57 protein-coding genes, 1 tRNA gene, 1 other RNA gene and 2 pseudogenes (1 of these 61 running past the window's edge) are annotated in these 54980 nt (G+C 63.1%); 19 read left to right on the top strand and 42 right to left on the bottom strand.

Features of this window, described 5'->3' with window-relative positions; all coding sequences use genetic code 11:
• Positions 1 to 412: the end of a DUF3857 domain-containing protein gene (locus BQ8482_RS31825; RefSeq protein WP_244603069.1), read on the top strand. 1493 nt of this gene lie to the left of the window's left edge; only the last 412 of its 1905 coding nucleotides appear in the window; its start codon lies beyond the left edge, outside the window; its stop codon occupies positions 410 to 412.
• 15 nt (positions 413 to 427) lie between these two features.
• Here BQ8482_RS31825 and BQ8482_RS31820 read toward each other — a convergent pair whose 3' ends face one another.
• Positions 428 to 2230 (bottom strand): ABC transporter transmembrane domain-containing protein, encoded by a 1803-nt coding sequence (locus tag BQ8482_RS31820; protein WP_123151185.1) that lies wholly within the window; start codon positions 2228 to 2230, stop codon positions 428 to 430.
• 33 nt (positions 2231 to 2263) lie between these two features.
• Positions 2264 to 2452, bottom strand: coding sequence for a hypothetical protein (locus tag BQ8482_RS38800; RefSeq protein WP_133254873.1), 189 nt, complete (start codon positions 2450 to 2452; stop codon positions 2264 to 2266).
• Between BQ8482_RS38800 and rpmE the strand changes: the two genes are divergently transcribed.
• Complete coding sequence (rpmE, locus tag BQ8482_RS31815; protein ID WP_006327661.1) at positions 2435 to 2656, top strand: 50S ribosomal protein L31; 222 nt, start codon at positions 2435 to 2437, stop codon at positions 2654 to 2656. The two genes, BQ8482_RS38800 and rpmE, sit on opposite strands and share 18 nt — an antisense overlap.
• Positions 2657 to 2722: 66 nt before the next feature.
• Here the strand turns inward: rpmE and BQ8482_RS31810 are convergent, their stop codons facing one another.
• Positions 2723 to 3364 carry a TetR/AcrR family transcriptional regulator gene (locus BQ8482_RS31810; protein WP_123151184.1) on the bottom strand — a complete coding sequence of 214 codons (642 nt, stop codon included), beginning with the start codon at positions 3362 to 3364 and terminating at the stop codon, positions 2723 to 2725.
• 111 nt (positions 3365 to 3475) lie between these two features.
• Between BQ8482_RS31810 and BQ8482_RS31805 the strand changes: the two genes are divergently transcribed.
• Both BQ8482_RS31805 and BQ8482_RS31800 read left to right on the top strand, forming a co-directional pair.
• Positions 3476 to 4309, top strand: coding sequence for a Rossmann-fold NAD(P)-binding domain-containing protein (locus tag BQ8482_RS31805; protein ID WP_123151183.1), 834 nt, complete (start codon positions 3476 to 3478; stop codon positions 4307 to 4309).
• Position 4310: 1 nt separating this feature from the next.
• Entirely contained in the window at positions 4311 to 4790 is a 480-nt protein-coding gene (locus BQ8482_RS31800) for an anthrone oxygenase family protein (protein ID WP_123151182.1), read from the top strand.
• Positions 4791 to 4819: 29 nt separating this feature from the next.
• On the opposite strand, the gene BQ8482_RS31795 is transcribed toward BQ8482_RS31800, so the two are convergent.
• The 3 genes from BQ8482_RS31795 to BQ8482_RS31785 form a co-directional block, all read right to left on the bottom strand.
• Positions 4820 to 5152: an Rdx family protein gene (locus BQ8482_RS31795; RefSeq protein ID WP_123151181.1), complete on the bottom strand. Its 333-nt coding sequence runs from the start codon at positions 5150 to 5152 to the stop codon at positions 4820 to 4822.
• A gap of 17 nt (positions 5153 to 5169) precedes the next feature.
• Positions 5170 to 5919: a YebC/PmpR family DNA-binding transcriptional regulator gene (locus tag BQ8482_RS31790; protein ID WP_023800014.1), complete on the bottom strand. Its 750-nt coding sequence runs from the start codon at positions 5917 to 5919 to the stop codon at positions 5170 to 5172.
• A gap of 228 nt (positions 5920 to 6147) precedes the next feature.
• Positions 6148 to 6471 carry an ArsR/SmtB family transcription factor gene (locus BQ8482_RS31785; protein WP_123151180.1) on the bottom strand — a complete coding sequence of 108 codons (324 nt, stop codon included), beginning with the start codon at positions 6469 to 6471 and terminating at the stop codon, positions 6148 to 6150.
• A 51-nt stretch (positions 6472 to 6522) separates the two neighbouring features.
• Between BQ8482_RS31785 and BQ8482_RS31780 the strand changes: the two genes are divergently transcribed.
• From BQ8482_RS31780 to BQ8482_RS31770, 3 genes are read left to right on the top strand one after another with little or no spacing between them, the layout of a single operon-like run.
• Entirely contained in the window at positions 6523 to 7005 is a 483-nt protein-coding gene (locus BQ8482_RS31780; protein ID WP_123151179.1) for an SRPBCC domain-containing protein, read from the top strand.
• Positions 7006 to 7021: 16 nt separating this feature from the next.
• Entirely contained in the window at positions 7022 to 7384 is a 363-nt protein-coding gene (locus BQ8482_RS31775) for a VOC family protein (protein WP_123151178.1), read from the top strand.
• A 27-nt stretch (positions 7385 to 7411) separates the two neighbouring features.
• A complete protein-coding gene (locus tag BQ8482_RS31770; RefSeq protein WP_123151177.1) occupies positions 7412 to 7879 on the top strand; it encodes an SRPBCC family protein in 468 nt (155 codons plus the stop codon).
• Between the two features lie 30 nt (positions 7880 to 7909).
• Here BQ8482_RS31770 and BQ8482_RS31765 read toward each other — a convergent pair whose 3' ends face one another.
• The 4 genes from BQ8482_RS31765 to ssrS form a co-directional block, all read right to left on the bottom strand.
• A complete protein-coding gene (locus tag BQ8482_RS31765; protein WP_123151176.1) occupies positions 7910 to 8668 on the bottom strand; it encodes a TerC family protein in 759 nt (252 codons plus the stop codon).
• 72 nt (positions 8669 to 8740) lie between these two features.
• Positions 8741 to 9565: a TIGR00282 family metallophosphoesterase gene (locus BQ8482_RS31760; protein ID WP_123151175.1), complete on the bottom strand. Its 825-nt coding sequence runs from the start codon at positions 9563 to 9565 to the stop codon at positions 8741 to 8743.
• Positions 9566 to 9647: 82 nt separating this feature from the next.
• Positions 9648 to 10235 carry a 5-formyltetrahydrofolate cyclo-ligase gene (locus tag BQ8482_RS31755; RefSeq protein WP_123151174.1) on the bottom strand — a complete coding sequence of 196 codons (588 nt, stop codon included), beginning with the start codon at positions 10233 to 10235 and terminating at the stop codon, positions 9648 to 9650.
• A gap of 97 nt (positions 10236 to 10332) precedes the next feature.
• Positions 10333 to 10488, bottom strand: a non-coding RNA gene (gene ssrS, locus BQ8482_RS31750) — 6S RNA.
• Positions 10489 to 10671: 183 nt separating this feature from the next.
• Between ssrS and BQ8482_RS31745 the strand changes: the two genes are divergently transcribed.
• From BQ8482_RS31745 to msrB, 5 genes are all read left to right on the top strand, one after another.
• Positions 10672 to 11511 carry an AAA family ATPase gene (locus tag BQ8482_RS31745; RefSeq protein ID WP_123151173.1) on the top strand — a complete coding sequence of 280 codons (840 nt, stop codon included), beginning with the start codon at positions 10672 to 10674 and terminating at the stop codon, positions 11509 to 11511.
• Positions 11512 to 11658: 147 nt separating this feature from the next.
• Positions 11659 to 12105 (top strand): GNAT family N-acetyltransferase, encoded by a 447-nt coding sequence (locus tag BQ8482_RS31740; protein WP_123151172.1) that lies wholly within the window; start codon positions 11659 to 11661, stop codon positions 12103 to 12105.
• An 8-nt stretch (positions 12106 to 12113) separates the two neighbouring features.
• The gene (locus BQ8482_RS31735; protein WP_123151171.1) at positions 12114 to 13304 is read left to right on the top strand and encodes a vWA domain-containing protein; all 1191 of its coding nucleotides are present in this window, start codon (positions 12114 to 12116) and stop codon (positions 13302 to 13304) included.
• Entirely contained in the window at positions 13305 to 14126 is an 822-nt protein-coding gene (locus BQ8482_RS31730) for an MBL fold metallo-hydrolase (protein ID WP_123151170.1), read from the top strand.
• A 110-nt stretch (positions 14127 to 14236) separates the two neighbouring features.
• The gene (gene msrB, locus BQ8482_RS31725) at positions 14237 to 14641 is read left to right on the top strand and encodes a peptide-methionine (R)-S-oxide reductase MsrB (protein WP_027152870.1); all 405 of its coding nucleotides are present in this window, start codon (positions 14237 to 14239) and stop codon (positions 14639 to 14641) included.
• A 60-nt stretch (positions 14642 to 14701) separates the two neighbouring features.
• On the opposite strand, the gene BQ8482_RS31720 is transcribed toward msrB, so the two are convergent.
• Positions 14702 to 15046 (bottom strand): hypothetical protein, encoded by a 345-nt coding sequence (locus tag BQ8482_RS31720; RefSeq protein ID WP_123151169.1) that lies wholly within the window; start codon positions 15044 to 15046, stop codon positions 14702 to 14704.
• Positions 15047 to 15262: 216 nt separating this feature from the next.
• On the opposite strand from BQ8482_RS31720, the gene BQ8482_RS31715 reads away from it, so the two are divergent.
• The gene (locus tag BQ8482_RS31715; protein ID WP_123151168.1) at positions 15263 to 15772 is read left to right on the top strand and encodes an arsenate reductase ArsC; all 510 of its coding nucleotides are present in this window, start codon (positions 15263 to 15265) and stop codon (positions 15770 to 15772) included.
• A 129-nt stretch (positions 15773 to 15901) separates the two neighbouring features.
• Here BQ8482_RS31715 and BQ8482_RS31710 read toward each other — a convergent pair whose 3' ends face one another.
• The 12 genes and pseudogenes from BQ8482_RS31710 to BQ8482_RS31655 form a co-directional block, all read right to left on the bottom strand.
• The gene (locus tag BQ8482_RS31710; protein WP_123151167.1) at positions 15902 to 16357 is read right to left on the bottom strand and encodes a hypothetical protein; all 456 of its coding nucleotides are present in this window, start codon (positions 16355 to 16357) and stop codon (positions 15902 to 15904) included.
• Positions 16358 to 16408: 51 nt separating this feature from the next.
• On the bottom strand, positions 16409 to 16669 hold the full coding sequence (locus BQ8482_RS31705; protein WP_023800031.1) for a DUF2312 domain-containing protein: 261 nt from the start codon (positions 16667 to 16669) through the stop codon (positions 16409 to 16411).
• 158 nt (positions 16670 to 16827) lie between these two features.
• Entirely contained in the window at positions 16828 to 20286 is a 3459-nt protein-coding gene (gene pyc, locus BQ8482_RS31700) for a pyruvate carboxylase (protein ID WP_123151166.1), read from the bottom strand.
• A 230-nt stretch (positions 20287 to 20516) separates the two neighbouring features.
• Positions 20517 to 21647 (bottom strand): branched-chain amino acid ABC transporter substrate-binding protein, encoded by a 1131-nt coding sequence (locus tag BQ8482_RS31695; RefSeq protein ID WP_123151165.1) that lies wholly within the window; start codon positions 21645 to 21647, stop codon positions 20517 to 20519.
• Positions 21648 to 21786: 139 nt separating this feature from the next.
• Positions 21787 to 22134 carry a DUF6867 family protein gene (locus BQ8482_RS31690; protein ID WP_123151164.1) on the bottom strand — a complete coding sequence of 116 codons (348 nt, stop codon included), beginning with the start codon at positions 22132 to 22134 and terminating at the stop codon, positions 21787 to 21789.
• Positions 22135 to 22151: 17 nt separating this feature from the next.
• A complete protein-coding gene (locus BQ8482_RS31685) occupies positions 22152 to 22880 on the bottom strand; it encodes an ABC transporter ATP-binding protein (protein ID WP_123151163.1) in 729 nt (242 codons plus the stop codon).
• An 8-nt stretch (positions 22881 to 22888) separates the two neighbouring features.
• Positions 22889 to 24049 (bottom strand): annotated as a pseudogene (locus BQ8482_RS31680) (ABC transporter ATP-binding protein); the annotation flags it as partial.
• Entirely contained in the window at positions 24049 to 25644 is a 1596-nt protein-coding gene (gene livM / locus BQ8482_RS31675; RefSeq protein ID WP_123151161.1) for a high-affinity branched-chain amino acid ABC transporter permease LivM, read from the bottom strand. The gene livM and the pseudogene BQ8482_RS31680, both read right to left, overlap by 1 nt.
• Positions 25645 to 25648: 4 nt before the next feature.
• Entirely contained in the window at positions 25649 to 26551 is a 903-nt protein-coding gene (locus BQ8482_RS31670; protein WP_123151160.1) for a branched-chain amino acid ABC transporter permease, read from the bottom strand.
• Between the two features lie 336 nt (positions 26552 to 26887).
• On the bottom strand, positions 26888 to 27889 hold the full coding sequence (locus tag BQ8482_RS31665) for a 4-hydroxyproline epimerase (RefSeq protein WP_123151159.1): 1002 nt from the start codon (positions 27887 to 27889) through the stop codon (positions 26888 to 26890).
• A 12-nt stretch (positions 27890 to 27901) separates the two neighbouring features.
• Entirely contained in the window at positions 27902 to 29152 is a 1251-nt protein-coding gene (locus BQ8482_RS31660; protein ID WP_165848799.1) for an NAD(P)/FAD-dependent oxidoreductase, read from the bottom strand.
• 192 nt (positions 29153 to 29344) lie between these two features.
• On the bottom strand, positions 29345 to 30238 hold the full coding sequence (locus BQ8482_RS31655; RefSeq protein WP_123151158.1) for a dihydrodipicolinate synthase family protein: 894 nt from the start codon (positions 30236 to 30238) through the stop codon (positions 29345 to 29347).
• A 69-nt stretch (positions 30239 to 30307) separates the two neighbouring features.
• Here BQ8482_RS31655 and BQ8482_RS31650 point away from each other — a divergent pair, with 69 nt between their 5' ends.
• Positions 30308 to 31000 (top strand): GntR family transcriptional regulator, encoded by a 693-nt coding sequence (locus tag BQ8482_RS31650; RefSeq protein ID WP_244603068.1) that lies wholly within the window; start codon positions 30308 to 30310, stop codon positions 30998 to 31000.
• A gap of 146 nt (positions 31001 to 31146) precedes the next feature.
• On the opposite strand, the gene BQ8482_RS31645 is transcribed toward BQ8482_RS31650, so the two are convergent.
• The 3 genes from BQ8482_RS31645 to BQ8482_RS31635 all read right to left on the bottom strand — a co-directional run bounded on the left by BQ8482_RS31645 (position 31147) and on the right by BQ8482_RS31635 (position 33778).
• Positions 31147 to 31461 carry a hypothetical protein gene (locus BQ8482_RS31645; protein WP_123151157.1) on the bottom strand — a complete coding sequence of 105 codons (315 nt, stop codon included), beginning with the start codon at positions 31459 to 31461 and terminating at the stop codon, positions 31147 to 31149.
• 288 nt (positions 31462 to 31749) lie between these two features.
• Positions 31750 to 32049, bottom strand: a complete 300-nt coding sequence (locus tag BQ8482_RS31640) for a hypothetical protein (protein ID WP_123151156.1) — start codon at positions 32047 to 32049, stop codon at positions 31750 to 31752.
• A 232-nt stretch (positions 32050 to 32281) separates the two neighbouring features.
• Positions 32282 to 33778, bottom strand: a complete 1497-nt coding sequence (locus BQ8482_RS31635) for a CoA-acylating methylmalonate-semialdehyde dehydrogenase (protein WP_123151155.1) — start codon at positions 33776 to 33778, stop codon at positions 32282 to 32284.
• Between the two features lie 377 nt (positions 33779 to 34155).
• Between BQ8482_RS31635 and BQ8482_RS31625 the strand changes: the two genes are divergently transcribed.
• Positions 34156 to 35037, top strand: a complete 882-nt coding sequence (locus tag BQ8482_RS31625; protein ID WP_123151153.1) for a LysR family transcriptional regulator — start codon at positions 34156 to 34158, stop codon at positions 35035 to 35037.
• Positions 35038 to 35162: 125 nt separating this feature from the next.
• Here the strand turns inward: BQ8482_RS31625 and BQ8482_RS31620 are convergent, their stop codons facing one another.
• From BQ8482_RS31620 to rsfS, 8 genes are all read right to left on the bottom strand, one after another.
• The gene (locus tag BQ8482_RS31620; protein WP_123151152.1) at positions 35163 to 36419 is read right to left on the bottom strand and encodes a D-amino acid dehydrogenase; all 1257 of its coding nucleotides are present in this window, start codon (positions 36417 to 36419) and stop codon (positions 35163 to 35165) included.
• 162 nt (positions 36420 to 36581) lie between these two features.
• A complete protein-coding gene (gene alr, locus BQ8482_RS31615) occupies positions 36582 to 37730 on the bottom strand; it encodes an alanine racemase (protein ID WP_123151151.1) in 1149 nt (382 codons plus the stop codon).
• Between the two features lie 89 nt (positions 37731 to 37819).
• Complete coding sequence (locus BQ8482_RS31610) at positions 37820 to 38341, bottom strand: RNA pyrophosphohydrolase (RefSeq protein WP_123151150.1); 522 nt, start codon at positions 38339 to 38341, stop codon at positions 37820 to 37822.
• 2 nt (positions 38342 to 38343) lie between these two features.
• On the bottom strand, positions 38344 to 39513 hold the full coding sequence (locus BQ8482_RS31605) for a divergent polysaccharide deacetylase family protein (RefSeq protein WP_123151149.1): 1170 nt from the start codon (positions 39511 to 39513) through the stop codon (positions 38344 to 38346).
• 132 nt (positions 39514 to 39645) lie between these two features.
• Positions 39646 to 40971, bottom strand: coding sequence for a S41 family peptidase (locus BQ8482_RS31600; protein ID WP_123151148.1), 1326 nt, complete (start codon positions 40969 to 40971; stop codon positions 39646 to 39648).
• A gap of 1 nt (position 40972) precedes the next feature.
• Entirely contained in the window at positions 40973 to 42349 is a 1377-nt protein-coding gene (locus BQ8482_RS31595) for a murein hydrolase activator EnvC family protein (RefSeq protein ID WP_123151147.1), read from the bottom strand.
• A 136-nt stretch (positions 42350 to 42485) separates the two neighbouring features.
• Positions 42486 to 42968 carry a 23S rRNA (pseudouridine(1915)-N(3))-methyltransferase RlmH gene (rlmH, locus tag BQ8482_RS31590; RefSeq protein WP_123151146.1) on the bottom strand — a complete coding sequence of 161 codons (483 nt, stop codon included), beginning with the start codon at positions 42966 to 42968 and terminating at the stop codon, positions 42486 to 42488.
• 82 nt (positions 42969 to 43050) lie between these two features.
• Positions 43051 to 43428, bottom strand: coding sequence for a ribosome silencing factor (gene rsfS / locus BQ8482_RS31585; protein WP_023800052.1), 378 nt, complete (start codon positions 43426 to 43428; stop codon positions 43051 to 43053).
• 240 nt (positions 43429 to 43668) lie between these two features.
• On the opposite strand from rsfS, the gene BQ8482_RS31580 reads away from it, so the two are divergent.
• On the top strand, positions 43669 to 44523 hold the full coding sequence (locus BQ8482_RS31580; RefSeq protein WP_123151145.1) for a mechanosensitive ion channel family protein: 855 nt from the start codon (positions 43669 to 43671) through the stop codon (positions 44521 to 44523).
• A 23-nt stretch (positions 44524 to 44546) separates the two neighbouring features.
• Here BQ8482_RS31580 and BQ8482_RS31575 read toward each other — a convergent pair whose 3' ends face one another.
• The 5 genes from BQ8482_RS31575 to obgE form a co-directional block, all read right to left on the bottom strand.
• Positions 44547 to 45842, bottom strand: a complete 1296-nt coding sequence (locus BQ8482_RS31575; RefSeq protein WP_123151144.1) for an MFS transporter — start codon at positions 45840 to 45842, stop codon at positions 44547 to 44549.
• A 255-nt stretch (positions 45843 to 46097) separates the two neighbouring features.
• Entirely contained in the window at positions 46098 to 46685 is a 588-nt protein-coding gene (locus tag BQ8482_RS31570) for a nicotinate-nucleotide adenylyltransferase (RefSeq protein WP_123151143.1), read from the bottom strand.
• Positions 46686 to 46934: 249 nt separating this feature from the next.
• Complete coding sequence (locus BQ8482_RS31560; protein ID WP_123151141.1) at positions 46935 to 48221, bottom strand: glutamate-5-semialdehyde dehydrogenase; 1287 nt, start codon at positions 48219 to 48221, stop codon at positions 46935 to 46937.
• A 3-nt stretch (positions 48222 to 48224) separates the two neighbouring features.
• Complete coding sequence (gene proB, locus BQ8482_RS31555) at positions 48225 to 49406, bottom strand: glutamate 5-kinase (protein WP_123151140.1); 1182 nt, start codon at positions 49404 to 49406, stop codon at positions 48225 to 48227.
• Between the two features lie 2 nt (positions 49407 to 49408).
• Positions 49409 to 50437, bottom strand: coding sequence for a GTPase ObgE (obgE, locus tag BQ8482_RS31550; protein ID WP_123151139.1), 1029 nt, complete (start codon positions 50435 to 50437; stop codon positions 49409 to 49411).
• Between the two features lie 114 nt (positions 50438 to 50551).
• Here obgE and BQ8482_RS31545 point away from each other — a divergent pair, with 114 nt between their 5' ends.
• Positions 50552 to 51421: an endonuclease/exonuclease/phosphatase family protein gene (locus tag BQ8482_RS31545; protein ID WP_123151188.1), complete on the top strand. Its 870-nt coding sequence runs from the start codon at positions 50552 to 50554 to the stop codon at positions 51419 to 51421.
• 10 nt (positions 51422 to 51431) lie between these two features.
• On the opposite strand, the gene BQ8482_RS31540 is transcribed toward BQ8482_RS31545, so the two are convergent.
• The 3 genes from BQ8482_RS31540 to BQ8482_RS31530 form a co-directional block, all read right to left on the bottom strand.
• Positions 51432 to 52019 carry a GNAT family N-acetyltransferase gene (locus BQ8482_RS31540; RefSeq protein WP_123151138.1) on the bottom strand — a complete coding sequence of 196 codons (588 nt, stop codon included), beginning with the start codon at positions 52017 to 52019 and terminating at the stop codon, positions 51432 to 51434.
• A 118-nt stretch (positions 52020 to 52137) separates the two neighbouring features.
• The gene (gene rpmA / locus BQ8482_RS31535) at positions 52138 to 52407 is read right to left on the bottom strand and encodes a 50S ribosomal protein L27 (RefSeq protein ID WP_023678077.1); all 270 of its coding nucleotides are present in this window, start codon (positions 52405 to 52407) and stop codon (positions 52138 to 52140) included.
• 100 nt (positions 52408 to 52507) lie between these two features.
• Positions 52508 to 53197, bottom strand: coding sequence for a 50S ribosomal protein L21 (locus BQ8482_RS31530; RefSeq protein ID WP_123151137.1), 690 nt, complete (start codon positions 53195 to 53197; stop codon positions 52508 to 52510).
• 265 nt (positions 53198 to 53462) lie between these two features.
• Here BQ8482_RS31530 and BQ8482_RS31525 point away from each other — a divergent pair.
• Both BQ8482_RS31525 and BQ8482_RS31520 read left to right on the top strand, forming a co-directional pair.
• Positions 53463 to 54610, top strand: a pseudogene (locus tag BQ8482_RS31525) (ISAs1 family transposase).
• Positions 54611 to 54791: 181 nt separating this feature from the next.
• A tRNA-Ser gene (locus tag BQ8482_RS31520) sits at positions 54792 to 54881 on the top strand.
• Positions 54882 to 54980: the final 99 nt, after the last annotated feature.

Below are 54980 nucleotides of genomic sequence, written 5' to 3'. Positions count from 1 at the left end.
CGAATCCTACGATCTGTCGGCAGACGATCTCGACGCCGATAACCTCGCCAAGGAATTTGCTCTGAAATCGGATGTCGGCATCAGATATCTGCCGGAGCCCGACCTCCTCGAAAGGAGCGCGCCAATCTGGCTAGGCAGCCCGATCTTTCGACGACACCCGTGCACGGTCAGAAATCTGAAGGCCCACTTCGTAGGCCCCGAGGACAATGACGACGTGATTACGCCCTACGTTGCATTCAAGGCTCGTTGGACGAGCACCTCCACCGAATTTCAGGTCGACTGGTTTCTCAAGACCATCAACGGTCAGGTTCCCGCCAAGAGCATCGGCCCCTATTTGAAATCCCTCAAGAAGATCAACGACAACTCGGCTTGGAACTACAATTTCGCCTATTCGGACGCCGAAGCGAACTGACGCCAGTGGAAAGGCCTACTCCGCGGCACCCTTGAAAGCATTCGCCCCGGTTTCGAACTGCAGCTTGGCCAGCCGCGCATAGATGCCGCCCTTGCCAACGAGGCTCTGGTGGGTGCCTTCCTCGACGATGCAGCCGCCATCCATGACCAGGATCCGGTCGGCCTTCAGCACCGTCGCCAGCCGGTGGGCGATGACGATGGTGGTGCGGCCCTGCATCAGCCGCTCCAGCGCCGTCTGCACCAGCGTCTCGCTTTCGGCGTCCAGCGCCGAGGTCGCCTCGTCGAGCAGAAGGATCGGCGCATCACGCAGAATCGCACGGGCAATCGCCACGCGCTGGCGCTGGCCGCCGGACAGCGTCACGCCGCGCTCGCCGACCTGGCTGGCATAGCCTTTTTCGAGCTTCAGGATGAACTCGTCGGCAAGCGCATCCTTGGCCGCCGCCTCGATCTCGGCGTCGCTGGCGTCCGGACGGCCGAAGCCGATATTGTCGCGCGCGCTGGCCGCGAAGATGGTGACATCCTGCGGCACGATGGCGATGCGCTCCCGGATCGCGGCAGGGTCGGCCTCGCGCACATTGACGCCGTCGATCATGATCTTGCCGGTCTCGGGGTCGTAGAAGCGCAGAAGCAGCGAAAAGACGGTGCTCTTGCCGGCGCCCGACGGGCCGACGATCGCCACCGTCTCGCCGGGCTTGACCTGGAAACTCAGACCTTGGACGGCGGCGCGGTCGGGCCCAGCGGGATAGGAGAAGGACACATCGTCGAAACTTATTGCGCCTCTGGCCGTCGCCGGCAGCGGTTTCGGATGCGCTGGGGCCTGGATCGCGGGCTTCTCGGCCAGGATCTCGGTCAGCCGTTCGGCAGCACCCGCCGCCTGGGAAAGCTCCCCCCACACTTCCGACAGCGCGCCGAGTGCGCCGGCGGCGAACACCGAATAGAGCAGGAACTGGCCGAGCGTGCCAGGCGACAGCGTGCCGTCGAGCACGTCGCGCGAGCCGAACCACAGCACCGCCACCACCGAGGAAAAGATCATGAAGATGGCGAAGAAGGTGAGGAAGGAGCGGGCAAAGATCGAAGATCGTGCCGCCTCGAACGCGGCTTCCACGGCAGATGAAAAATGCCCGGTGACGAGCTTCTCGTTGGTGAAGGCCTGCAGCGTGCGCACCGCGCCGATCTGCTCGCTGGCATAGGCCGTGGCGTCGGCCAGCGTGTCCTGCGCCAGCCGCGATTTGCGACGCACCGAGCGGCCGAAGGCGACCAGCGGCAGCACGATCACCGGGATGGCGGCGATGACAAGACCCGACAGCTTCGGGCTGGTGAAGACCATCATCGCCACGGCGCCGAGACCCAGGATGACGTTGCGCAGCGCCACCGATGCGGTGGCGCCGACCGCCGACTTGACCTGCGTCGTGTCGGCGGCGAGGCGCGAGACGATCTCGCCCGACTGGGCGGTGTCGAAGAAGGATGGCGACAGCGTCGTGACATGGCGGAACACATCGCTGCGGATGTCGGCGACGACGCGCTCGCCCAGCGTGATGACGAAATAGTAGCGGCTGGCTGACGCCGCAGCGAGCAAGGCAGCCATCACCACCAGCATGGCGAAGTACTCGGCGATGAAACTGGAATTGGAGGCGGAAAAGCCGTGATCGATCATCCGCCGTACGGCGAGCGGCAGCGCCAGCGTTGTCGCCGCAGCAATGGTCAGCGAGACGACCGCGCCAATGACCATTTTCCGGTAGCGGGTGATGTAGGGGAACAGGCGCCGCAGCGGCTTGAGCGAGCGCCTACGCTCGTCTGCATCGCCGCTGGTGTGCGCCATGACCGTTTCCTCTGGCTCTTCTGGGCATGCGCCTCAATATGCGCTTACCGCGGCCTTGTGATTCAATTCCGGCTGATGTATAGGCTCGCCGACCGTTTTTAAAAGCCGTGGCTCCTCAATAGCTGCGGCTTCGAGTTTTAAAAAGGGGCGCATCGACGCAGGCTTTATGCCCGTCAGCAGCGCCGGCGAACCAGGAATAGCACAATGAAGACCGACATCCATCCCGACTACCACACCATCAAGGTCGTCATGACCGACGGCACCGAATACATGACCCGTTCGACCTGGGGCAAGGAAGGCGATACGATGAACCTCGACATCGACCCGACCACCCATCCGGCCTGGACCGGCGGCCAGCAGACCCTGCTCGACCGCGGCGGCCGCCTGTCGAAGTTCAAGAAGCGTTTCGAAGGTTTTGGGCTCTAAGCCGCAGGCCTTTCGTAGATCAAGAACCCGCCCTCGTGGCGGGTTTTTTGTTGCCGGAATGCGGCTCTATTCGTCGACCAGCTCGCGCAGCGCCATGCGCTTGTAGGCGGCGACCAGGTCGTCGCCTTCCTTTCGACTGACCGAGATCGCCAGCCGCATGGTTGCCTCGCCCATCTGCCAGATGAGAAGCGCCGTCGTTTCCAGCGCCGCCGGATCGGCGGCAGGCCGCAGCCGCTTCAGCACCGCTGTGAGGAATTCGGCATTGGCCCGGCTGTCCGCAAGCTCGAGTTCGCGCAGCGCCTTGTCGGCTTGTGTACCCGACCAGATGTCGCGCATCACCGGCTCCGCCAGGAACAGCCCATAATAAATATCCACCAGCTCGGAAAATGCCCGCCGCAGCCCTTCGGCGTCGCTAACCTGTGCAAGTGCTGCCGCGATGCAGGCCTGGCTTTGAACGGTGTGGCGCTCGGCCAGTGCCCAGATGATCGCCCGCTTGTCCGGGAAGAACTGGTAGAGCGAACCGATCGACACGCCGGCCCGTTCCGCCACTTCGCCCATGCGCATGGCATCGCTGCCTTGCTCGGCGATCAGCGCGGAGGCGGCAGCCAGCATCCGCTCGACCCGCTCGCGGCTGCGTTGCTGACTTGGCGCCCGGCGTGGCGACGCGATCTGACCATCCTGTGAACCCGCTACAGTCGAGCCTTGCATCACTGTCTCCTGACGAATGATCAACAAATTGGCTTGACTCACAAAATACGAGGGTTTATCACGTTTTGCAAATGTGAGGATTTCTCATGTTTGTGAACAAAGGAAAATCACATGACCGACACAGCAAAAAAACCGATTTTGATCCTCGGCGGCACCGGCAAAACCGGCCGTCGTCTCGCGGACAGGCTGACGGCGCAGGGCTTGCCGGTACGCATCGGCTCGCGCTCGGGCACGCCGCCCTTCGACTGGGAAAACGACGCGACCTGGGCCCCCGCACTTGACGGTGTCGGCGCCGTCTACATCAGCTACTATCCTGATCTTGCGGTGCCCGGTGCGGCCGAAGCGGTCGGCGCCTTCGCCAACCTTACCGTGGCAAGCGGTGTGCGCCGGCTGGTGCTGCTGTCGGGGCGCGGCGAAACGGAAGCGCAACGCGCCGAAGAGATGCTGAAAGCCTCAGGCGCCGACTGGACGATCCTGCGCTGCGCCTGGTTTTCCCAGAACTTCAGCGAGAGTTTTTTGCTTGATCCGCTTCTCGCCGGTGAGGTGGCTTTGCCGGTCGGCGCTGTCGGAGAACCGTTCGTCGACGCCGACGACATTGCCGACGCCGCCGTGACGGTGCTTACCCGGCAAGGCCATGTCGGCCAGCTTTACGAGCTGACCGGGCCACGGCTGCTGAGCTTCGCTGACGCGGTCGCCGAGATCGGCAAGGCGAGCGGCCGCGGCATCCGGTTCAAACGGATTTCGCATGCCGAGTTCACCGCAGCTGTCGCCGGGTACGAGTTGCCGGCCGAGTTCGCCTGGCTGCTCAACGAGCTGTTCACCGAGGTGCTCGACGGCCGCAACGAGGCGCTGACCGACGGCGTCGAGCGCGTGCTCGGCCGCGCCCCAAAGGACTTTTCCGCCTATGCAACCGAAACCGCTGCTACGGGCATCTGGAGTGACTGACATGATCATGAAACTGCTTCCCACCCTAACCTTCGTCACCGCGCTCGGCTCGGGCGTCGTCGCTGGTGTCTTCTTCGCCTTTTCCAGCTTCGTCATGCCGGGCCTCGCCCGCATGCCTGCCGCGGGCGGCATCGCCGCCATGAATTCGATCAACGTCACTGCGGTGACGCCGATGTTCATGACCGCGCTTTTCGGCACCGGACTGGTCTGCCTCGTCCTCGCCGTCGGCGCTGTCATCGGCTGGAACCAGCCGGGTTCGTTCTGGCTTCTCGCCGGCGCCCTGATCTATCTCGTCGGCAACCTGATCGTGACGATGATTTTCAACGTGCCGCTCAACAACGCGCTGGCCGCCGTCGATCCGGCGAGCGCCAACGGCGCCGCCGTGTGGGCCACCTATCTCAGGGACTGGGTGATGTGGAACCACGTCCGCACCATCACCGCCATCGTGGCGCTGGGCTGCTTCATCGTGGCGTGGCGGTGAATTAGGGCAGAAATCTAAGAGACCTTGCGTCAGGCAGGGTCTTTTGACTTGTGGCCCTTGCGATCGGCATGGCCGAGATCGCGATCCGGATCGATCACGTCGCGAACCAGTTGCTTGAGCCTTGTGGCATCGGGAAAGCCGCCGTCGCGCTTGCGGTCCCAGACCAGCGTGTCGTTGCAGGAAATGGTGAAAATGCCGCCGGTGCCCGGCACCAGCGTGACCTCGCCCAGATCCGTTGCGAAGGTCGACAGCAGCTCCTGCGCCATCCAGCCGGCCCGCAGCAGCCACTGGCACTGCGTGCAATAAGTGATGCGGACGCGGGGCAGCGCCTGTCCGCTCATGTCGGACTGAGCTCCGCTCATGTCTGGCTGAGCTCCGCTCATGCCGCGCTGAGCTTCGCCATGGTCTCGTCGTCGACCTCGAAATTGGCGTAGACGCTCTGCACGTCGTCATCGTCCTCGAGCGTGGCGACCAGTTTCATCAGCGACTGTGCCCGCTCCTCGTCGACCGCGATGTTGGTTTGCGGCTTCCAGATCGGCTTCACCGATTCTGCCTCACCGAGCGCGCCTTCCAGCGCCTTCGACACCTCGCCGAGGTTCTCGAACGCGCAATAGATCGTGTGGCCTTCCTCGTCCGACTGGACGTCGTCGGCCCCGGCCTCGATCGCCGCGTCCATGACCTTCTCGGCGCTGCCGACTGACGCCGGATAGAAGATCTCGCCGACACGGTCCCACATGAACGACACCGAGCCGGTTTCGCCCATCGCCCCGCCAGCCTTGGTGAAGGCGGCGCGCACATTCGACGCCGAGCGGTTGCGGTTGTCGGTCAGCGCCTCGACGATCAGCGCAACGCCACCCGGCCCATAGCCTTCGTAGCGCACAGCTTCGTAAGTCTCGGCGTCGCCCATCGACGCCTTGTTGATGGCGCGCTGGATGTTGTCCTTCGGCATCGACACCGCCTTGGCGTTCTGCACGGCAAGACGCAGGCGCGGGTTCATCGACGGATCCGGCGTGCCGCTCTTGGCGGCGACGGTTATTTCGCGCGCCAGCTTGGAAAACATTTTCGACCGCACCGCGTCCTGGCGGCCCTTGCGGTGCATGATGTTCTTGAACTGTGAATGGCCAGCCATGGCACCCCTGTCGTCTTCTCGGCTAGAGCATCCTGCAGTGAGGTAGTCACCTCGCCTTTTGCCAAAATGCTCGAATTCAAAATTTCAGAACGTCCCTGGTGCGTCCGGATGGACGTACGGCGCTCTATCTCGGAATGGCCGGCTTATAGATAAATCGGCTCAATTCGTCCAGCCGCGCCGTCAGGGTGGTGCGGCAACGTAACCGCCAGCTGCTTTCCTGCGGCCATTTCACACCTCCAGATCGGATTTCAGCTGGTCGAGAATGCTGATCGCATGCGTGGCGTACTGGCTGATCCAGCGGTCGTGGATCTGCTTGATCGGCAGCGCATTGAGATGGTTCCAGCGTTCGCGCCCCTCGCGCCGCGCCACCACCAGGTCGGCTTCCTCCAGCACTTTCAGATGCAGCATGACAGTGCAGCGGTCCATGTCAGGAAAGGCATCGCACAGCATGCCGGTGGTCCGCGGCGCGTCTTTCAACTCGTCCAGCAGCGCACGCCGGCGCGGATGCGCCAGCGCCTTGAAAACATTGTCGTCCTGCGCTTTGCTTGACATGTTATATTTTTATAACATAATACCGATCTGATCAAGGAAGGAGCTGTGGATATGTCTCTTGGATTCAGAGTTTCGGGCCGCATCGGCAAACCGGTCGCCGAAGTTTTCGACGCGGTCGTCAACCCGAACAAACTCAGCGGCTATTTCACCACAATCGGCGGCGCCAGTGCCCCGCTGGTGGCCGGCGCCAAGGTCGTCTGGTGGGGCAAGGTCCCGGTCGAGGTCGACGAAGTGGATAAAGACAACCGCATCGTGCTGCGCTGGGACGCCACCGACGCCGACGGCAAGCCGGCTTACAAGACGCGCATCGAGATGAATTTCGAGCCGCTAGACGACGGCGGCACCTTCGTCACCATCGCCGAGGCCGGCTGGCACGAGGACGCGGTCGGCCTGAAGAAGTCCTACCTCAATTGCGAGGGCTGGTCGCAGATGCTGGCCTGCATGAAGGCCTATGTCGAATACGGGATCAATTTGCGCGACGGCTACTATCGCAGCGAGATGAAGGGCGAGCCGGCGAGCGAAGACAATATCTGAGAAGACGGAGGAAAGAATGGCTGCGAAGATCAACGGCGGCATCAACATCGCCATGAAGGTGCCGCCACACCAATACCAGGAGACGATCGCCTTCTACCGCGATGTCGTCGGCCTGAAGTCGTTCACGGCCAAGGCGCCGGCGATCGGTTTCGAACTCGGTCCCAATCGCCTGTGGATCGACGAGGCGCCGATGCTGAGCCAGGCCGAGGTCTGGCTGGAGCTGTTCACCGATGATTTTCCGGCCGCCGCCGATCATCTCGCCAAGGCCGGCGTCGTGCGCTGCGACGCCATCGAGGCGCTCGGCGAAGGTTTTCGTGGCGGCTGGATCACCAATCCGGCCAACATCATTCACCTGGTGCGCGAACCCGACGCATGGTGACGGAGACCTGTTCGGAAGGAGGACGATATGGACATCCGTGAGACACCGACCGCCGAAGCCGGCATGCTGATCCGGCGGCCGGTCGCAGAAGTGTTCGAAGCCATCGTCGATCCGGCGATCACGACGAAATTCTGGTTCACCCATGGCAGCGACAGGTTGGACAGCGGCAACGAGGTTCGCTGGGAATGGCGCACGTATGGCGTCTCGACGCCGGTCACGGTCAGCGAGATCGTCCGGGACGACAAAATCGTCATGCAATGGAGCGATCCGCCGACAACGGTGGTCTGGACCTTTACCGAGCTGCCGGGCGGCACGACCTTTGTCGAGGTTCGCAATTTCGGTTTTGCCGGCAGTGCCGACGAGCAGGTCAAGCAGGCGATCGGCTCGACCGATGGCTTCGCGCTGGTGCTCGCCGGCGCCAAGGCGTGGCTGGAGCAAGGCCTGACGCTTGGCTTGATCGGCGACCGTCACCCGAAGGGCGTGCCGGCAGGTTAGAACGCAGCGGCGTCTCCAGGCGCGCCGGGCTCAGTGCCCGCCGGCCCTTCTGCGACGTCGAGCCAGCATGTTGAGGCCCTCGACAAGGGCGGAAAAACCCATGGCGGCGTAGATGTAGCCCTTCGGCACATGGAAGCCCATGCCGTCGGCGATCAGCGTCATGCCGATCATCAGCAGGAAGCTCAGCGCCAGCATGACAATGCTGGGGTTCTTGGCGATGAAGTTGGCGAGCGGCCCGGCCGCCAGCATCATCACGCTGACCGCCACGATCACGGCGATGTACATGATGGCGATCTCGTCGGTCATGCCGACCGCGGTGATGATCGAATCGATCGAAAAGACGAGGTCGAGCAGCAGGATCTGGAAGATGGCGCCGGCCAGCGAAAGCTGCAGCGTGTCGCCCATCATCGTGTCCTGGTGATCCTCGAGATCGACCGTGTGGTGGATCTCCTTGGTCGCCTTCCAGACGAGGAACAGGCCGCCGGCGATCAGGATCAGATCGCGCCAGGAAAAGCCATGGCCGAAGGCAGTGAATACCGGCGCCGTCAACTGGACGATGATCGAGATGGTGGCAAGCAGAACCAGCCGCATGATCAGCGCGGCAGAAATGCCGAGCCGCCGGGCGCGGGCCCTTTGTGCCTCCGGCAATTTGTTGGTCAGGATCGAGATGAAGATCAGATTGTCGATGCCGAGCACGACCTCCAGCACAATCAGCGTCAGCAACGCTACCCATGCGGTCGGATCGGAGACAAAGGCGAAATGCGGCGCCAGGAATTCGATGAGCTGCATGGAGGTCGTCCCCTCTTACGATCTGAAGCAGGCGTAGCCGGCAATTAGGTAGTACAATCGCTTACATCAATGTCATGACCAGAACGATGGCGCCGTTTCCTCCAGCCGCGGTCCGCGACGAAACGGCGCAATCCGCTCGGTCAGGCCGCTGCGATCCGAAATGTCGACGCCGACGCCGCACAATGTCGCCGGGCCGGTCGCCGCCTCGAAGCGCCCTTTCGGCACCTTCGACAGAAACCGGTTGAGCGGCTCCTCCTTGTCCATACCGAGCGAGGAATCATAGTCGCCGCACATGCCGGCGTCGGAGATATAGCCGGTGCCGCCATTGAGGATATGATGGTCGCCGGTCGGCTGGTGCGTGTGGGTGCCGACGACCAGGCTGGCGCGGCCGTCGACGAAATGCGCAAAGCACATTTTTTCAGAGGTCGCCTCGGCATGGAAATCGATGACCACCGCATCGGCCTGCTCGCCGAGCGGGCAGGCGGCAAGCTCGCGCTCGCCGGCCTGGAACGGATCGTCGAGTTCGGGATGCATGAACACCCGGCCCATGATGTTGGCGACCAGAACGCGCGCGCCGTTCCTGGCGATGTAAACGCCGGAGCCCCGCCCCGGCGTGCCCTTGGGGAAATTGGACGGACGCAGGAACCGTTCCTCGCGCGGAGCGAAAGCCAGCGCATCGCGCTGGTCCCAGACATGGTTGCCGGTGGTGACGACATCGGCACCCGCCGAGATCGTCTCGCGAAAGATCTCTTCGGTGATGCCGAAGCCGCCGGCGGCGTTCTCGCCGTTGACGATAACGAAGTCGAGGTTGAAATCTGAGATCAGGCCGGGCAGTTGTTCCCACACCGCCGTGCGTCCCGTCTTGCCGACCATATCGCCGAGGAAGAGAAGTCTCATATAAACATGATCCCGAACCGAAGGTCAGCAAAGCAAGAAAGCTGCATGACTTTCGAAAAAGACCATGCGTCCAGGAACTTATCTACAATTTCGGCGCGAACCGGCGCAACCCGCTCTCGGTGAGTATTTCCGGAATGATCACGTCATGCGGCTCGTCCGGCACCAGCGCCACCTCCTGGCACTCGAAAGCAATGCCGATCAGCCTAGGCGGCTGCCCCTTGTCGACCAGCCGCGCGATCGCGCGGTCGTAATAACCGGCGCCATAGCCGATCCGGTGGCCTCGTGCATCGAAGGCGGCAAGCGGCACCAGCATCACCTGGGGATCGAGCACCTCGGCCTCTTCATGCGGCCCGACGGTGCCGAACCCCATGTCGATCATCGGTGCGCCACGCACCAGTTCGCGAAAAACGATGGTGGTCTTGTTGAGAATTGCCGGCAGGCAAAGCCTTGCTCCCTTTTCGCGCAAGGCGAACATCAGCGGCCGGACGTCGACTTCCGAGCGCATCGGCCAGAAGCCGGAGACGATCTGGCCCGGCTCTATCGTAATGCTGTCCCGCGCCGCCTCGGCCATTTCGAGCGCTGCCTCCACCCGCCAGAACGGATCGAGCGCATCGCGGCGCCCGAGTGCTTCCTTGCGGAGATGTTTCTTCAGGTCTTTGGGAGAGGTCATGGAGCCAAGGTAGAAAGGTCGGATCTGGTTGGAGCTTTGGGAGCGACGTTTTCTACCGCATGATCCACCGAAGCGTCAGTAGATCCTTTGCGTCGAGTGACGATCCACACAACCGGTGGAGAGAGCGATCCCGGGAACCTACAAAGTAGGTGGGCGCCGTATGAGAAAACCCACGGGTCTTCCCAGGGACAGCTCCCTAGGGATCATTAAGGCCCCGGGGAAAATGTTCTCCTGCCGGGAAGCGCAGACCGTCACGACCAATATAGGCTGGCGATCGGCCAAGCGCCAGAGAGACGGGCCATGCTCCGTGGCTTAATTCGTCATCAGGTTCTGCCTTGCAGCTGCGCGGCACGAGGTTTCACCGCGCCCTCGCCGCGGCGCCTTGCACAGGCTGGGCCGTCTCCTTACGATTACCATGAAAAACCGAGGAGCAAGAATGCGTTTCGAAGGCACGGCGGCCTATGTCGCCGACAAGGATCTGATGGTGGCGGTCAATGCGGCGATCGCGCTGGAGCAGCCATTGCTGGTTAAGGGCGAGCCCGGCACCGGCAAGACCGAACTGGCCAGGCAAGTGGCGGCCGCGCTCGGCCTCGAGCTGATCGAATGGCACGTCAAGTCGACGACAAGGGCGCAGCAGGGCCTCTACGAGTATGACGCCGTCTCGCGGCTGCGCGACAGCCAGCTCGGCGACGAGCGCTTCAACGACATCAGGAACTATATCAAGCGCGGCAAGCTGTGGGACGCCTTCGCCGCCGGCAAGAAGGTCGTGCTTCTGATCGACGAGATCGACAAGGCCGATATCGAATTCCCCAACGATCTGTTGCAGGAACTCGATAGGATGGAGTTCTTCGTCTACGAGACCGGCGAAACGGTCCGCGCCGCTGTGCGCCCGATCGTCATCATCACCTCCAACAACGAGAAGGAACTGCCGGACGCTTTCCTGCGCCGCTGCTTCTTCCACTATATCCGCTTTCCCGATGTCGAGACGCTGCACAGGATTGTCGACGTGCACTATCCCGGCATCAAGCAGAACCTGGTGCGCGCCGCACTGACCCAGTTCTACGAGATCCGCGACGTGCCGGGTCTGAAGAAAAAGCCGTCGACCTCCGAGGCACTCGACTGGATCCGCCTGTTGGTCGCCGACGACATCGCGCCCGAGCATTTGCGCGCCGACCCGAAGAACGCGCTCCCCAAGCTGCATGGCGCGCTTTTGAAGAACGAACAGGACGTGCATCTGTTCGAGCGCCTGGCATTCATGGCGAGAAGGCAGGGGTGAGGAGCGGTCGGCCAAAGGCCGACGAACGCCCGAAGCCATAGCGGAGGGCCGGGCATGCGGCGGCGGACAGCGCTTTCCCGTTGCTGGACCGTTGCCGCGGGCCGGGCACCGAGGCAGCTTGGGCCGAAAGCTTCGGAAGGAAATGAAATGACCGAGATCACCGTCCGCCCACTGGCACAATCCGACCACGCCGACTGGCAGCGTCTGTGGACCGCTTACCTCACCTTCTACGAAACCAAGCTGCCGGAAGAGGTCTACGCCGTCACCTGGAAGCGGCTGTTCGCGGCGGGTGAGTTCGAACCGAAGGGTTTTGTCGCCACCCTCGACGGCAAGGCGGTTGGCCTGACGCACTATCTCTACCATCGCTCCTGCTGGTCGCAGATGAACAACTGCTATCTGCAGGATTTGTTCGCCGACCCGGATGTGCGCGGCAAGGGCGTCGGCGCCGCCCTGATCGAAGCGGTCAAGCAGGAAGCCGGCAAGGTCGGCGTCAAGAACGTCTACTGGATGACCCACGAGACCAACACCACCGCGCGCAAGCTCTACGATCACGTGGCGCGCCGCACCGGCTTCATCGAATATGATTTACTATAATTGATGCGATGTTCATTCCCTTCTTCCTCGAACTGAAGGCTGCGCGGGTTCCGGTCTCGCTCCGGGAATACCTGTCGCTGCTGGAAGGGCTGGAGGCAGGGCTGGTCGACTATGACGTCGAGGGTTTTTACTATCTTGCCCGCGCCACACTGGTGAAGGACGAGCGCCACATCGACCGTTTCGATCAGGTCTTTTCGCACGTCTTCAAGGGCGTCGAAGCACTGGCTGGCGAAAACGCGGTCGACGTCGAAAACATCCCGGAGGAATGGCTGCGGCGGCTTGCCGAAAAGCACCTGACCGATGAAGACAAAAAGCTGGTCGAAGCCCTGGGCGGTTTCGAGAAGCTGATGGAAACACTGAAGAAACGGCTGGAGGAACAGAAGGGCCGCCACCAGGGCGGGTCGAAATGGATCGGCACCGGCGGCACCTCGCCCTTCGGCGCCTATGGCTACAATCCCGAAGGCGTTCGCATCGGCCAGCACGAAAGCCGCAACCGCCGCGCGGTCAAAGTCTGGGACAAGCGCGAATTCAGGAATTTCGACGATGCCGTCGAGCTCGGCTCCCGCAACATCAAGATCGCGCTGAAGCGTTTGCGCCGCTGGGTGCGCGAAGGCGCCGAGGAGGAGTTCGACCTGCCCGGCACCATCCACGCCACTGCCGAGCACGGCTATCTCGACGTGCAGACACGGCCTGAGCGGCGCAATGCGGTGAAGCTGCTGATGTTCTTCGATGTCGGCGGCTCGATGGACGATCACATCAAAAGCGTCGAGGAGCTGTTTTCGGCCGCCCGCGCCGAATTCCGCCAGCTCGAATATTTCTACTTCCACAACTGCCTCTACGAGGGCGTGTGGAAGGACAATCGCCGCCGCCATGCGGAGGTGATTCCGACTTTCGATCTCCTCCACAAATACGGTCCGGACTACAAGGTGATCGTCGTCGGCGATGCCTCGATGAGCCCGTATGAGATCGCGCATCCCGGCGGCTCGGTCGAGCACTGGAACCCGGAGGCAGGCGTCGTTTGGCTCGGCCGCCTGCTGCAGCAATGGCCGAACGCGGTATGGCTCAACCCCGAAAGCGAAAAGCACTGGGGTCTTACCCATTCGATTGCCATGATCCGCGATATCTTTGGCGGCCGCATGTTTCCGCTGACGCTCGCCGGGCTCGAAGCCGCCACGAAGCAGCTTTCAAGGAAGCACTGAATGGATCCACGCAAAACAGGAAGGTCGACCTGTTTCCTCTGCCTGCAGTGTGGCGTCCAGTTTGCGGCAACAGCCGCGCCACCGGACCACTGCCCGATCTGCGAGGACGAGCGGCAATATGTGCGCTGGGAGGGCCAGGCCTGGATCACGCCGGATGAGCTCGCCGCCGGGCATCGGATCGTAATGAAAGACGACGCCGGCGTGCTCGCCTTCGGCATCGAGCCGCGCTTCGCCATCGGTCAGCGGGCGCTGCTGGCACAAACCCCGCACGGCAACGTACTATGGGACTGCATCTCGATGGTCAGCGACGAGGCGGTGGTCGAGATCAACCGACGGGGCGGCCTCACCGCGATCGCCATTTCGCACTGCCATTATTATTCGGCGATGGTCGAGTGGAGCGAGGCGTTTGGCGGCGTGCCGATCTATCTGCACGCCGATGACCGTCAGTGGATCATGCGGCCGCATCCGGCTGTTATCAGTTGGGAGGGCGAGACGCGCGCCCTAAACCCCTCGCTGACACTTATCCGTTGCGGCGGTCACTTTGCCGGTGGCCAGGTGCTGCACTGGACGCGCGACGGCGGCGACGCGATCCTGGCCGGCGACATCTTGCAGGTGACGCCGACTCGCCGCCATGTCAGCTTCATGTACAGCTACCCGAACTATATCCCGCTCAACGCAGCGAAAGTGCTCGGCATCGAGGCTGCGCTGGAGCCTTTTGCGTTCGACCATATCTACGGCGCATGGTGGAACCAGAACGTCCTCGGAGATGCAAAGACGGCATTTGCAGGGTCGGTTGCGCGGTATCTCGCGGCGATCGCCTGAGGAATTCTTCGCGGCAGCATCGGAAATACCGGCAAACGCCGTAACAAATGCCTATTTTAGGCGAACTTGGGAAGACAACCCCAATAGCGGCATTAACTAAGAGGCAAAAAATGGATAGTCACACCTACCCAGTCACCCGCACTGATGCCGAATGGCGCGCCCGGCTGACGCCGGAGCAATATGCGGTGATGCGCAACCACGGCACCGAGCGGCCGGGCAGCTGCGCCCTGCTCCACGAGAAGCGCGCCGGCACCTTTTCCTGCGTCGGCTGCGACCAGCCTTTGTTCGAATCCAAGCTGAAGTTCGAGAGCGGCACCGGCTGGCCGAGCTTCAACGACCCGGTGCCCGGTTCGGTCGAGACGACCGTCGACCGCAGCTACGGCATGGTCCGCACCGAATGCCACTGCGCCCGCTGCGGCAGCCATCTCGGCCACGTCTTCGAGGACGGCCCGCCGCCGACCGGCCTGCGCTACTGCATCAACGGCGTGGCGCTCAAATTCGAGCCGGCCGCCTGACTGGAACGCGACGTTGGCAAAGGACGGCTTCGGCCGGCCTTTGCCGGCAGCACCGTCCCGTCAGACCACCACCACCAGTATCAGCCACAGCACAGCCCCCAGCGTCATCAGCGAAGCCTTGACGCCGCCGGATTTCTCGGCGGTCCGCCACACCGCAAAAGTCAGAAAGAAATTATACGGCACCGGCGCGAAATGCACCGCCAGAACGAGAGCGAGCGGCAGCTTCAGCCCGAGCAGGATCAGCGCCAGCACAGACACTGCGATGTTGATCGCCGTGCCGACAAGGACAAGATCGCGCCAGAACAGCCGATCAAGCGGGGCCGTGCCTTGCCAGCGCGAGCGGAAGAAGCCCGCCGCGCGGCCTGCCTTGCCGTCTTCGCCTTCGAAAGTCTTTGGCGCACTCATCGATGCGGCCTTCTCTCATTTCACAGTCGTAGAGATGTCCAACGCGGCAAGCCTGCCAACGCAAGTCGATCATCGGCACCCAAGCGAATTATCTGACAGATTGTCATCAAACGGTCGTGAAACCTTTCTACGTCGCCCTTGTCGGCATCTCGGCAAGGATACCTTACCGGAATCTGCCGCCCCCATCATCCAGTCGCCTGCCAAGGAGGTCTTGAGATGAGCGATAATGTCTACAACGTGCTGTTTCTTTGCAACGCCAATTCGGCGCGATCCATCATGGCGGAAGCCATCCTCAATCGGATCGGTGCCGGGAGGTTCAGGGCCTTTTCCGCGGGTTCGCAACCGAAGGGCGAGGTCAATCCCTACGCACTGCAGCTGCTCGAAAGCCTCAACTACGATACGAGCTTCGCCCGCTCGAAAGGCTGGGACGAGTTTGCCGAGCCCGAAGCGCCGGAAATGAATTTCATCTTCACGCTCTGCGACAGTACCGCAAACGAATCTTGCCCGATCTGGCCGGGTCATCCGATGACCGCGCTCTGGTCGATACCGGACCCAGCCAAGGCAGACGGCACCGAGGCCGAACTGCACCTTGCCTTTGCCGATGCCTATCGCATGCTCAACAACCGCATCTCGCTGTTCACCAATCTGCCGATGGATGCGCTCGACCATCTGGCGCTGCAACACCATCTCGATGCGATCGGCCGCGACACGGCGAAGCCGAACTAATGCATGTCGCCCAAAAGTGCGCAGCGGTTTTGGGGTAACGACATGCATAAAAACAAAACTAAAGCGCGTCGCACGAATCTCTTCAGACGCGACGCGCTTTAGGCTCAAGCGGCCGACAGGCAGGCGAATTCACGAACCGGCTTCGCCACCGTCTCCAAGAACCTCGGCAACGGCGCGCTCGAAACGCGATGCTTCCGTCACCAGCCAGTCGGCCATGGCCGGCCAATTGTCCTCGGCAAAGCAGTTCACCCGCCACAGCGAATTGATGCCGAGGCCCTCGCAACTCTGTTCCGGCCTGAGCTTCAACCTGTCTTCGATCGCCGGCTGGAACGGCTTCAACCGCGACCAGGCTTCCGTGGCACCGAACTTCTCGTTGCGGCCGAAGAAGACGCCGACATGGTTCTGCGCCGGCGCGACATACATGGAAAGGACCAAGGCGAAGTCGGGCAGCCCGCGCTGCCAGAACCAGGGTCCGCGCCGCGCCATCAGACCCCTTTCTTCCGGATGCCGCTCCGAGAACAGCGACCAGAAGCCGCGTTGGCGGAATTCAGAGGCGCGGCGGACGCCAAAGTCGAATTCGCTCATGGTTCGACCCGTTGAGGGCGCCGCAGCCGGCGCCCAGGGCTGTTATCAGCCTTACACCATGCCGAGAGCGGCTTTGTAGAGGTCGAGGATGGTTTCCTCCTCTTGCCGCTCGGCCTGATCCTTCTTGCGCAGCCGGATGATCGACCGCATCGCCTTGGTGTCGAAGCCGGTGCCTTTGGCCTCGGCGAACACTTCCTTGATGTCGTCGGCGATCGTCTTCTTCTCTTCCTCGAGCCGCTCGATGCGCTCGATGAAGGCTCGCAGCTGGCCGGCGGCAACAGTCTGGCTGGTCTCGGTGATGTCGTCGGCCATTTTTTCTCCGCGTCGTTTCCATGCCGCGACTCAGGAACGTGTCGCGGCGAATTTGCAGCGGTTCGATGCCCGACCGGGGGCGACCGGTCAAGCTGTTATCGATGCGGCATGAAGGGCTGCCGCCAAGCAGGGACGACTCTGCCTGGGATAGTCCCGTCTCATCCGAATGCGATCAGCAGATCCTTGGCGTCGATCTGATCGCCGGCCTTCACCAGCACTTCGGCGATTGTGCCGTCGCGCTCGGCATGCAGTGCCGTTTCCATCTTCATCGCCTCGATCGACAGCAGCACGTCACCGGCCTTGACCGTCTGGCCGGCGGCAACGGCGAGCGCCGAGACGACACCCGGCATCGGCGCGCCGACATGCGCCTCGTTGCCCGGCTCGGCCTTGCGCCGCGCCTTGGCGGCGGAAGCGCCATGCGCGCGATCCGGCACTTTGACTCGGCGCGGCTGGCCGTTGAGCTCGAAGAACACGGTGACCATGCCCTTCTCGTCGACATCGCCTATGGCCAGGCAGCGCACCACCAGCGTCTTGCCCTTCTCGATGTCGACAAAGATCTCGTCTTCCGGCTTCATGCCGTAGAAATAGGTCGGCGTCGGCAGCACACTGACCGGCCCGTAGGTTTCCTGCGCTGCGGTAAAGTCGGAGAAAACCTTCGGGTACATCAGCCACGAGGCGAATTCGAACTCGTTGAGCTTGCGCTCAAGCTTGTCCTCGATCTCCTTGCGGCTGGCCTTGAGATTGGCTGCTTTCAGCAGCGAACCGGGCCGCACGGTTATCGGTTTGTCGCCTTTCAGCACCTTCATCTGTAGCGCCTCCGGCCAACCGCCAGGCGACTGGCCGAGATCGCCGCGCAGCATCGACACGACCGAGTCCGGGAAGGCGATATCCCTAGCCGGATTTTCGACATCGGCAACCGTCAGGTCCTGGCTCACCATCATCAGCGCCATGTCGCCGACAACCTTGGACGACGGCGTCACCTTGACGATGTCACCGAACATCAGATTGACGTCATGATAGGTCTGCGCCACTTCGTGCCAGCGCGTCTCCAAACCGAGCGAGCGCGCTTGTTCCTTGAGATTGGTGAACTGCCCACCCGGCATTTCGTGCAGGTAGACTTCCGAGGCCGGCCCCTTCAGGTCGCTCTCGAAGGCGGCATACTGGTTGCGTACCGCCTCCCAGTAGAACGAGATGTTCCTGATCCATTGCGGGTCGAGGCCGGGATCTCGGTCGGTGCCCTTCAGCGCCTCGACGATCGAGCCCAGGCAAGGCTGCGAGGTGTTGCCCGATAGGGAATCCATGGCGGCATCGATGGCGTCGACGCCGCTGTCCACCGCCGCCAGCACCGTCGCCGCCGACAGGCCTGACGTGTCGTGCGTGTGGAAATGGATCGGCAGATCGGTCGCCTCGCGCAGCGCCTTGAACAGTGCGCGGGCAGCACTCGGCTTCAGAAGTCCGGCCATGTCCTTGACCGCGATGATATGGGCGCCGGCCGCCTGCAACCCCCTGGCCAGCGCGACATAGTATTTGAGGTCGTATTTGGCCCGGGCCGGGTCGAGTATGTCGCCGGTGTAGCAGATCGCCGCTTCGATCAGCTTGCCCTCGGCGCCGACCGCGTCCATGGCGACGCGCATATTGTCAACCCAGTTCAAACAGTCGAAGACGCGGAACAGGTCGATGCCGCCGGCGGCGGCCTGTTTGACGAAGTGCTGGACGACATTGTCGGGATAGTTGGTGTAGCCGACGCCGTTGGCGCCGCGCAAAAGCATTTGCAGCAACAAATTGGGCGCTGCCTCACGCACCAGCGACAGCCGTTCCCACGGGTCTTCGGTAAGGAAGCGCATGGCGACGTCGAACGTCGCCCCGCCCCAGCATTCGAGCGACAAAAGCCGCGGCAGCGCGCGTGCATAGGTGCCGGCAATGCCGGCGATGTCATATGTGCGCACCCGCGTCGCGAGCAGGGATTGGTGTCCGTCGCGCATCGTCGTGTCGGTGACCAGCACCTCTTTTTGTGCGCGCATCCAGGCCGCGAATTTCTCCGGCCCAAGCGCATCGAGCTTCTGCTTGCTGCCATCAGGCACATTGCCGTTGAGGTAGGGCACCATGGGTGCCGCCGCATCGGCCTTCGGCTGCGGCCGGCCGCGCGTCTCGGGATGGCCGTTGACGCTGACATCGGCGAGGTAGTTGAGCAGCTTGGTCGCGCGGTCCTGCCGCTTCACGCTGGCGAACAGCTCCGGCGTCGTGTCGATGAACTTGGTCGTGTAGGAATTATCGGCGAAACTCGGGTGATTGATGATCGCCTCGAGGAAGGTGAGATTGGTCGCCACGCCGCGAATGCGGAACTCGCGCAATGCCCGGTTCATCCGGGCGATGGTCTCGGCCGGCGTCGGCGCCCAGGCCGTCACCTTCTCCAGCAGCGGGTCGTAAAAACGGGTGATGACCGCGCCCGAATAGGCTGTGCCGCCATCGAGGCGGATGCCGAAACCGGTGGCGCCGCGATAGGCGGTGATACGACCATAGTCGGGAATGAAATTTTGCTCGGGATCTTCCGTGGTGATGCGGCACTGCAGCGCGTGGCCGTTGAGCCTGATATCCTTCTGCGCCGGCACGCCCGATTCCGGCGTGCCGATGGCGAAACCATCGAGGATGTGGATCTGCGCCTTGACGATGTCGATGCCGGTCACCTGCTCGGTAACGGTGTGCTCGACCTGGATGCGCGGGTTGACCTCGATGAAGTAGAATTTGCCGGTGTCGGCATCCTGCAGGAATTCGACCGTGCCGGCGCCGATATAGCTCGTCTCGCGGGCGATCTTCAGCGCATGACCGCAAAGCTCCTCGCGCTGCGACATTTCGAGATACGGCGCCGGCGCGCGCTCGACCACCTTCTGGTTGCGGCGCTGGATGGAGCAATCGCGCTCGAACAGGTGCACGGCATTGCCGTGTATGTCGCCCAGCACCTGCACCTCGACATGGCGGGCGCGCTCGATCAGCTTTTCGAGATAGACCTCGTCCTTGCCGAAGGCGGCTTTCGCTTCGCGCTTGCCCTCCGTCACCTCGCGGGCGAGATCGGCTTCCGAGCGAATGGCGCGCATGCCGCGGCCGCCGCCGCCCCACGATGCCTTCAGCATCACCGGATAGCCGATCGTCCTGGCGAGCGCCTTCACCGCCTCCATGCCGTCCGGCAACGGATCGGTGGCGGGAATTACCGGTACGCCGACCTCGATCGCCAGGTTGCGTGCGGCGACCTTGTTGCCGAGCCTGCGCATCGTATCCGGCTTCGGTCCAATGAAAATAATGCCGGCCTTGGCGCAGGCTTCGGCGAATTCAGGGCTTTCTGACAACAGTCCATAGCCCGGATGGATGGCATCGGCGCCCGAAAGCCTGGCGACGCGGATCACTTCCTCGATCGACAGATAGCTTTCAATCGGCCCCATATCCCGGATCAGATGCGGCCCGCGCCCGACCTGGTAGCTTTCGTCGGCCTTGAAGCGATGCAGCGAGTATTTGTCCTCCTCGGCCCAGATCGCAACGGTTTTGAGGCCGAGTTCGTTGGCCGCGCGGAAGACGCGGATGGCGATTTCGGAGCGATTGGCGACAAGGATCTTCGAGATTGCCAAGGACAGGCTCCGGACGCGAACGGAAGGGTACTGACGACATGATTAACGCGAAAATGCTGCAGTGCAAACAAAATCGAAGGAAGCGATTAAACCGATTTAGTTTGATCTATCGCGTTAACACATTGCGTGTCGGTCCCGACAACGCCCCGAAGTCCCGATCAAGCTTTCGGGAAACTCCCATGAAAAATGCCCGGCGCGAGGCGCCGGGCATTTCATGTAGCAACGTCCGGTTACTTGCCGGGTGCGTTCTCGACATAGGTGTACTTGCCGTCGTCACCCTTTTTCCAGGTGTACATGACGTAATCCGGACGGGTGATGTCGCCTTTCGCATCATAGCCGATCTCGCCGATCGTGGTCTTCCAGGGGCCGGCCGACTTGATGGTCTCGGCTACCTTCTGAGCGTCATCGGCTGAACCGGCCTTGGCGATGGCGGCCGCGATGATTTCCATCGCCGCGTAGGAGTATAGGGTATAGGCCTCAGGCTCGAAGCCGGCCGCGCGGAACTTCTCGACGAGTTCCTTGGCGTTCGGATTCTTGCGCGGATCCGGAGCGAACGTCATCAGCGTGCCGTCGACGGCGTCGCCGGCGATGGACGCCAATTCGTTTGACACGATGCCGTCGCCGGACATGAAGGTTGCCTTGAGGCCCTGGTCGGCGAGCTGGCGTATGATCAGGCCGGCTTCGGTGTGCAGGCCGCCATAGTAGACGACGGAGACGCCCGCGTCCTTCATCTTGGCGATGAGGGCCGAGAAATCCTTGTCGCCGACATTGATGCCTTCATACATGGCCTCGGTCACGCCATTGGCTGCAAGCGCCTTCTTGGTTTCGTCGGCGAGGCCTTGGCCATAAGGCGTCTTGTCATGGATGACAGCGATCTTGGCATCCTTGAAGTTCGCGGCGACATAGTCGCCAGCAACCTTGCCCTGCTGATCGTCGCGTCCGCAGGTGCGGAAGGTGTTCCACATGCCGCGTTCGGTGAACTTCGGATTGGTCGCAGCCGGGGTGATCTCGAGGATACCGTTCTCGGCGTAGACTTCCGATGCGGGGATCGAAACGCCCGAGTTGAAGTGGCCGACCACGTACTTGACGCCGTCGGCGACGAACTTGTTGGCGACCGAGATGCCCTGCTTGGGATCGGACACGTCGTCACCGACCGTGAGCTTGACCTGCTCGCCGTTGATGCCGCCGGCCGCATTGATGTCGGCGACAGCCTGTTCGGCGCCCTTTTGCAGCTGCGCGCCGAAGGCGGCGTTCGGACCGGTGATCGGACCGGCAACGCCGACCAGGATGTCAGCCCACGCGCTTCCGCTGAACGCGACGAGCGCGGTCAGGGCGACGGCGGACAAAAGTGATTTTCTCATGTAAAACGCTCCCATTTACAGAGTGGGCGTGGATGATGCTTTCATGCGATGCCCACTTTTACTCGCAGAAAACGTACTTTGCCGATTTTCAGGCACTTGTCACGCCGATTCATCCCCGGAACGGCGTTAATGGTGAACGTCAACCTTTTGGTTTCCAACTCAAAAGCGATGCTCTTTCGTAGAGCCAGTTATACTGTGTCACCATCTGGTTGGTGCGCGTGTATTGATAGCCGATGAAGCCCAATATCATCAGGACAATGGTGTCGACGATGTAGTACTGCAGCGAGAACATCGTGCCGCCGAACAGTGCGTGATGGATGAACCTTACGGCGATGCCGAGGCCGAGCATGTAAGCGAACAATTGGACGAAGCTGCGCCATGTTTGGGCGCAGGCCTTGCCCGTCATCCATGCCGCCCAGCCGCCAAGCAGGCAGGTGACGAAGAAGAAATGCCAGACCGAGGGTTCCTCATAGAGAATGCCCTGCATGATGAAGACTCCTGAACTCAGTGATGGCCGCCTTCGAGATAGGCGGCGCGCACGTCCGGATCGGCGAGCAGTTCCTTGCCGGTGCCGGTCATCGTCACATTGCCGTTGACCATGACATAGCCGCGCGTGGCGAGCTTCAGCGCGCCGAAGGCGTTCTGCTCGACCAGGAACACGGTCAGCCCCTGCGTGCGGTTCAATTCGCGGATGGCGTCGAAGATCTGCTTGACGATCAGCGGCGCCAGGCCCAGCGACGGCTCGTCGAGCAGGAGCAGCTTCGGCCGCGCCATCAGCGCACGTCCGATCGACAGCATCTGCTGCTCGCCGCCCGACAGCGTGCCGCCGCGCTGGGCAATGCGTTCCTTCAGGCGCGGAAACAGCGTGAACACCTTCTCGACGTCCTCGTCGTAATGCTCGAGGTTGTCGAGGCTGGCGCCCATCTGCAGGTTTTCCATCACCGTCATGCGCGGAAAGATGCGGCGGCCCTCCGGCGACTGGGCAATGCGCATGCGCGCGATCTCATGGGTCGGCAATTGGGTGATGTCGGTGCCGGCGAAGGTGATCGTGCCCGCCCGCGCCCGTGGAGCGCCAAAAATGGTCATCATCAGCGTCGACTTGCCGGCGCCGTTGGCGCCGATCAGCGCCACGATCTCGCCCTCCTTAACGGTGACATCGACGCCGTTCAGCGCCCTGATGTTACCGTAGTAGGTCTGGACGCCCTTGATGTCGAGCAGCGTTGTCCCTGCCATTATTTGCGCCCTCCGCGCCGGTTGGAGACGCCCGGTGTCTTCGGCTTCACCGCAGCCTTGGTGGCCGGCTTTGCCGCGGAGGATTTCGCGGCAGAAGGTTTCGCCGTCGGTTTGGCTTTTGTCGGCGATGCGGGCTTTGCTGCGGCACTCGACTTTGCATCGACCTGCCCGGCCTTCGAGGCGCCCTTCGACACCGTGACGCGTTCGCCCTCGCTGTGGCCGATCGTGTCGGTCACCGGCCCGGCGAGATATGAAGATGATGTGCCTGGGCCGTGCGCCGAATCTGGACCCGTATCCAGCTGCTCGATGACGTCTTCGTCGCCGACCTCGGTCAGCACCGTCTCGACCTCCTCGTCTTCGACGCCGAGATAGGCGGCGATGACGCGCGGGTCGGTGCGTACCGCCTGCGGACCGCCGTCCGAGATCTTGCGCCCGTATTCGAGCACCACGATATGGTCGGAAATCTGCATGACCACCGCCATGTCGTGCTCGATCAGCAGGATCGAGGTGCCGGTGGTATCCTTGATGTCCATCAAAAGCGCGTTGAGCGCCATTGATTCCTTCGGATTGAGGCCGGCGGCCGGTTCGTCGAGGCAGAGCAGTTCCGGACCCGTGCACATGGCCCGTGCGATCTCCAGGCGCCGTTGCGCGCCGTAGGGCAGGTCGCCGGCCGGATCGTCGGCTCGGTCGACGAGGTTGGCCTTCTCCAGCCAGTGCTTGGCCAGGTCGATCGACTCGGCCGATGCTGTCCGGTAGCCGCTGAAGCCGAACAGGCCGAGGATGGTGTAGCCGGATGCCTTCATCAGCTTGTTGTGCTGCGCCACCAGCAGGTTCTCCAGCAGCGTCATGCCGGAGAACAGGCGGATGTTCTGGAACGTGCGGGCGACCTTGGCCTTGGCAGTGATCTGGAAATCCGGCATCCGCTCGAGCAGGAACTCCCCACCGTCCCTGCCGGCGAAGCGGATCATGCCCTCCGACGGTTTGTAGAAGCCGGTGATGCAGTTGAATACGGTGGTCTTGCCGGCGCCGTTCGGGCCGATCAGCGCGGTGATCTCGCCACGCTTGGCCTGGAATGACAGGTCGCCAATGGCGACTAGACCACCGAACTTCATCGACATATGCTCGACCTGCAGGATGGCATCGTTCATGGATGGGCTCGCATCACTCATCAGCCGTGGCCCTCCTTGGTGAAGGAGCCGGATACGGCCCTGCGCTCCTTGAGGAAGGCTGTCGGTTCACGGCTGCCGACAAAGCCGCGCGGCTTCCACACCATGACGATGACCATGGCTATGCCGAACAGCAGCATGCGGTAAAGCTCCGGCGTGAAGTCGGGACCGAAAACCTGCTTCAGGAAATCGAGTTCGCGCAGCGCCTCGGTGCCGCCGATCATCACCAGGGCGGCGACGGCAATGCCGACAAGCGAGCCCATGCCGCCGAGCACGACGATGGCGAGGATAATCGCCGATTCCAGGAAGATGAAGGATTCGGGGCTGACGAAGCCTTGCCTTGCGGCGAAGAACGAGCCGGCGAAGCCGCCGAACATGGCGCCGGTGGCAAAGGCGGTGAGCTTGGTGGTGGTGGTGTTGATGCCGAGCGAGCGGCAGGCGATCTCGTCTTCACGCAGCGCTTCCCAGGCGCGGCCGACGGGCATGCGCCTGAGCCTTATGGTGACAAAGGCCGTCAGCAGGCAGAGCCCAAGGATCAGGTAGTAGAGGAAGATCTTGTAGTAGGCGCCAGATTGGGCGATGCCGAGAACCTTGGCGATATAGTTCGGGTCCGAAACGTTGAACGATATCAGGCCGAAGAAAGAGACCTTCGGGATGCCGGAAATACCGGCCGAGCCGTTGGTGACCTCGCGCCAGTTGATGATCACCAGCCTTATGATCTCGCCGAAGGCGAGCGTCACGATCGCCAGATAGTCGCCGCGCAGGCGCAGCACCGGAAAGCCGAGCATGACGCCCCAGAACGCGGCCATGGCGCCGGCAGCCGGCAGCAGGATCCAGAACGACAGGCCGAAATGGGTACCGAGCAGCGCATAGGCATAGGCGCCGACGGCGTAGAAGGCGACATAGCCGAGGTCAAGCAAACCGGCGAGGCCGACGACGATATTCAGTCCCCAGGCCAGCATCACATAGATCAGGATTTGGATGCCGAAATTGTCGACCCATTTCAGCGAGCCCTGGAAGCCGCCCACCATCGATCCCGTATAGAGGGCAAGCACCAGCACGACGACGATCGGATAGAGCGCCAGCGCGGTGATGCCCAGGCCCGAGAAGTGGGCTTGGATGAAGCTGCGGAAATAGAACAGCACCGAGGCCAGGGCATAGATGATCGCCAGCGCCCGCACGAACCGTGCATAACCGGCAAGAGCCGGCCCCAGCAAACCATCGAGGGAGCCGGCCAGAAGAACCAGCACGGCCACTATGGCGATGGCCGCGATGAAATACGGCAACCGGAAGAACCGCGTCGCGACGCTGGCTGGCAACAGGCCGGTGGCGACATCGGCGATCTTCTGTTTGGCCAGGAAGGGCTGGCCATAGGCGACGTAAAGGAAGCGGCCGACCATCGTGGCGATGATCACCACGGCGAGCAGGCCCCAGCGCTGCACCAGGATCAGCTCGTTGCTGATGTTCTGATCGGTCTTCAGGCCGATGAACAGCACGAACAGGCCAAGCACGATGGCGCCGGCATAGAGCGCTTCGCGGGTGGCGCGCTGCATGGGGGTGGCGACGATGTCGCGCTCCGGAGATGCGGTGACCGCCATTGTCTCAGACCTTTTCGACTTCTGGCCGGCCGAGAATGCCGGAAGGCAGGAAGATCAGCACGATCGCCAGGATGGAGAAGGCGGCGACGTCCTTGTAATCGATCGAGAAATAGGCCGACCACATGCTTTCGATGAAGCCGATCATCAGCCCGCCGAGCACGGCGCCGGGCAACGAGCCGATGCCGCCGAGCACCGCGGCAGTAAATGCCTTCACACCGGGCGTAAAGCCATCGGAAAACACCACCACACCGTAATACATCAGGAACAACGTGCCGGCGACGGCGGCAAGGGCGGCGCCCATAATGAAGGTGATCGAGATGGTGCGATCGACGTCGATGCCGAGCAGTGCGGCCATCTTGCGATCCTGCTCGCACGCCCTTTGGGCTCGACCCAGCGAGGTCTTGTTGACCAGGTACCAGAACAGCGCCAGCAGGACTATGGTGACCAGGACGATGATGATCTGCTTCAGCGACACGCTGATGCCTTCGATGTTGTAGACCTTGGACACCATCGGCGGGACCGGCTTGTTGCGCGGCCCTTGCGACACCTGGACGAAGTTCGACAGCACGATCGACATGCCGATCGCGGTGATCAGCGGCGCCAGCCGGAACGAGCCGCGCAACGGCCGATAGGCCAGCTTTTCGATCGTCCAATTGTACAGGCTGGTCAAAAGCATCGCCACGATCATCATGACCAGAAGTGCGATGACCACCGGCACCGAATAGAACAACGCACCGAGGATGAGGAAAACGATGAGGGCGGCGAAGGCCCCGACCATGAAGATGTCGCCATGGGCGAAATTGATCATGCCGATGATGCCGTAGACCATCGTATAGCCGATCGCTATCAGTCCATAGATCGATCCCAGCGTCAGCCCATTGATAAGCTGCTGGACAAAATACTGCATGCTGCCGTTGCTCCCCTGGAATGTCGCCCATGCAGACGCATTCCTTTTCGTATTTCCCTTAGTCGTAAAGTTTCGAGCCCGGATTGCAACGTCATTTTTTAATCGGCATGCGTGATTTTGAAGCACGCGATCGGATTGCCCGTTCTTTCCCTTCCGGCCTCTGGACTATGGCGGACCCTATCATTGGCATAAGGCAATGTCTTTGACGATTCGGCGTCGACATGCACCCCGTTTTCGAAGGAATCGCCGTCAAAATAAGTTGATGAGCGGGATCGTTGCGCCGCCGAAGCAATCGATCTTGGCGTTCCGTTCGATTCCCCTGCGTCAGGATGCTCTCTATCTGACGACGAATCCGTGCGCAAACGGATCGCGGTCGTCGATGAAGATCGTGTTCAATCCGGTCATACGCGCCCAGCCGCCGATCGAGGGAACGATCGCCGGCTTGCCCGCAACCGTGACTTCCTTCTCGACCCTGCCTTTGAACAGCGAACCGATGATCGATTCATGGACGAAATCGTCGCCGGTCCTAAGCTTGCCCTTGGCGTGAAGTTGCGCCATCCGCGCCGAGGTGCCGGTGCCGCAAGGCGAGCGGTCGATCGCCTTGTCGCCGTAGAAGACGGCGTTGCGCGCATCCGCCTGGCTGTCGGTCGGCATACCCGTCCACAGCATATGCGACAGCCGGTCGATGCCGGGATTCTCGGGGTGCACGAAAGCGTACTTCTCGTTGAGCCGCTGCCGCACCACCGGGCTCCAGGCGATGAGGTCGCCGGCAGAGTGGTCGGCCAAGTCGCGATAGTTCTTCTGCGGCTCGACGATGGCGTAGAAATTGCCGCCATAGGCGACATCGACGCTGATCTCGCCGAGTTCCGGACATTCGACCGTCAGTCCCTCGGCATGGAGAAAGGACGGCACGTTGGTGATGCGCACCTCCTCGACATATTCGCCGACCTGTTTGTACTCGGCAGTGACCAGGCCGGCCGGCGTGTCCAGCCTGAGCGAACCCGGCGTCTTCGGTTTGATCAGCCCGTGCTCGATGGCCATCGTCACCGTGCCGATGGTGCCGTGACCGCACATTGGCAGGCAGCCAGAGGTTTCGATGAAAAGGATGGCGATGTCGCAATCGGGCCTCGTCGGCGGGTAGAGGATCGAGCCGGACATCACGTCATGGCCGCGCGGCTCGAACATCAGCCCGGTGCGGATCCAGTCATACTCGGCCAGGAAATGCGCGCGCCGCTCCATCATCGTCGCGCCCTGGAGCAGCGGTCCGCCGCCGGCGACAAGCCGCACCGGATTGCCGCAGGTGTGGCCGTCGATGCAGAAGAAGGAGTGGCGCGCCATTTCTAGATCCCGTCAGAAGCGGTTCGGAGAAAACGGAGACAGATCAAACACCGGATTTTGGCCGAGAATGAGATCGCGGACCAGGCGTCCGGTGGCAGCCGACTGGGTCAGGCCGAGATGGCCGTGGCCGAAGGCATAGACTATCGTGCCGGCCTGCCTGGCGCCACCGATCACCGGCAGCGAATCCGGCAGCGATGGCCGGAATCCCATCCATTCGCGGCCGCCGGCCGGGTCAAGTCCTGGCAGGAATTTTTGTGCCTTGTCGAGCAGCGCTTTCGAGCGGGCGTAGTTGGGCGGCCGCTCAATGCCGCCGAGCTCGACCGCGCCGCCGACGCGCACAGCGGTTTCAAGCGGCGTGACGACGAAGCCGTGGCCGGAGAAGATCAGTTGCCGCTTCACGTCGAAGGCGGTCTTCGGCAGCGTCGTGTTGTAGCCGCGCTCGGTTTCGAGCGGGATGCGGTCACCGATATGTTTCGCCAGGAGATGCGACCAGGCGCCGGCGGCGATGACGAGGCATTTTGCTTGCCGCACCGTGCCGTCGGCCAGCGTCAATGTCGCGCCGTCCAGTCCCGCCCCGACTTGGTCGATCCTCGCCTTTTCGAAACGCGCACCGTTGGTCTCGGCATAGGCCCAGATCGCCTTACCCAATAATTTCGGATCCGTAACGGTCTTCCATCCCGGCACGAAAGTGCCTTTGACGAAGCGCGGCGACAGGCCCGGCTGCAAAGCGGCGAGAGCGTCGCCCTCGACATGGCTGAAGCCGATGCCGAAGCGTTGCCTGGCCGCCCAGCCGGGCAGTGAAGCCTTGAACTCGGCCTCGCTCTCGTAAAGTTCCAGCGACCCGTCCTCGCGCAGCATGTTTCCGGTACCCGAGCGCGCCATCAGCCCGGCCCATTCGGCCTCGGCGAGCCGCATCATCCCGGCCTGCGCCGCGAGGCTGGCCTCGTAGCGGTCGCTTCGTCCGGCCCGCCAGAAGCGGACAAGCCATGGCAGCAGCTTCGGCAGGTAGGCGGGCGGGATGCTGAGCGGGCCAAGCGGGTCGGCAAGCCATTTCGGCAGATGCCTGATCATGCCCTTGTGGGCCAGCGGCAGCACATCGGAGAAGGCCAGGGCTGCGGCATTGCCGGAACTCGTCTCCTCGCAGATCCCCGTCCGATCGAAGATCGTGACGTTTCGTCCTGCCTCGGCCAGATAGGCGGCGACACAGATGCCGATGATGCCGCCGCCGATAATGGCGATGTCGATTGCAGCATCGCTATTCATGGCTGCGCGCCACGCTGCATGGCTCGACCTCCGCATCGCTCGGTACCTTGTAGCCAGCCCCCTCATCCGGCCCTTCGGGCCACCTTCTCCCGTCGGGGAGAAGAGACTGACGCCAGCGTTGGCGACCTCTTCTCCCCTCGGGGAGAAGGTGGCCCGAAGGGCCGGATGAGGGGGTCTGCGACATTGCCACCCTTAGAATTGTGGCAGTGCCGGCCGCACCGCCAGTGCATCCCTGACGATCTTTTCGACCATCCTGCGGCGCTCGCCCGACAGCGGCTGGCGCGGCATGCGCACGCGATCGTTGGTGTTGATCGCCAAGACTTCCGCGAGCTTGATGTTCTGCACGAGATAGGTCGAGACGTCGAGGTCGAGCAGCGGCCGGAACCAGCGGTAGATTTTCAGCGCCTCCTCGCGGCGACCCTGCTTCATCAACTGGTAGATGGCGACCGTCTCGCGCGGAAACGCAGTGACCAGCCCCGCCACCCAGCCGATGGCGCCGACCGACAGCGCCTCGAACGCCAGATTGTCGACGCCGGTGAACAGGTCGTAGCGGTCGCCGAAGCGGTTGATGATCTCGGTCGAGCGGCGGATGTCGTCGGAGGATTCCTTGATGGCGACAAAGCGCTTGTCCTTCGCCAGTTCCTCCATCTGGTCGACGGTCACGTCGACGCGATAGGCAAGCCGGTTGGAATAGATCATCACCGGCAGGTCGCCGGCCTCGGCAACGGCACGCAGTGCCGCAACCGTCTCCTCCGCATTGGTGTGGTAGATCGGGCTCGGCACCACCATCAGCCCGTTGGCGACCTCTTTGGCGGCGCGGCGTGCGATCGCCGTCGCCTCGCGCGTGCCGGCTTCGTTGACCGTCAGCAGAACCGGCTTATTGCCTGCGATCTTCTGCGCGGTCTTCAGCACCTCGATCTTCTCGTCATGCGAGAGCATCGGCCCCTCGCCGAGCGAGCCGCAGACGATGATGCCGTCGCAGCCAGCCTCCATCTGCAGCGCAAAGCAGCGCTCCATCTCGCCATGGTCGAGGCGGTCGTCCTCGGTGAATTTGGTCGTGACGGCGGGAAAAACTCCGGTCCACATGACGGTCGCTCCATCTGATATATCAGTCGTATATTTATTAGGAAACGGACTGTCAACACGGATTCCGCTATGATATATCAAAAATATATCAGGAGCTCGCCTTTGATATTCAATGGAACAAGCCCAGCATTCGAGCCAGCGGCGGCGAAAGCCTACCGCGTGCTCGAGCACATGATCGTGACACTCGAACTGGCGCCTGCAAGCTTCATCACCGAGGGCGCCTTGATCGACAGGCTCGTGCTCGGCCGCACGCCGGTGCGCGAGGCGATCCAGCGGCTGGCCTGGGAGGGACTGCTGGATGTCCGGCCGCGTGCCGGCATCGCCATTGCCCCGCTGCATCCCGGCGACTGGTTGCGCGTTCTCGATGCACGGCGTGGCGTCGAGGTGGTTCTTGCCCGCTCGGCCGCCCGCTTCGTCACCCGTGACGCCGCCGACCTGTTTCACGATGCGGCACTGGCCATGCAGAAGGCGGTGATATCAGGCAACGTGCTAGCCTTCATTCAGGCCGACAAGGCGCTCGACGAGGCGCTGGCGCTGGCGGCCGACAACCCATTCGCCGCGCGGCTGGCAGCCCCGTTGCAGACCCACAGCCGCCGCTTCTGGTTCCGCTACAAGGCCGAAACCGGACTGGCGGAATCGGCAGAGCACCACGTCGCGCTGATCCGCTCGATCCTCGCCGGCGACGAAGACGCCGCCGCCAAAGATGCCAAGCGCCTGATGGCGCTGCTGCGCGGCCATGCCGAGGCGGCTGCGACGCGCTAGGAGATCGGCATCAACCTTCGGCCGGCTCTTTGAGTTCCGGCCATTTCAACAAGGCGTCGAGAGCGCCTGGTCTGACGGCGAAAGAAGGAGCAAAAGACCGCAAAGCGCCCCGGCGGCTGCCAGGTGCCGAGCATCGCCTAAATCCGTCATGCGTCCTGGTCGGCCGGGATCATCACGTTTTCCCAATGTTCGCCGGCCGCGACGATGCAGCTTCTGCCGTCGAGGTCGGTGACGATGATCGTCCAGCTTCCGCTGTCGGCGACATAGACTTCCATAATCGCCATCTGACCGATCAGCCCGAAAGCAAACTGTCTTTCCTGGAATTGCTCGCTAAGATGGGCGACGAGATCGCCATGCTCAACGCAGTATTGATATTGGGCGCTTGCGGCGTTCGTACCCACCGCCAATGCCCCAGCAAGAACCAGGGTTTTCAACCCAACCAACAGCGATTTGCGCGCCATAGGGCACCTCCTTTGCCATCGCGTCCGGCAAAGGGAGAGCCCTCATTTTGCCAGAACGATCCAGGCCGGTTCCGACGTCATCAGCATCGCGTCGTTCCTTTCCGTGTTCCGGTCTGTCATCAGCGGGGACGATTCACAATGTTCCCACTATGTTCCATATATGGTGTCGGCCAGGAAAAAGCGCAAGCAGGCGCCCGCTGGGGCGCCTGCTGATCCGTTTCATGGTCGTCGTCGAGAACCGCGGCCTGCGCGCGGCTACGCTAAGGCGGATGCCGCCCGCTAGGCGGCTCAGGTACCTGGCAGCGCCGCTTTCGTCATCGCGCTCTCCCAGCCTTCACCAACCGAAACCACGCAGCTTTGACCGCGTGTGTCGCTGGCGAGGATGGTCCAGGTGCCCTGGTCGGAAACGAAGACTTCAACAATCACATTCGGATTGACGACGCCGAGCGCGGTTGGATTTTCCCGGAACTTCTCGCCGAGCGCCTTGATCATGTCGGCTCGTGGCGCGCATTGTTCGGCCGCTGTTGTCGGGGCGGCGGAAAACGCGGCAGCCGCCGCGCCAAGTATCGACACCATGAGACGTGTCATCTCACACCTCCTTGCGCCGGCCCTTGCCCCGCGAAGCTGTCGCCAGGCGCCGTTGGCTATCTGCCGCGTCTCCTTGGCGGCAGATTGCAAGTTAAGGCGTCTGCTGTCCGCTTGGTTCCATCACATTAGCGTTCAGGCAGATACGGTGCGAGACCGGCCAACAGAAAGGCCCGGTTTCTAGCCGGGCCTTTTTCGTCTTCAATCAAAAAATCTGGAGCTGTTTGTCGACCGGCTAATTCATCGTCGGGATGACGAATTCGGCGCCGTCCTTCACACCTGACGGCCAGCGCGAGGTCACTGTCTTGGTCTTGGTGTAGAAACGGAATGCGTCCGGTCCGTGCTGGTTGAGGTCGCCGAAGGAAGACGCTTTCCAGCCACCGAACGTGTAGTAGGCGATCGGCACCGGGATCGGCACATTGATACCGACCATGCCGACCTGGACCCTCGAGGCGAAGTCGCGGGCCGCATCACCGTCGCGGGTGAAAATGGCGACGCCGTTGCCCATTTCGTGGTCGTTGGCGAGCTTGATCGCGTTCTCGTAAGTCGGCGCGCGCACCACCGAGAGCACCGGCCCAAAGATCTCTTCCTTGTAGATGCGCATATCGGCGGTCACGTTGTCGAACAGGCAGCCGCCCATATAGTAGCCGTTCTCATAGCCCTGCATGGAAAAGCCGCGGCCGTCGACGACCAGCTTGGCGCCTTCCCTGACGCCGGTATCGACATAGCCCTTGACCCGCTCCAGCGCCTGCGCCGTCACCAGCGGGCCGAAATCGGCGGACGAATCCGTCGACGGGCCGACCTTCAGGCTTTCGACACGCGGCACCAGCTTTTCCATCAGCCGGTTGGCGGCGTCGTTGCCGACCGGGACAGCCACCGAGATCGCCATGCAGCGCTCGCCGGCTGAGCCGTAGCCGGCGCCGATCAGCGCGTCGACGGTCTGGTCCATGTCGGCGTCGGGCATGATGATCATGTGGTTCTTGGCGCCGCCGAAGCACTGCACGCGCTTGCCGGCCGCGCAGCCGCGCGAATAGATGTACTGGGCGATCGGCGTCGAGCCGACGAAACCGATAGCCTTGATGTCAGGGTCGTCGAGGATGGCGTCGACCACGTCCTTGTCGCCGTTGACGACGTTGAGGATGCCCGCCGGCAGGCCGGCCTCGATGAACAATTCGGCGATGCGCATCGGCACGCCTGGATCGCGCTCCGAAGGCTTCAGGATGAAGGCGTTGCCGCAAGCGATAGCCGGCGCGATCTTCCACAAGGGGATCATCGCCGGAAAATTGAACGGCGTGATGCCGGCAACGACGCCGAGCGGCTGGCGCATTGAATAGACGTCGATGCCGGGGCCGGCGCCGTCGGTGAACTCGCCCTTCATCATATGCGGTGCACCGATGCAGGCCTCGACCACTTCCAGGCCGCGCTGGATGTCGCCCTTGGCGTCGGCGATGGTCTTGCCGTGTTCGCGCGCCAGAATGTCGGCCAGCGCATCATACTCCTTGGCGACCAGTTCGAGGAACTTCATCAACACGCGCACGCGCCGCTGCGGGTTGGTCGCCGCCCAGCCGGGCTGCGCCGCCTTGGCGTTTTCCACCGCCGCACGCAGTTCCGCCTGCGAAGCGAGTGCCACGGTGCCGCGCACCGTGCCGTCCATTGGCTGCATGACGTCTTGCTTGCGGCCGCTGGTCCCAGCGACACGCTTGCCGCCGATGAAATGACCGTATTCGATCATGGTTTCTCTCCCTGTATTTGTGATGCAGCATTGTCCGCCTTTGTGCGGCCGATGGCAACGCGAGCGAACACGCAACCGTTGTGCGGAAAATAGAGTGCGGACGACGCCTGTGCATCAATTGCCGCAAATGATAGGGTGCCGGTTCATCGCTGCAGGGATTGAGAGATTGCGTTCCTTCACACCCCCCTCTGGCCTGCCGGCCATCTCCCCCGCAAGGGGGGAGATTGGCAGCTTCAGCCTTACCGCCCTTTCTGCAACGTTGGAGATTCGCGAAAGCCAATGCGACATCCGATCTCCCCCCTTGCGGGGGAGATGTCCGGCAGGACAGAGGGGGGTGGGCGGGAACGCGGCGCTCGCTATTGAAGCGGACCCTCCTCATGAACTGGGATGACGTCCGCATCTTTCTGGCGGTGGCGCGTGCCGGCCAGATCCTTGGCGCGGCCAAGCGGCTGGAGCTCAACCACGCCACCGTCTCGCGCCGCGTCGCCGCACTCGAGGATGCGTTGCGCACAAAACTCTTTCGCCGGCTGACCACCGGCAGCGAGTTGACGCCGGCGGGCGAGCGTTTCCTTGACATCGCCGAGCGCATGGAAGGCGACATGATCGCCGCGCGCTCGACCTTGGCGGGCGAAGGCGACGATGTCTCCGGCACCGTGCGCATCGGCGCGCCTGATGGTTTCGGCGTCGCCTTCCTGGCCAAACGACTCGGCGCACTGACGGCGCTTCACCGCGAACTCACCATCCAGTTGGTGCCGGTGCCGCGTTCCTTCTCGTTGTCCAGGCGCGAGGCCGACATCGCCATCACCGTGGAGCGGCCGACCGAAGGCAGGCTGGTGGCGGGAAAGCTGGTCGATTACACGCTCGGCCTGTTCGCGTCCCGCGCCTATACCGAAGCGCATGGCCTGCCCCAGACGCTGGCCGAGCTCGGCCGGCACACGCTGATCGGCTATGTGCCGGATCTCATCGTCAGCCCCTCGCTCGACTATGCGGCCGAGTTCAGTGCCGACTGGCGCACGAGCTTCGCCATCTCCTCGGCACTCGGCCAGGCCGAAGCGGTGCGCTCCGGCGCCGGCATCGGTATCCTGCACACCTTCCTCGCCCGTTCGATGCCGGAACTGGTGGCTGTCGACATTGTCGCGCCCATCCGCCGCGCCTACTGGCTGGTCTATCACGAATCGGTCAGGCCGCTGCGCCGCGTCCAGATCGTCGCGGGCTTCATCACCAAGGCGGTGGAGCGGGAACGCGGATTGTTCATCTGACGATATTCATCCCAAACGCTGAATTGTAATGTCCTCAAACCGCTGCGCGGCGGAGCGTGTTGGAGCTTGATCCCAAGTCGCGCCGCAACTTCCTCTGGGGCTGGGTGAAGGAAGCGTTTTAGCTACTACTTGACGTATCGCTCCGGTCCGAGGTCGCGGACATTGATGTCCGGCACCCGGCTGGAAATGATGTCGGCCAGGACCTTGGCCGAGCCGCAGGCCATGGTCCAGCCGAGCGTACCGTGGCCGGTGTTGAGATAGAGGTTGGAAAACTCGGTACGGCCGATCAGCGGCGGGCCGTCCGGCGTCATCGGCCGCAACCCGCACCAGAAGGTCGCCGACCGCATGTCGCCGCTGCCCGGAAATAGGTCGCCAAGCGAATGTTCGAGCGTGCGCCGCCGCGATTCATGCAGCGTCAGGTCGAAGCCGGAAATCTCCGCCGTGCCACCGACCCGGATGCGGTCGCCGAGCCTGGTGATCGCCACCTTGTAGGTCTCGTCCATCACCGTCGACACCGGTGCTGCGGTAGCATCCTTGATCGGCACGGTGATCGAATAGCCTTTGACCGGATAGACCGGGATGGGTCGTTTCAGGCTGCGCATGAACTTGGCTGAATAGCTGCCCATTGCCATCACATAGGCGTCGGCAGCCTTCCAACCCTTGCTCGTATTGATGTTGGCGATACGGTTGCGCTTGCGGACAATCCGCCTGATCGAGGTGTCGTATTCGAGGGTAACGCCGCGCGCCACGCAGAGCTCGGCCAGACGGTCGGTGAACATCTTGCAGTCACCAGTTTCGTCGCCCGGCAGTCGCAGGCCTCCGACAAATTTTTCACGCACCCCTGCCAGCCCCGGCTCGGCCGCGATGCAGCCGTCGGGATCGAGGATCTCGTAGGGAACGCCGTATGTCTTCAGCACCTCGACATCGCCGGCAGTGCCGTCGAGCTGCTGTTGCGTGCGAAAAAGCTGCAGCGTTCCCTTGGCGCGCTCGTCATAGGCGATGCCGGTCGCCTCGCGCAACGCTTTCAGCGTGTCGCGGCTGTATTCGGCCAAAGGCACCATGCGCGCCTTGTTCACCGCATAGCGCTCGGCCGTGCAGTTGCGCAGCATCCTGACCAGCCACACCCACATATGCGGATCGAGAGTCGGCCGCACCACCAGCGGACCATGCTTCATCAACAGCCATTTGATCGCCTTCAACGGGACGCCGGGACCGGCCCAGGGCGAGGCGTAGCCGGGCGAAATCTCGCCGGCATTGGCAAAACTGGTTTCCAGCGCCGGGCCCTTCTGGCGGTCGATCACCGTCACTTCATGGCCGGCCTCGGCGAGATAATAAGCGGTAGTGACCCCGATAACGCCGCCGCCCAGCACGAAGATCTTCATCGCATAGTTCTCCAGAACGACGTCTTGTCAGGGGTTTTGGGACGGGGCATCGTGGCTTTCTGTCTGCCGGATTTTACGGCGTCCGCCAAGTGCTCAAGCATGTCGCCCAAAAGTACGCAGCGGTTTTGGGACAACGACATGCCTAAAAAAGCCCGCGCGCTATCAATTTACATAGCGCCGGTGAAAGCGGTGTCCGAGGCTGGTCAGGATTTCATAACCGATGGTGCCGGCATGGCCGGCCGCTTGGTCCACTGTCTGCGACGGTCCGATCAGTTCGACGAGATCGCCCGCCTTCAGCCTGTTGGGCGGCAGGGCCGAGATGTCGAGAACGATCGAATCCATCGATACACGGCCAAGGAACGGCAAGCGCACATTCTCGAACCAGGCGGCTGAGGCCGCGCGTCGATGCCAGCCATCGGCATAGCCTAGCGAGATCGTTGCGGCGACCAGCGAATCGGTCACGTGAAAAATATGGCCATAGCCAACGCCGGCTCCCCTATCGAGGCTGCGCGTCTGGATGACCTTTGCCTGAAGCCGCACCACCGGCAGCATCGGATTTTCCACCGCTGGCGCCGGATTGATGCCGTAGAGCGCCGCACCGGGCCGGGCGAGGTCGTAATGAAAGGGCTGCCCAAGAAAGATGCCGGAGGAGTTGGCTAGCGAGGCCGGCGCCGGTGGCAGCATCCTGCGCAGCCGCTCGAATTCCAGCCGCTGCTGCTCGTTGGCCGGATGCTCGGGCTCGTCGGCGCGAGCGAGATGGCTCATCACGAAGCTGACGTCGATACCGTCGAAAGCCTGCGGATCGGCATTGACGGCTGCCACCTCGGCTGCCGCCATGCCGAGCCGCGACATACCGCTGTCGACCTGGATTGCAGCCTTGAGCTTGCGGCCGGCCCGCTGCGCCGCCGCGCGCCAGGCGGCGAGTTGGTAGGCGCTGTTGATGACGGCGCCCAGCTCCGCGTCGACGGCTTCGCTTTCAGCGCCCGGCTGAATGCCGTTCAGCACATAGATCGCTGGCCGTGCGCCGAGCGCCTGGCGCAGCAAGACCCCTTCGGTCGGATGCGCGACGAAAAAAATAGCGCAGCCTTCGGCCGCCAGCGCCGCCGCCACTTGGGCCCCGCCGAGCCCGTAGCCGTCGGCCTTGACGACACCCGCGCAGCCGACGCCACCCAAGCGCGCCTTGAGCCGCCGGTAATTTGTGCGGATGGCGCCGAGATCGACGGTCAATATGGCGCCGGCCGCCGCTTCGCTGATCGGCGCGGCTTTGACGGCGACCCTTTCAGAAAGAGATTTTTTGGAGGCCTCGTTCATGCCAACCCCGTCTGCAGCGGATTGGCCATCAATAAAGCCACCGCGCTGACGCGGCAAGCGTGGTCGGCGCGAGCGCGGCTTGCGCCAAGCTACGCAACCAGATGCCGGAACGCCGCAACCACGTCCTCATAGACCTGACGTTTGAACGGCACGATCAGGTCGGGCAATTCCTGCATCGGCCGCCAGGCCCATTTGTCGAACTCGGCGGTGTGGCCGCCCGGCGGCGGATTGATCTCAATCTCGCTGACGTCGCCGTAAAAGCGGAAGGCGAACCATTTTTGCGTCTGACCGCGATATTTCCCCTTGAAGGCGATGCCGACCAGATGGGCCGGCAGGTCGTAATATATCCAGTTCGGCGCCTCATCCAGCAACGAGACGCTGCGCATGCCGGTTTCCTCGTAGAGTTCCCTCTGCGCCGCCTGCAGCGGCTCTTCGCCCTTGTCGATGCCGCCCTGCGGCATCTGCCAGAGCTGCGTCGTGCCGGCGAATTCGCTGTCCGGCTCGGCAATGCGATGCCCGACCCAGACCAGCCCATCACCGTTGAGGATCATCAGTCCGACACAGCGACGATAAGGCAGCGTCTCGGGATCGACCGGTTTTTTCTTCGCCATGCTCAACCTTTTTCCGGATCCGCCGCCACCGCCGAAATCGGAACGATCTCGATGCCGCGTTTCTTGGCCTCGCTCACCCAAAACGACACGGTGTCGACCGTCAGGTCGAAGGCCGAGCCGATGCCGACAGCAAAGCCTTTCGCCCGCGCGGTGGCTTCCAGTTCGTCCAGCTTCTTCAATATGGCGCCGCGGTCCCGCACGGCGTCGATCGACGTGTCACCGGCGGCGAACGGCACGCCGTTTTTCAACGCCAGGTCGGGTGCCAGGCTGCGCGCCGACGAACCGTCGTCGACATAGGCCAGGCCGCGCCTGCCGAGCTCGTCCATCAGCGGCCCCATCGCCGCCGCATCGGCCGAAAAACGCGCGCCCATATAGTTCATGACGCCGGTGTAGTTGGTCGTCCGCGACAGCGCCCAGCGCAAATTCTTCAAATTCTCGTCTGCCGTCGCCGCGACCGTCAGCGTGTTGCGGCCGGGATTGACGTTCGGATAATCGAACGGTTCGAGCGGCACCTGCATGACGATCTCATGGCCTCTCTGCCGCGCCGCCTGCATCCAGCGGCCGACGCTGTTGCCCTGCGGCGCGAAGCCCAGCGTCACTTCAGCCGGCAGCTTGGCGATGGCCGACTGCGTGCCGGTCTGCGACACGGCTAGCCCGCCGATGACAATCGCCACGCGCGCACCGCGCGCACCGGACCACGGCCGCGCATAGACATCGAACGGCCGCCTGCCGTCAGCGGCACGAACCGGCAATGGGCCGGTTTCGCCGGCCTCGACCAGCGCCCTGTCGGGAATATGCGCGATCCTCAGGTTCTGGCCGATCGTCGAAGGGTCGCGAATGACAATGGCCGCCTTGGGCGGACCACCGTCAACTTCGGTTGGCATATGGATGATCTGCGGCCCGCCCATCTTGGATGCTGCTTCCGCCTTCGATGCCGGCTCCTTGGCCGGCGCTGCGGGTTCGACCACCGCTGTCGTCTTCGGTGTCGAAACGGCGACTTCTTCCGGTTTTCGAAACGGCCTTTCGCGCAGCGCAATCGCGCCGGAGACGCCGATTACGGCCAGCACCAGAAGCGTGGCCGCGACCACACCGGCGCTGATCCTGCGGGCCGCGCGCGGCGGCCGGACTGCCTGCCCTAGCGGGCGTTCGATGTCGTTGCCGATGTCAGCCAAGCCGCATCCCCAGCCGCGGTTCCCCCGAATCAAACTGCCGGGGCCTTGCAGCCCCGGCAGCATTACATCGCTTCGATCAGGCGGCCAGACCTGTTGTCCGGCTGATCGACCTTTACTGGTTCAGCACGGCCCCTACTGGTTCAGCACAGCCTTTTCTGGATTCGGCGGGAACGCCGGATCGGTCTTTTCGCCGCGCAGCAACTGCTCGGCAAAGATGAGCTGCAGGTCGTCCTTCGGCTCCGGCGGCACATAGGCTGCCGAGCCCGAACCGGTATCGCCCTCGTCGCTGCCCTTGATGTGGCCCTTGAGGTCCGACTCGCCGCGCGTCAGATCCCTGCCCTGCAGGTCCGGCGGCAACGGCTGGTCGACCTTGATGTCGGGCGTGATGCCTTTGCCCTGGATCGACTTGCCGGACGGCGTGTAATAGAGCGCCGTCGTCAGGCGCAGCGCGCCGTTCTCGCCGAGCGGGACGATGGTCTGCACCGAACCCTTGCCGAAGGACTGCGTGCCGACCACCGTGGCGCGGCGCAGATCCTGCAGCGCGCCGGCGACGATTTCGGACGCACTGGCCGAGCCGCCATTGACGAGCACGACCAGCGGCTTGCCGTCGATGTCGTCGCCCGGCCGCGCGTCGAAGCGGGTGACGTCCTTCGGATCGCGGCCGCGCGTCGAGACGATCTCGCCACGGGTGAGGAAGGCGTCGGACACGCTCACCGCCTGGTCGAGCAACCCGCCCGGATTGAGGCGCAGATCGAGCACGTAGCCCTTGAGCTTTTCGTTCGGCACCTGCTTCTTGATGGTGTCGATGGCGTTCTCGAGGTCGTCATGGGTCTTTTCGGTGAAGGAGGTGATCTTCATGTAGCCGATGTCGTTCTCGACCCGGAACTTGACCGCCTTGACCTTGATGATGTCGCGCACCACCGTCAGCTCGATCGGCTTGTCGGCGCCCTGGCGCAGGATAGTGAGCTTGATCGGCGTGTTGACCAGCCCGCGCATCTTCTCGACCGCGTCGTTGAGGCTCAGGCCGCGAACCTCCTCGCCGTCGATCTTGGCAATATAGTCGCCGGCAAGCACGCCCGCCTTGGCGGCCGGCGTATCGTCGATCGGCGTGATCACTTTGACCAGGTCGTTCTCCATGGTGACCTCGATGCCGAGGCCGCCGAACTCGCCCTTGGTCTGCACGCGCATGTCCTGCGCCTCTTCGGCGTTCATATACGAGGAGTGCGGGTCGAGCGAGGTAAGCATGCCGTTGATGGCGTTTTCGACCAGCGACTTGTCGTCGGGCGGCGTCACATATTGCGCCCGCACCCGCTCGAAGATGTCACCGAAGATCGCCAGCTGCTTATAGGTCTCGGAGCCCGCAGCGTTCGCCGTCGAGCCGGGGGCGCCATAGACCAGGCTCATCGCGGATGCGCCCATCAGCGCACCGGCAAACAGAAGCGAAAGTTTCCGCATCATCTCACGTCCTTCCAGAGAAACGGTCCGCCCACCACGGGGTCGGATCGACGGGTTTTCCATCCTTGCGGAACTCAACATAGAGCTCCGGCGTGGCATTTCCATTCTTCGATGCCGAGGTGCTCGCCACCCGGGCCTCTCCCATCGCGCCGACCGGCTCTCCTGCGAGCACCGACTGGCCAGACGCGACGCTGATTCTGCTCATCCCCGCGAGAACGACATGATAGCCGTCACCCGCGTTCAGGATCAAGAGTTGACCATAGGAGCGAAAAGGTCCCGCATAAAGCACATTTCCGTCCGCTGGCGCGGTGACGATGGCTCCCGATTGTGTCGCAACCATGTCACCGAGCATCACTGCGCCGTTACCGTCGCTGGCCCCGAACCGCCGCTTGATCTTGCCGGTGACGGGCAGCGCGATCTGCCCTTGAAGCGCCGAAAACGGTGCAGCGGCGGTGAGCCGGTTGGCCTCCGGCACCGGCAGGGCCGCCAGTTCCGTCTGTTCCGGGGCCTTCTGTGCCGGAGCCGTCTGCGCCGGAGCCTTGTCGGCGCCCGCTGCCTTCTGCTCTGCGGCCTTCTGCTCGGCTGCCTTCGCCGCGGCCGCCGCCTTGCGGGCCTTGTCTGCCTCGAGCGAGGCGATCAGTTCCTTTAGGCTGCCGGCCTTGGCCGCCAGTGCTTCGGATCGCTGCTTTTCCGCCGCCAGCGCCGTTTGCGTCTCGGCTTCGAGTTTCTGCTTGGCTTCCAGCAGCATGCTGAGCCGCTTCTTTTCCGCCGTCTGCTCGCCGACTGCCGCCGTCAGCCGCGCCCGCTCCGCCTCGATCGAGGCGGTCACCCGCGACTGCTCCTTGAGGTCCGCCAGCAATATCTCGGTCTGCTGGCGCAGTTCCGGCACCACGGCGCCGAGCAGAATGGCGCTGCGCACCGACGACAGCGCGTCCTCCGGCTTGACCAGGATGGCCGGCGGCGGATTGAGCCCCATGCGCTGCAGCGCGGCCAGCACCTCGGCCAGAACGTCGCGTCTGGCGGCCAGCGAGGCGCGGATCTTCTGCTCCTCGCCCTTCAGCCCTTCCAGCTTGGCGCCGATGTCCTCGATGTCCTGGCCAAGTTTCTGCTCGGTCATCGCCGACTGGATCAGCGCCGCGGTGATCGAGGCATGGTCCTTCCTGACCGTCGCCATGTCGGCGGCGAGCTTGGCCAGCCGCTCCGACGACAGTGTGATCTCCTTCGATACCCGTTCGTACTCGGCGCGGCTCTGGTCCGGGTCAGGCGCCATGTCGAGCCTGTTCTGCGCCCGCGCGGCGCCGAGCGACAGCATAAGCGCCGCCACTGCCAAGCCGCAGCGTGCGCGCCAAAAGCCCGTTCGCGATTTCCAATCTTCAGACATTGAAGCCCGACTCTATGCGTGGCTTCGTTAACGAACCATCAACCATGTTCGAAGCCTCGCCAATCTAGCATAAACTCCCGGGCCTGGGACCAAAATCCCCGCGGCTGGGCCCTCAGTTCACCGGTTTTGGTCGGGTTCATGAACGATGGTAGGGATGACCCGAAAGAATAGTGGCGGCCCGGTAAAGCTGCTCGCCCAACATGACACGGACCAGTTGGTGCGGCCATGTCCACGCGCCGAACGACACCATCAGATCGGCCTGATCGCGCAGCGACTGATCGTGACCGTCGGCACCGCCAATGGCAATGACAAGTGCCCTGCGCCCGCCATCACGCAACAGGCCGATGCGTCCGGCGAAATCCTCGGATGAAAAACTCTTGCCGCGTTCGTCGAGCAGCATCAGCGCGGTACCAGGCTGCAACTGCGCCTGCAGTTTCTGGCCTTCCTCGCGCCGGCGCTCGTTGGCGGTCTGGGCGCGGCCCTCCGGAATCTCGACAACCCCAGAGAATTCGAGCCCCACCGCCGGCCCGCTCTTGGCGAAGCGCTCGAAATATCGGTCGGCAAGCTGCTTCTCGGGGCCGGCTTTCATCCGGCCCACGGCATGAACGGCAATTTTCATCCCTGCCTCGAAGAGCCGCTAATGCATGTCACCAAAAGTGGTCACCGGTTTGGGGAAACGACATGCATCAATCAAATGCGGCTCAGTGGAGGGTCTCTTCCTCGAGGTCCGGCGCTTGCCACATCTTTTCGAGATTGTAGAAGTCGCGGACTTCGGGACGGAAGACATGGACGATGATGTCGCCTGAATCGATCAGGACCCAGTCGGCGCCGGCCAGTCCCTCGACGCGCGCCGTGCCGAGCCCGGCATCCTTGAGCGCCTTGAGGAGATGATCGGCGACAGCCGAGACATGACGGTGCGATCGGCCGGACGCGATGACCATATAGTCACCGAGGCTCGATTTTCCCTGAATGTCGATTGAGACGATGTTTTCGGCCTTGGAGTCTTCCAGACTGGCAAGGACTGTCTTGATGGCGCGGGACACGGCGTCGTTTACGCTGATCCCGGCCGGCGAAGGCACGATGTCGGCCTTCTTCCAAAGTGCTGTTCTCAGTGTATTTCCTTTCGCAGCAAGAACAACCAAATCACCCTTCAAAGCAGATGACACCCCTTAGATAGGCAGAGTTGCGTTGCAGTTTCAAGACGGCAGCCCTGCTGTAGCCAACGAAGAACCGTTCTTCCGGTTCCGCAGTTGAAGAAAAATCGGAACTCTTGTCGCCTGGCCTGGGTTATCGGCGCATTGACCAACCGGATCCCCCTCATGCCTATCGACCCTCAGAACGCTCTCCTCACCGTGCAGTCCGGCCTTGCGCAGCTCAGCGCGCTGATCGTCTCGTACTCCTTCTCGGCCATCGGCGCCGTCATCCTGCTGGTCCTCGGCTATACCGTCGCCGGCCTTGCCCAGCGCTCGATCTATGCCGGCCTCGGCCATATCCATGGCTTCGATACGACGCTGCGCCACTTCTTCTCGAGGATCGTCCGCTACGCCATACTGATCCTCGTCGTCGTCATGGTGCTCGGCCAGTTCGGCGTCCAGACGACCTCGATCATTGCCGCCATTGGCGCCATCGGCCTGGCCATCGGCCTGGCGCTGCAGGGCACGCTGCAGAACATTGCCGCCGGCATCATGCTGCTGGCGCTGCGGCCATTCCGCATCGGCGAATATGTCGAGGTCGGCGTCATTTCCGGGACCATCGAGGAAATCGGCCTGTTCGCTACCCAGTTGCGGACAGTCGAAGGCGTCTACGTCCTCGCGCCCAATTCGACGCTATGGAACCTGCCAGTCCGAAACTATACGCGCAACGGCGTCCGTCGCGCCGACATCACGCTCACCATCGGCTCCTGGAACGACATCGATCTCGCGCAGAAGACCATGCTTGGCGTCGCCGCCACCGAGCGACGCGTCAGGCGGGAGCCGGCGCCGATTGCCTTTGTGGCGACCGTCGGCGACAGCAACGTCGCCATCACCTTGCGCTACTGGACCTCGGCTGCGGATTTCTTCGCCACCCAGATCGATCTCACCAAACGCGCCAAGCAGGCTTTCGACAGCGAAGGCATTTCTATACCCGCGCCACCACCGGAAGCGCCACGGCAGGAAGCCGCCACCAGACAGTGAGATTATCAATTGCCGGCGTAGGTCTACTTGTACGCGCGACGCTGCTCTTCGGATGGGAAAGCGAGGTCGACTGGCAGCGGTGCCTGCGCCGTCATCGGCGCGAAATTGCCGGTCTCGGCGGTGGGAACAGGCGACATCGCCACCACACGCCACAGCACGAACAGGCAAAAAACTGTGGCAATGACGATGGCCACATAGATGAAAGCCTGCGTTCCATAGACAGCGGAAAGCCCGGTCACGATGCCGGGCACGATGAAGCCGGACAGCGACCACGCAAACAGAAGCGAACTGGACAGCGCCACCATGTCGTCCTTGCCGGCGCGGTCGGCGGCATGCGCGCTGGCCAGCGAATAGATCGATTCCGATGCGCCGTCCCAGACCACATAGATGACGACCAGCGCCGCCAGCGCACCACAGTCGAAGCCCAGCGCAAACAGGCCCGCCACCATGGCAAGCGCCGAAGCGGCGACCAGTACAAAGCGCCGGTCGGTGCGGTCGGAAATCCATCCGAGCGGGATCTGCAGGATCAATGTGCCGACCGGCATCGCCGACAGCAGCAGCGCCACATCTGCCTGACTGTACCCCTTGGCCGTGGCATGGATCGGCGCGAAGCCCGAAATCGTCATCGACAGGCCACCGACGGCAAGCATGCCGGCGACGCCAACCGGCGAAATTCGCCAGGCTCGGCCGAGCGCGACCGACGCCGCCTGCGGTGGCGGTGGCTGGGCGAGCCGCGTCAGCCCGACGGGGAGGATCGACAGCGCGGTAAAGGCGATGCCGATCAGCGGCGCGTCCGCAGCCCTTATATCGATCAGCGCCAGTGTGGAGTAGCCGACACCGAGCCCGGCGACATAGGCAACGTAGAAGAAGGCCATGACCCTGCCGCGAATGGCGTTGGCGACGACGTCGTTCAGCCAGCTTTGCGCGACGATGAACAGGCCGCATATGGCAAAGCCATAGAGCGCGCGGGCCGCGATCCACGACAGCGGGTGCGGCCCGGCCCCGACGGCGGCATTGGACAGCACGATCAACGCCGACAGCACCATGAACGCGCGAGCATGGCCGACGCGCCGCACCAGCGGACCAGTCAGGATGCAGCCTGCCAGGCCGCCGGCCGAGAGGCCTGTGACAATCAGCCCGGCCCAGGTCGGATCGAAGCCGTCGGCGCCGAGCCGGACTGGGATATAGGCGAACATCAGTCCGTTGCCGACCGCAACCAGCGCCATCGACAGGAGGACGCTGGCGATGGCGATCGCCGGGGCTGGCGGGCTGCCCTGCGCCGGATCGCGTCTGATCTGGTTTCGCTCGAGAATCGTCATGCCCGCGCAGGATCGCCTACGGATCGGGGAAAAGCAGCCGCAAATGCGACATCAGTGGTTTTCCCTGCTCCCCTTGTGGGAGAAGGTGGATCGGCGCGTAGCGCCGAGACGGATGAGGGGTGCTGGAAGAAATGCAGCGTAAAAAGATCGAGGAATTTTGAGTGCTTAGTTCTTCAAGGTAGCGATCCTTCCAGCACCCCTCATCCGACCGAGCTTCGCTCGGCCACCTTCTCCCACAAGGGGAGAAGGTGACTCCTATCCGTTCGCCGAATTGCGGATCGCGGTCGACGACAGCGACGAGCGCGGACCGTGGATGAAGGTCCAGGCCGGCGCCTTCATGCGGGCGAGCCGCGGCGCGTCGCCCTCGTCGACACGCGCATAATCGAAGGTCTTGGCGACGACCGACGACAGGAATGACAGCGTCGCGCCAGGGCGGTCGATCACCGCGATCGGAAACGTCATCACGATCTGGCGCCAGCGCTGCCAGCGGTGGAAATCGCGAAGCGAATCGGCGCCCATGATCCAGACGAAGTCGACGCCTGGGTTGCGCGCCTTGACCAGGGCCAGCGTGTCGGCGGTGAAGCGGACATAATGGCTCGCCTCGAAGGCGGTGACCTTGACCTTCGGGTTCCGGGCGATCTGCTCGGACAGGCGCAGCCGCTCGGCCAGCGGCGCCAGTTCCCGCGCGCTCTTGAGCGGATTGCCCGGCGTCACCATCCACCACAGCTGATCGAGCGCCAGACGTCTGAGCGCGATCTCGGCGACCAGCGCATGGCCGGCATGGGCAGGATTGAACGAGCCGCCGAACAGCCCGACGGCCAAGCCCTTTCCGGCATGTGGCATATGAAGGTAGCGAGAGGGGACGGGTTGTTCGGAAGGGGAGAGCATCGTGCTAAGCATCCCCCTCTGCCCTGCCGGGCATCTCCCCCGCAAGGGGGGAGATGGGCGGCTTCATCCCTGGCGCCCTTACTGCGACGCCGGAGGTTGGCGAAAGTCTATGCGACATCCGATCTCCGCCCTTGCGGGGGAGATGTCCGGCAGGACAGAGGGGGGTGGCTGGGCGCAAACTTCAAGCCCTAGTAGCGAACAGCTTCAAGGCCTCACCTGTCCCGTCCCGCGCACGCGGTACTTGAACGAGGTCAGTTGCTCGACACCGACCGGGCCGCGCGCATGCATCTTGCCGGTGGCGATGCCGATCTCGGCGCCCATGCCAAATTCGCCGCCATCGGCGAATTGCGTCGAGGCATTGTGCAGAAGGATCGCCGAATCGATCTCATTGAAGAAACGTTCGACCGCGTCGGCATCCTCGGCGACGATCGCCTCGGTGTGGTGCGATGAAAAATTCTCGATATGCTCGATCGCGCCGGCAACGCCGTCGACCAGTTTTGCCGCGATGATGGCATCGAGATATTCGCTCACCCAGTCGGCGTCGGTCGCCGGCTGGGCGTCGGCGAACACTTTCAGCACCTCGGCGTCGGCGTGGATTGCGCACCCTGCGGCGCGTAACGCCTCAAGGATCGGCACCAGATGGGTGGAGGCAACAGCGCGGTCGACCAGCAGCGTCTCGGCAGCGCCGCAGACGCCGGTGCGCCGCATCTTGGCGTTGACCGCGATCCTGACCGCCATCTCGAGCTTGGCCGAGCGGTCGATGTAGAGATGACAGATGCCTTCGAGATGAGCGAAGACCGGCACCCGTGCCTCGTTCTGGACGCGTTCGACAAGGTTCTTGCCGCCGCGCGGAATGATCACGTCGATATTGCCGGAAAGTCCTTTCAGCATCTCGCCGACGGCGGCGCGGTCGGCGGTCGGCACCAACTGGATGGCATCCTCCGGCAGCTTGGCCGCCTTCAGCCCTTCGACCAGGCAGGCATGGATCGCCGCCGAGGAGTTAAGCGAATCCGAGCCGCCGCGCAGGATCACCGGATTGCCGGCCTTGAGGCAAAGCGCGCCGGCATCGGCCGTCACGTTCGGCCGGCTCTCATAGATGACGCCGATGACGCCGAGCGGTGTGCGGACGCGCTCGATATGCAGGCCGTTCGGCCGGTCCCATTCGGCAATGACATCACCGATGGGATCGCTCAGTTCGGCGATTTCGCTGATGCCGTCGGCCATGGCACGAATGCGGGCAGGATCGAGCTTCAGCCGGTCCATGAAAGAGGCTGAAAGCCCGGACTGCTCGCCATTTTTGATGTCGATGGCGTTGGCGTCGAGAATATCCTGCTCGTGGCGAAGGATCGCCTGCGCCATGGCGATCAACGCGGCGTGCTTGCGCTCGGCTGTGGCGACGGCCAGCGGTCGGGCGGCGGCCCGCGCGCGGCGGCCGATATCGGCCATTAGCGCGGCAGTGTCGTCCCGGGATTTTTCATGCAGCTTCAGCATGGCTCATCCTCCGCTGGTTACTTGGTCACCGGCCTGTACTTGGTCAGCGGCCCGTACTTGGTCACCGGAATGGCTCACCACAAGGTCGTCGCGGTGGATCATCGCCGATCGCGCTTCGTAGCCAAGCACCGTTTCGATCTCGACTGTTTTCAAGCCAGCGATCCTTACGGCATCGGCGGCATCGTAGGCAACCAGTCCGCGTGCGATCTCGCGGCCTTCGGGCGACAGGATCGCCACCGTGTCGCCGCGCGAGAAATTGCCGCTGACCAGTTTGACGCCGGCCGGCAGCAGCGACTTGCCCGACAGCAGCGCGCCGATGGCGCCGGCATCGACTGTCAGCCGGCCAGCCGGTTCGAGCTGCCCGGCGATCCAGGTCTTGTAGCCCTTGACCGGATTGGCGCTCGGCCGGAAGAATGTCGCCCGCTCACCGCGCTCGATCGCCATCAGCGGCGACAGCCTTGTGCCTGATGTGATGACCATAGCGGTGCCGGCGGCGGTGGCGATTTTTCCGGCGTCGAGCTTGGTGCGCATGCCGCCGCGCGAAAGCTCCGAAGCGGCCGCACCTGCCATCGCCTCGATCTCGGAGGTGATGCGGTCGACGACGGGAATGAACCGGGCTTGCGGGTCGCGCGCCGGCGGCGCTGTGTAGAGCCCGTCAATGTCTGAGAGCAGCACCAAAAGGTCGGCGCCCATCATGGTGGCCACGCGCGCCGCCAGCCGATCATTGTCGCCATAGCGGATCTCGGAGGTCGCCACCGTATCGTTCTCGTTGATGACCGGCACCGCCTTCATCTTGAGCAGCGTCGAGATCGTCGCGCGCGCATTGAGATAACGGCGGCGCTCTTCGGTGTCGCCGAGCGTCAGGAGGATCTGCCCCGATTTCAGGCCGCCCTTGCCGAGCGCATCCGACCAGGCGCCGGCCAGCGCAATCTGCCCGACGGCCGCCGCCGCCTGGCTCTCTTCGAGCTTCAGCGCCCGCTTGCCGAGGCCTAAAATGGTGCGACCAAGCGCGATGGCGCCGGACGACACGACAAGGATCTCGGCGCCGCCTTCGGCCAGCATGGCGATGTCGCCGGCAAGCGAGGCCAGCCAGTCGCGCTTCAGGCCTGTCGTGCGGTCGACAAGCAGCGCCGAGCCGATCTTGACGGTGATGCGCCGGTATTTTTTCAGCGACTGCGCGGCCATCGCTATCTCCAGCGCGTCTCGACCGGAGTGGCGACAGCTTCGCGTGCCTCGCCCACGACCGTCATTAGCGCGCGCTGAACGGCTTCGACGCCTTCGCCGGTGACCGCGGACAAAAGCATCGGCGCGCGGCCGGCGGCGCGTTTCAGCGAAGCGACCTTCTTCTTGCGTGCGTCGGCATCGAGCGTGTCGACCTGGGAAAGTGCTACGATCTCGACCTTCTCGATCAGACCATGGCCATAGGCGTCGAGTTCGGTGCGCACGGTCTTGTAGGCCTTCCCCGGATTTTCTTCCTGCGCGGAGACGAGGTGCAGAAGGACGCGCGTGCGTTCGACATGTCCGAGGAAACGGTCGCCGATGCCGACGCCTTCATGCGCACCTTCGATCAGGCCGGGAACATCGGCGATGACGAACTCGCGACCGTCGATGCGGGCCACACCGAGGCCCGGATGCAGCGTGGTGAAGGGATAATCGGCGATCTTCGGCTTGGCCGCAGTCACGGCGGCCAGGAAGGTCGACTTGCCGGCATTGGGCAGGCCAACCAGGCCGGCGTCGGCGATCAGCTTGAGCCTGAGCCAGATGTTGAGCTCTTCGCCCAGCTGGCCGGGGTTGGCGCGGCGCGGCGCCTGGTTGGTCGAGGTCTTGAAATGCTGGTTGCCGAAGCCGCCATTGCCGCCCTTGGCAAGCAGGAAGCGTTGGCCGACCACGGTCAGATCGCAGATCAGCGTCTCGTTGTCCTCGGCAAAGACCTGCGTTCCCGCCGGCACTTTCAGCGTGACGTCGGCGCCCTTGGCGCCGGTCATGTTGCGGCCCATGCCGTGCGTACCGGTCTTGGCCTTGAAATGCTGCTGATAGCGATAGTCGATCAGCGTGTTCAGCCCATCGACCGCCTCCACCCAGACATCGCCGCCGCGGCCGCCGTCGCCGCCGTCCGGACCGCCGAACTCGATGAACTTTTCGCGCCGGAACGACACCGAACCGGCGCCGCCGTCTCCGGAGCGGATGTAAACCTTGGCTTGATCGAGAAATTTCATCGGATTGCTGAGTTTCTGCTAGTGGCCTTGCGGCATTGCTCTAAGCCTTCGGCACTGCTCTAAACCAAGGCGGGGCGAAGGGCGAGGCTGTTTATGAACATGGCCGGAGTCGCAATGAAGCTCGTAACCTACAACATCCACTACGGCGTCGGTCTCGACGGCCGCTACGATGTCGGCCGCATCGCCGATGCCGTGCGCGGCGCCGACGTGATCGCGCTGCAGGAGGTCTCGCGCAACAACCCCAACAATGGCGGCCGCGACATGGTGGCCGAGCTCGGCGAGGCGCTGCCCGAATACTTCGCCCTCTACAGCAGCAATTTCGAGGCCAATGTCGGCTCGCGCCTGGAAAACGGCCGCGCCATCACCACCACCTTCCAGCTCGGCAACATGGTGCTGTCGAAAACGCCCGTCCATCTGTCGCGCAATCTCCTCTTGCCGCGCAGCCGCAGTTTCGAAGTGATGAATTTCCAGCGCGGCGCGCTGGAGGCGCTGATCGAGACGCCGCTTGGTTTCATCCGCTTCTATTCCACCCATCTCGATCATCGCAGCCCGGTCGAACGCGCCAACCAGATCCGGTTTCTGCGCCAGCGCTTGTTGAACTATGCGATCGAGGGCGGCGCGCTGTCGGGCGTCGCCGAGGTCGGCCTGCCGGACCTGCCTTGTCCCGAAGGCTTCGTCGTCATGGGCGATTTCAACATGCTGGCCGGATCGCCGGAATATGTCGAACTCGCCGGCCGCCTGGATCACGAGTTCGGCATGCCTGTGACCGCCGATCTTGCCGTCGATGTCGCCCTTCGCCTTGCCGCCACAGGCGCCGATCTCATCACCTGGGTCGACCCCAAGCGGCCTGACGACGCCAGCCGCCACAAGCGCATCGATTATGTCTTCACCAGCGCCTCGCTCGCCAAATCGCTGACACGCCTGTGGGTCGACCAGCAAGCGGTCGGCTCGGACCACTTGCCGGTCTGGGTCGAGATGGCCTGACCAGCATCCATCAGAAATGCACCCAGTTGCGCAGGCTGGTCCAGGTCTTGCGATCGAGACGGTAGCGCTCGACCGGCACCTGGCCGGCGACGATCGAGTTCAGCATGCCCTGGCCGGCATATTGGAAGCCGCATTTGTGAATGACCCGGCGCGAGGCCGGATTGATGACCCGCGTCGAGGCATGCAGCACCTGGATCGCCGTCTTCTGGAAGGCGAGGTCGACCAGCGCATGCGCGGCTTCCGTCGCATAGCCGCGCTTCCAGTAGGGCTCGCCGATCCAGTAGCCGAGCTCCAGCCCGCGATCGGTGGTGTTGAGGCCGGCGCAACCGACGAAAGTTTCAGTACCGGCCAGCGTCAAGGCATAGGCAATTCCGGCCCGGCGCGACGCCGTCATCGCCAGGAAGGCGCGTGCTTCGGCCTCACCGTACGGGTGAGGCATGCGGGCCAGCATTTCGGCGACGTGGCGGTTGTCGGCGAGCACCACCAGTTGCTCGATGTCGCTTTCGCGCGGCGCCCGCAGGACCAGCCGCTCGGTCACCAGGACCGGACAATCTATCGCGTAACTTTCACCGTCTGTATCTTCCGCTTCGGCAACCATGTCAGTCCTCCAGGCACAAGAAAAAGGGGAGATGGAAACCCATCTCCCCTGATCCATTTCCTGGCTTGGCCAGACACCGGTTCCCGAGATGGGTGCCGGTGTTCTCGTACGGAACCGGCTACTCCGCGGCCTTCGTCATCGGGTTCACCGATACGTAGGTTCGGCCATTGGCTTTTTTGTTGAAGGTGACTGCGCCAGCTTCGAGCGCAAACAGCGTGTGATCCGTGCCAATGCCGACATTGGTGCCGGGATGCCACGTCGTGCCGCGCTGACGAATAATGATGTTGCCCGGAATCACGGCTTCGCCGCCGAACTTCTTCACGCCGAGCCGCTTGGAATGGGAGTCGCGACCATTGCGCGACGAACCGCCAGCTTTCTTGTGTGCCATCTAACTAACTCCGATGCGCCTCAAGGGCGCTTAAAAGGTCTTATGAACGCGTTCGCGTTCCGTTTCAAGTCCGAACCGGCGACGATCGCGCCGAGCCGCTTTACTTCTTCGCCAATTCCTTGGCCTGCTCGCGCCAGTCCATGATCTGGTCGGTGCTGAACGGCATATGCTCGTCGATCTTGGCGACATCCTTGTCGGACAGCTTGGCGATCTGGGCGAAGGTCGTGATGCCCTGCTCGTTCAACTGGCCGGCCGCAACCGGGCCGATGCCCTTGATCACGGTCAGATCGTCCGGCTCGCCCTTCGGCGTCTTGAACAGCGGAGCGGCGGTTTCGGTTGCCTTGGCCTCGGTTTCCTTCGGCGCAGCCTCTGCCTTGGCTTCCTTCTTCGGCGCGGCTTCAGCCTTCGCCTCGGCCTTTGCAGCAACTTCGGCCTTCGCCTCGGTCTTGGCCGCGGCCTTCTTCGTCGGCTTGGCGCCACCCAGCAGGATCTCGGCGATCCGCACGGTGGTCAAAAGCTGGCGATGGCCGATCTTGCGGCGCGAATTCTGCCGGCGGCGCTTCTTGAAGGCGATGACCGTGCGGTTCTTGCCCTGTTCGACGACTTCGGCGGTGACCAGGGCGCCGTCGACGAACGGCGCGCCGAACGTGACATTCTCGCCCTCGCCATGCGCGAGCACGTGGCCGATCTCGACGATATCGCCGACCTGGCCTTCGACTTTTTCGATCTTCAGGAGATCGTTGGCGGCGACGCGATACTGCTTGCCGCCCGTTTTGATGACTGCGAACATTTTTTGCCTTTCGCTGTTCGGTCGGCCTTGATGAACCGCTTCAGGCGGTTCGGCCGTCTTTTGTCAGTCTGCGGGTTCAAAAAACAAGCGGCGCGGAAGGACCCTCCACGCCGATTGCGCGCTGTCCCTAACCGAAGGTTGGGCGCGAGTCAAGGCAAGCGGCCAGTAGCCAGGGCAACGAGTTCAGGTTAACGACGGCGTGTAATTTGTGGTCTGTCGCAGGTTAGCGTGATTCAAAGAGGCTTCCGCAGATTCGGAGGAAGCCATGAGCGAAGTTGCTACGCCGCGCCGCAAGAGCCTTTTGGAGCATTTTTCGGCGATCAAGGACAATCGCCAGTCCTGCAAGGTGATGTATCCGCTGAGCGAGGTGCTGCTTTTGGTTGTCTGCGGCACGATGGCGGCCTGCGACGACTATGACGACATCGTTCTGTGGGGGAACCGGCATCTCGACTTCCTGCGGCGTCTGCAGCCCTACCATTTCAGCATTCCCTGCGCGGATTGGCTGCGGGTGGTGATGAACCGGATCGGACCGGACCTGTTCGCTTCTTGCTTTCTTGCCTTCGTTGCCGAGCGTCTGCCCGAAGCAGTCGGCCAGATCGCCATCGATGGCAAGACCTCACGCCGCAGCCACGATCGCGGGCGTGGACAGGCGGCGCTGCACCTGGTTTCGGCCTATGCGACAACCCACAGCCTCGTGCTGGGGCAACGGGCGGTGGCCGACAAGTCCAACGAGATCACCGCCATTCCCTTGCTGCTGCAGGAACTGGCCGCGTCCGGAGCGCTGGCGGGTAGTGTCGTTTCCATCGACGCCATGGGCTGCCAGTCCGACATCGCGGAGACGATCGTCGATCTCGGCGGTGACTATCTCTTGGCCACCAAGGACAATCAGAAGACCGCCCATGCCGAGATCCAGCTCTATTTCGACGCCGCTCCCGTCGATGAGATCGATGCGCTCACCGAGGTCGAGAAGGGCCATGGCCGCATCGAGACGCGCCGTCATCTCGTCTCACAGCGTGTCGACTGGATGAGTGGCAGAAGGCGCTATCCCGACGAGCCGCGCTTCAAGGGCCTCAGCACCATCGCCATGGTCGAGACCCGCATCGAGACCGGCGCCGAGGTCAGGGTCGAGCGGCGATGCTACATCTCCTCTCGCATCCTCACCGCAAAAACCTTCGCCGAGGCCGCCCGAGCCCATTGGGGCATCGAGAACGGGCTACACTGGGTTCTCGATGTCCAGTTCAAGGAGGATCAGTCCCGCCTGCGCCGCGGCCACGGCGCCACAAACATGGCCATGGTCCGCCACCTCGCCCTCAACCTCATCCGAGCCATGCCCGGAAAACAATCCATCAAGGGAAAGCGAAAACTCGAACCTGGGATACCGACTACCTGATGGCAGCTCTCCAACCCCGTTAACCTGGACTCGTTGCCCTGGGCCAGTAGCGAGCAGCCGAACGTTCAGGCCAAGCGCGCGGCAACACAGAGAGCCGGCAGCAAGCCCGACAAGAAGCCGGATCGCCGGGCAGATTGGCCCTTGTAACCTGTCCGTCCAGCCGTTATCTAGTGCGCCGCGCCGGCAACGGCGGACCATGACCGCGGAGAGGTGGCAGAGTGGTCGAATGCACCGCACTCGAAATGCGGCATGGGTGCAAGCCCATCGGGGGTTCGAATCCCTCCCTCTCCGCCATTTGCCGCCGTGTCCGACCCGGAGACATGGGTAACAGATTGTACCTAAGACATAGTGAAGTGCACCCCTGTAGTGCACTGTAGTGCACCCCGATTCTGA

The organism is Mesorhizobium delmotii (assembly GCF_900149755.1).
GTDB classification, from domain to species: domain Bacteria; phylum Pseudomonadota; class Alphaproteobacteria; order Rhizobiales; family Rhizobiaceae; genus Mesorhizobium; species Mesorhizobium delmotii.
Note: the sequence above shows the minus strand (reverse complement) of the source record. Positions and strands in the feature narration are given on the sequence as shown.

Bases quoted from the DNA above. Each gene is read 5' to 3' on its own strand.
- BQ8482_RS31820 (WP_123151185.1), bottom strand. From the start codon at position 2,230: ATGGCGCACACCAGCGGCGATGCAGACGAGCGTAGGCGCTCGCTCAAG.
- rpmE (WP_006327661.1), top strand. From the start codon at position 2,435: ATGAAGACCGACATCCATCCCGACTACCACACCATCAAGGTCGTCATG.
- BQ8482_RS38800 (WP_133254873.1), bottom strand. From the start codon at position 2,452: ATGGATGTCGGTCTTCATTGTGCTATTCCTGGTTCGCCGGCGCTGCTG.
- BQ8482_RS31810 (WP_123151184.1), bottom strand. From the start codon at position 3,364: ATGCAAGGCTCGACTGTAGCGGGTTCACAGGATGGTCAGATCGCGTCG.
- BQ8482_RS31805 (WP_123151183.1), top strand. From the start codon at position 3,476: ATGACCGACACAGCAAAAAAACCGATTTTGATCCTCGGCGGCACCGGC.
- BQ8482_RS31800 (WP_123151182.1), top strand. From the start codon at position 4,311: ATGATCATGAAACTGCTTCCCACCCTAACCTTCGTCACCGCGCTCGGC.
- BQ8482_RS31795 (WP_123151181.1), bottom strand. From the start codon at position 5,152: ATGAGCGGAGCTCAGTCCGACATGAGCGGACAGGCGCTGCCCCGCGTC.
- BQ8482_RS31790 (WP_023800014.1), bottom strand. From the start codon at position 5,919: ATGGCTGGCCATTCACAGTTCAAGAACATCATGCACCGCAAGGGCCGC.
- BQ8482_RS31785 (WP_123151180.1), bottom strand. From the start codon at position 6,471: ATGTCAAGCAAAGCGCAGGACGACAATGTTTTCAAGGCGCTGGCGCAT.
- BQ8482_RS31780 (WP_123151179.1), top strand. From the start codon at position 6,523: ATGTCTCTTGGATTCAGAGTTTCGGGCCGCATCGGCAAACCGGTCGCC.
- BQ8482_RS31775 (WP_123151178.1), top strand. From the start codon at position 7,022: ATGGCTGCGAAGATCAACGGCGGCATCAACATCGCCATGAAGGTGCCG.
- BQ8482_RS31770 (WP_123151177.1), top strand. From the start codon at position 7,412: ATGGACATCCGTGAGACACCGACCGCCGAAGCCGGCATGCTGATCCGG.
- BQ8482_RS31765 (WP_123151176.1), bottom strand. From the start codon at position 8,668: ATGCAGCTCATCGAATTCCTGGCGCCGCATTTCGCCTTTGTCTCCGAT.
- BQ8482_RS31760 (WP_123151175.1), bottom strand. From the start codon at position 9,565: ATGAGACTTCTCTTCCTCGGCGATATGGTCGGCAAGACGGGACGCACG.
- BQ8482_RS31755 (WP_123151174.1), bottom strand. From the start codon at position 10,235: ATGACCTCTCCCAAAGACCTGAAGAAACATCTCCGCAAGGAAGCACTC.
- BQ8482_RS31745 (WP_123151173.1), top strand. From the start codon at position 10,672: ATGCGTTTCGAAGGCACGGCGGCCTATGTCGCCGACAAGGATCTGATG.
- BQ8482_RS31740 (WP_123151172.1), top strand. From the start codon at position 11,659: ATGACCGAGATCACCGTCCGCCCACTGGCACAATCCGACCACGCCGAC.
- BQ8482_RS31735 (WP_123151171.1), top strand. From the start codon at position 12,114: ATGTTCATTCCCTTCTTCCTCGAACTGAAGGCTGCGCGGGTTCCGGTC.
- BQ8482_RS31730 (WP_123151170.1), top strand. From the start codon at position 13,305: ATGGATCCACGCAAAACAGGAAGGTCGACCTGTTTCCTCTGCCTGCAG.
- msrB (WP_027152870.1), top strand. From the start codon at position 14,237: ATGGATAGTCACACCTACCCAGTCACCCGCACTGATGCCGAATGGCGC.
- BQ8482_RS31720 (WP_123151169.1), bottom strand. From the start codon at position 15,046: ATGAGTGCGCCAAAGACTTTCGAAGGCGAAGACGGCAAGGCAGGCCGC.
- BQ8482_RS31715 (WP_123151168.1), top strand. From the start codon at position 15,263: ATGAGCGATAATGTCTACAACGTGCTGTTTCTTTGCAACGCCAATTCG.
- BQ8482_RS31710 (WP_123151167.1), bottom strand. From the start codon at position 16,357: ATGAGCGAATTCGACTTTGGCGTCCGCCGCGCCTCTGAATTCCGCCAA.
- BQ8482_RS31705 (WP_023800031.1), bottom strand. From the start codon at position 16,669: ATGGCCGACGACATCACCGAGACCAGCCAGACTGTTGCCGCCGGCCAG.
- BQ8482_RS31695 (WP_123151165.1), bottom strand. From the start codon at position 21,647: ATGAGAAAATCACTTTTGTCCGCCGTCGCCCTGACCGCGCTCGTCGCG.
- BQ8482_RS31690 (WP_123151164.1), bottom strand. From the start codon at position 22,134: ATGCAGGGCATTCTCTATGAGGAACCCTCGGTCTGGCATTTCTTCTTC.
- BQ8482_RS31685 (WP_123151163.1), bottom strand. From the start codon at position 22,880: ATGGCAGGGACAACGCTGCTCGACATCAAGGGCGTCCAGACCTACTAC.
- livM (WP_123151161.1), bottom strand. From the start codon at position 25,644: ATGGCGGTCACCGCATCTCCGGAGCGCGACATCGTCGCCACCCCCATG.
- BQ8482_RS31670 (WP_123151160.1), bottom strand. From the start codon at position 26,551: ATGCAGTATTTTGTCCAGCAGCTTATCAATGGGCTGACGCTGGGATCG.
- BQ8482_RS31665 (WP_123151159.1), bottom strand. From the start codon at position 27,889: ATGGCGCGCCACTCCTTCTTCTGCATCGACGGCCACACCTGCGGCAAT.
- BQ8482_RS31660 (WP_165848799.1), bottom strand. From the start codon at position 29,152: ATGAATAGCGATGCTGCAATCGACATCGCCATTATCGGCGGCGGCATC.
- BQ8482_RS31655 (WP_123151158.1), bottom strand. From the start codon at position 30,238: ATGTGGACCGGAGTTTTTCCCGCCGTCACGACCAAATTCACCGAGGAC.
- BQ8482_RS31650 (WP_244603068.1), top strand. From the start codon at position 30,308: ATGATATATCAAAAATATATCAGGAGCTCGCCTTTGATATTCAATGGA.
- BQ8482_RS31645 (WP_123151157.1), bottom strand. From the start codon at position 31,461: ATGGCGCGCAAATCGCTGTTGGTTGGGTTGAAAACCCTGGTTCTTGCT.
- BQ8482_RS31640 (WP_123151156.1), bottom strand. From the start codon at position 32,049: ATGACACGTCTCATGGTGTCGATACTTGGCGCGGCGGCTGCCGCGTTT.
- BQ8482_RS31635 (WP_123151155.1), bottom strand. From the start codon at position 33,778: ATGATCGAATACGGTCATTTCATCGGCGGCAAGCGTGTCGCTGGGACC.
- BQ8482_RS31625 (WP_123151153.1), top strand. From the start codon at position 34,156: ATGAACTGGGATGACGTCCGCATCTTTCTGGCGGTGGCGCGTGCCGGC.
- BQ8482_RS31620 (WP_123151152.1), bottom strand. From the start codon at position 36,419: ATGAAGATCTTCGTGCTGGGCGGCGGCGTTATCGGGGTCACTACCGCT.
- alr (WP_123151151.1), bottom strand. From the start codon at position 37,730: ATGAACGAGGCCTCCAAAAAATCTCTTTCTGAAAGGGTCGCCGTCAAA.
- BQ8482_RS31610 (WP_123151150.1), bottom strand. From the start codon at position 38,341: ATGGCGAAGAAAAAACCGGTCGATCCCGAGACGCTGCCTTATCGTCGC.
- BQ8482_RS31600 (WP_123151148.1), bottom strand. From the start codon at position 40,971: ATGATGCGGAAACTTTCGCTTCTGTTTGCCGGTGCGCTGATGGGCGCA.
- BQ8482_RS31595 (WP_123151147.1), bottom strand. From the start codon at position 42,349: ATGTCTGAAGATTGGAAATCGCGAACGGGCTTTTGGCGCGCACGCTGC.
- rlmH (WP_123151146.1), bottom strand. From the start codon at position 42,968: ATGAAAATTGCCGTTCATGCCGTGGGCCGGATGAAAGCCGGCCCCGAG.
- BQ8482_RS31580 (WP_123151145.1), top strand. From the start codon at position 43,669: ATGCCTATCGACCCTCAGAACGCTCTCCTCACCGTGCAGTCCGGCCTT.
- BQ8482_RS31575 (WP_123151144.1), bottom strand. From the start codon at position 45,842: ATGACGATTCTCGAGCGAAACCAGATCAGACGCGATCCGGCGCAGGGC.
- BQ8482_RS31570 (WP_123151143.1), bottom strand. From the start codon at position 46,685: ATGCCACATGCCGGAAAGGGCTTGGCCGTCGGGCTGTTCGGCGGCTCG.
- BQ8482_RS31560 (WP_123151141.1), bottom strand. From the start codon at position 48,221: ATGCTGAAGCTGCATGAAAAATCCCGGGACGACACTGCCGCGCTAATG.
- proB (WP_123151140.1), bottom strand. From the start codon at position 49,406: ATGGCCGCGCAGTCGCTGAAAAAATACCGGCGCATCACCGTCAAGATC.
- obgE (WP_123151139.1), bottom strand. From the start codon at position 50,437: ATGAAATTTCTCGATCAAGCCAAGGTTTACATCCGCTCCGGAGACGGC.
- BQ8482_RS31545 (WP_123151188.1), top strand. From the start codon at position 50,552: ATGAAGCTCGTAACCTACAACATCCACTACGGCGTCGGTCTCGACGGC.
- BQ8482_RS31540 (WP_123151138.1), bottom strand. From the start codon at position 52,019: ATGGTTGCCGAAGCGGAAGATACAGACGGTGAAAGTTACGCGATAGAT.
- rpmA (WP_023678077.1), bottom strand. From the start codon at position 52,407: ATGGCACACAAGAAAGCTGGCGGTTCGTCGCGCAATGGTCGCGACTCC.
- BQ8482_RS31530 (WP_123151137.1), bottom strand. From the start codon at position 53,197: ATGTTCGCAGTCATCAAAACGGGCGGCAAGCAGTATCGCGTCGCCGCC.